Origin of the sequence: Elstera sp. (assembly GCF_044372965.1) — a bacterium.
GTDB lineage: Bacteria > Pseudomonadota > Alphaproteobacteria > Elsterales > Elsteraceae > Elstera.
The window spans coordinates 1-52,379 of record NZ_JBILQX010000006.1 but is presented as its reverse complement, the minus strand read 5'-3'; the positions used below and the strand labels follow the sequence as shown (position 1 = coordinate 52,379).

Annotated in this window: 53 protein-coding genes and 1 tRNA gene; 40 read left to right on the top strand and 14 right to left on the bottom strand. The window is 61.1% G+C overall.

Annotation, left to right across the window (positions count from 1 at the left end):
- Window positions 1-269: 269 nt before the first annotated feature.
- The 5 genes from ACIQ36_RS02025 to ACIQ36_RS02005 are packed head-to-tail and all read left to right on the top strand — an operon-like array spanning window position 270 to window position 3,087.
- Window positions 270-833, top strand: coding sequence for a phage tail protein (locus ACIQ36_RS02025; RefSeq protein ID WP_395825071.1), 564 nt, complete (start codon window positions 270-272; stop codon window positions 831-833).
- A 30-nt stretch (window positions 834-863) separates the two neighbouring features.
- Complete coding sequence (locus ACIQ36_RS02020; RefSeq protein ID WP_395825068.1) at window positions 864-1,403, top strand: phage tail protein; 540 nt, start codon at window positions 864-866, stop codon at window positions 1,401-1,403.
- 21 nt (window positions 1,404-1,424) lie between these two features.
- On the top strand, window positions 1,425-2,027 hold the full coding sequence (locus ACIQ36_RS02015) for a phage tail protein (protein WP_395825065.1): 603 nt from the start codon (window positions 1,425-1,427) through the stop codon (window positions 2,025-2,027).
- The gene (locus ACIQ36_RS02010) at window positions 2,028-2,591 is read left to right on the top strand and encodes a GNAT family N-acetyltransferase (protein ID WP_395825062.1); all 564 of its coding nucleotides are present in this window, start codon (window positions 2,028-2,030) and stop codon (window positions 2,589-2,591) included.
- A gap of 34 nt (window positions 2,592-2,625) precedes the next feature.
- A complete protein-coding gene (locus ACIQ36_RS02005) occupies window positions 2,626-3,087 on the top strand; it encodes a lasso peptide biosynthesis B2 protein (RefSeq protein WP_395825059.1) in 462 nt (153 codons plus the stop codon).
- Here the strand turns inward: ACIQ36_RS02005 and ACIQ36_RS02000 are convergent.
- Window positions 3,068-3,784 (bottom strand): cyclic nucleotide-binding domain-containing protein, encoded by a 717-nt coding sequence (locus ACIQ36_RS02000; RefSeq protein WP_395825057.1) that lies wholly within the window; start codon window positions 3,782-3,784, stop codon window positions 3,068-3,070. The two genes, ACIQ36_RS02005 and ACIQ36_RS02000, sit on opposite strands and share 20 nt — an antisense overlap.
- Before the next feature lie 190 nt (window positions 3,785-3,974).
- Between ACIQ36_RS02000 and ACIQ36_RS01995 the strand changes: the two genes are divergently transcribed.
- Together ACIQ36_RS01995 and hemN are read left to right on the top strand one after the other, a co-directional pair.
- Window positions 3,975-4,436 carry a hypothetical protein gene (locus tag ACIQ36_RS01995; protein WP_395825054.1) on the top strand — a complete coding sequence of 154 codons (462 nt, stop codon included), beginning with the start codon at window positions 3,975-3,977 and terminating at the stop codon, window positions 4,434-4,436.
- Window positions 4,412-5,797 (top strand): oxygen-independent coproporphyrinogen III oxidase, encoded by a 1,386-nt coding sequence (hemN, locus tag ACIQ36_RS01990; RefSeq protein ID WP_395825051.1) that lies wholly within the window; start codon window positions 4,412-4,414, stop codon window positions 5,795-5,797. Before ACIQ36_RS01995 ends, hemN begins: the two co-directional genes overlap by 25 nt.
- Here the strand turns inward: hemN and ACIQ36_RS01985 are convergent.
- Window positions 5,794-6,573, bottom strand: coding sequence for a sulfite exporter TauE/SafE family protein (locus ACIQ36_RS01985; protein WP_395825048.1), 780 nt, complete (start codon window positions 6,571-6,573; stop codon window positions 5,794-5,796). The genes hemN and ACIQ36_RS01985 overlap by 4 nt on opposite strands.
- A 145-nt stretch (window positions 6,574-6,718) precedes the next feature.
- Here ACIQ36_RS01985 and ACIQ36_RS01980 point away from each other — a divergent pair, with 145 nt between their 5' ends.
- From ACIQ36_RS01980 to ccoS, 10 genes are all read left to right on the top strand, one after another.
- A complete protein-coding gene (locus ACIQ36_RS01980) occupies window positions 6,719-7,501 on the top strand; it encodes a DUF2189 domain-containing protein (protein ID WP_395825046.1) in 783 nt (260 codons plus the stop codon).
- Between the two features lie 38 nt (window positions 7,502-7,539).
- The gene (locus tag ACIQ36_RS01975; RefSeq protein WP_395825043.1) at window positions 7,540-7,737 is read left to right on the top strand and encodes a hypothetical protein; all 198 of its coding nucleotides are present in this window, start codon (window positions 7,540-7,542) and stop codon (window positions 7,735-7,737) included.
- A gap of 132 nt (window positions 7,738-7,869) precedes the next feature.
- The gene (gene ccoN / locus ACIQ36_RS01970) at window positions 7,870-9,348 is read left to right on the top strand and encodes a cytochrome-c oxidase, cbb3-type subunit I (RefSeq protein ID WP_395825040.1); all 1,479 of its coding nucleotides are present in this window, start codon (window positions 7,870-7,872) and stop codon (window positions 9,346-9,348) included.
- A gap of 2 nt (window positions 9,349-9,350) precedes the next feature.
- Window positions 9,351-10,076 carry a cytochrome-c oxidase, cbb3-type subunit II gene (gene ccoO, locus ACIQ36_RS01965; RefSeq protein WP_395825037.1) on the top strand — a complete coding sequence of 242 codons (726 nt, stop codon included), beginning with the start codon at window positions 9,351-9,353 and terminating at the stop codon, window positions 10,074-10,076.
- A gap of 9 nt (window positions 10,077-10,085) precedes the next feature.
- On the top strand, window positions 10,086-10,238 hold the full coding sequence (locus tag ACIQ36_RS01960; protein WP_156995078.1) for a cbb3-type cytochrome c oxidase subunit 3: 153 nt from the start codon (window positions 10,086-10,088) through the stop codon (window positions 10,236-10,238).
- A gap of 11 nt (window positions 10,239-10,249) precedes the next feature.
- Entirely contained in the window at window positions 10,250-11,128 is an 879-nt protein-coding gene (ccoP, locus tag ACIQ36_RS01955; protein WP_395825034.1) for a cytochrome-c oxidase, cbb3-type subunit III, read from the top strand.
- Between the two features lie 92 nt (window positions 11,129-11,220).
- The gene (gene ccoG, locus ACIQ36_RS01950) at window positions 11,221-12,759 is read left to right on the top strand and encodes a cytochrome c oxidase accessory protein CcoG (RefSeq protein WP_395825031.1); all 1,539 of its coding nucleotides are present in this window, start codon (window positions 11,221-11,223) and stop codon (window positions 12,757-12,759) included.
- On the top strand, window positions 12,743-13,234 hold the full coding sequence (locus ACIQ36_RS01945; RefSeq protein ID WP_395825028.1) for a FixH family protein: 492 nt from the start codon (window positions 12,743-12,745) through the stop codon (window positions 13,232-13,234). Before ccoG ends, ACIQ36_RS01945 begins: the two co-directional genes overlap by 17 nt.
- Window positions 13,231-15,627 (top strand): heavy metal translocating P-type ATPase metal-binding domain-containing protein, encoded by a 2,397-nt coding sequence (locus tag ACIQ36_RS01940; protein ID WP_395825026.1) that lies wholly within the window; start codon window positions 13,231-13,233, stop codon window positions 15,625-15,627. Before ACIQ36_RS01945 ends, ACIQ36_RS01940 begins: the two co-directional genes overlap by 4 nt.
- Window positions 15,615-15,797: a cbb3-type cytochrome oxidase assembly protein CcoS gene (ccoS, locus tag ACIQ36_RS01935; RefSeq protein WP_395825024.1), complete on the top strand. Its 183-nt coding sequence runs from the start codon at window positions 15,615-15,617 to the stop codon at window positions 15,795-15,797. Before ACIQ36_RS01940 ends, ccoS begins: the two co-directional genes overlap by 13 nt.
- 472 nt (window positions 15,798-16,269) lie before the next feature.
- On the opposite strand, the gene ACIQ36_RS01930 is transcribed toward ccoS, so the two are convergent.
- From ACIQ36_RS01930 to carA, 6 genes are read right to left on the bottom strand one after another with little or no spacing between them, the layout of a single operon-like run.
- The gene (locus tag ACIQ36_RS01930; RefSeq protein ID WP_395825021.1) at window positions 16,270-17,148 is read right to left on the bottom strand and encodes a metal ABC transporter permease; all 879 of its coding nucleotides are present in this window, start codon (window positions 17,146-17,148) and stop codon (window positions 16,270-16,272) included.
- A 21-nt stretch (window positions 17,149-17,169) separates the two neighbouring features.
- Window positions 17,170-17,904, bottom strand: coding sequence for a zinc ABC transporter ATP-binding protein AztA (gene aztA / locus ACIQ36_RS01925; protein WP_395825018.1), 735 nt, complete (start codon window positions 17,902-17,904; stop codon window positions 17,170-17,172).
- Window positions 17,901-18,029: a hypothetical protein gene (locus ACIQ36_RS01920; protein ID WP_395825015.1), complete on the bottom strand. Its 129-nt coding sequence runs from the start codon at window positions 18,027-18,029 to the stop codon at window positions 17,901-17,903. The genes aztA and ACIQ36_RS01920 overlap by 4 nt, the downstream gene beginning before the upstream one ends.
- Window positions 18,030-18,072: 43 nt before the next feature.
- Window positions 18,073-18,471, bottom strand: a complete 399-nt coding sequence (locus ACIQ36_RS01915) for a VOC family protein (RefSeq protein ID WP_395825012.1) — start codon at window positions 18,469-18,471, stop codon at window positions 18,073-18,075.
- Window positions 18,468-21,689 (bottom strand): carbamoyl-phosphate synthase large subunit, encoded by a 3,222-nt coding sequence (carB, locus tag ACIQ36_RS01910; RefSeq protein WP_395825009.1) that lies wholly within the window; start codon window positions 21,687-21,689, stop codon window positions 18,468-18,470. Before carB ends, ACIQ36_RS01915 begins: the two co-directional genes overlap by 4 nt.
- A gap of 55 nt (window positions 21,690-21,744) precedes the next feature.
- Entirely contained in the window at window positions 21,745-22,905 is a 1,161-nt protein-coding gene (gene carA / locus ACIQ36_RS01905; RefSeq protein ID WP_395825006.1) for a glutamine-hydrolyzing carbamoyl-phosphate synthase small subunit, read from the bottom strand.
- A 241-nt stretch (window positions 22,906-23,146) separates the two neighbouring features.
- Between carA and ACIQ36_RS01900 the strand changes: the two genes are divergently transcribed.
- The 5 genes from ACIQ36_RS01900 (at window position 23,147) to ACIQ36_RS01880 (ending at window position 28,664) form a co-directional block, all read left to right on the top strand.
- Window positions 23,147-23,938 (top strand): class I SAM-dependent methyltransferase, encoded by a 792-nt coding sequence (locus tag ACIQ36_RS01900; RefSeq protein ID WP_395825003.1) that lies wholly within the window; start codon window positions 23,147-23,149, stop codon window positions 23,936-23,938.
- A gap of 78 nt (window positions 23,939-24,016) precedes the next feature.
- The gene (locus ACIQ36_RS01895; RefSeq protein ID WP_395825000.1) at window positions 24,017-24,478 is read left to right on the top strand and encodes a GatB/YqeY domain-containing protein; all 462 of its coding nucleotides are present in this window, start codon (window positions 24,017-24,019) and stop codon (window positions 24,476-24,478) included.
- 14 nt (window positions 24,479-24,492) lie between these two features.
- Window positions 24,493-26,424, top strand: coding sequence for a DNA primase (gene dnaG, locus ACIQ36_RS01890; protein ID WP_395824997.1), 1,932 nt, complete (start codon window positions 24,493-24,495; stop codon window positions 26,422-26,424).
- A gap of 94 nt (window positions 26,425-26,518) precedes the next feature.
- Window positions 26,519-28,480, top strand: coding sequence for an RNA polymerase sigma factor RpoD (rpoD, locus tag ACIQ36_RS01885; RefSeq protein WP_395824994.1), 1,962 nt, complete (start codon window positions 26,519-26,521; stop codon window positions 28,478-28,480).
- Between the two features lie 108 nt (window positions 28,481-28,588).
- A tRNA-Ile gene (locus tag ACIQ36_RS01880) sits at window positions 28,589-28,664 on the top strand.
- 197 nt (window positions 28,665-28,861) lie between these two features.
- On the opposite strand, the gene ACIQ36_RS01875 is transcribed toward ACIQ36_RS01880, so the two are convergent.
- Window positions 28,862-30,052 (bottom strand): DUF1501 domain-containing protein, encoded by a 1,191-nt coding sequence (locus tag ACIQ36_RS01875; protein ID WP_395824991.1) that lies wholly within the window; start codon window positions 30,050-30,052, stop codon window positions 28,862-28,864.
- On the bottom strand, window positions 30,052-31,527 hold the full coding sequence (locus tag ACIQ36_RS01870) for a DUF1800 family protein (RefSeq protein WP_395824988.1): 1,476 nt from the start codon (window positions 31,525-31,527) through the stop codon (window positions 30,052-30,054). Before ACIQ36_RS01870 ends, ACIQ36_RS01875 begins: the two co-directional genes overlap by 1 nt.
- Window positions 31,528-31,762: 235 nt before the next feature.
- On the opposite strand from ACIQ36_RS01870, the gene ACIQ36_RS01865 reads away from it, so the two are divergent.
- The 3 genes from ACIQ36_RS01865 (at window position 31,763) to ACIQ36_RS01855 (ending at window position 34,282) form a co-directional block, all read left to right on the top strand.
- A complete protein-coding gene (locus ACIQ36_RS01865; RefSeq protein WP_395824985.1) occupies window positions 31,763-32,284 on the top strand; it encodes a DUF6456 domain-containing protein in 522 nt (173 codons plus the stop codon).
- A 177-nt stretch (window positions 32,285-32,461) separates the two neighbouring features.
- Entirely contained in the window at window positions 32,462-33,133 is a 672-nt protein-coding gene (locus ACIQ36_RS01860) for a substrate-binding periplasmic protein (protein WP_395824982.1), read from the top strand.
- Between the two features lie 195 nt (window positions 33,134-33,328).
- Window positions 33,329-34,282: a LysR family transcriptional regulator gene (locus ACIQ36_RS01855; protein ID WP_395824979.1), complete on the top strand. Its 954-nt coding sequence runs from the start codon at window positions 33,329-33,331 to the stop codon at window positions 34,280-34,282.
- Between the two features lie 115 nt (window positions 34,283-34,397).
- On the opposite strand, the gene ACIQ36_RS01850 is transcribed toward ACIQ36_RS01855, so the two are convergent.
- On the bottom strand, window positions 34,398-35,774 hold the full coding sequence (locus ACIQ36_RS01850) for a malonyl-CoA decarboxylase (RefSeq protein WP_395824976.1): 1,377 nt from the start codon (window positions 35,772-35,774) through the stop codon (window positions 34,398-34,400).
- Between the two features lie 272 nt (window positions 35,775-36,046).
- Here ACIQ36_RS01850 and ACIQ36_RS01845 point away from each other — a divergent pair, with 272 nt between their 5' ends.
- Entirely contained in the window at window positions 36,047-37,426 is a 1,380-nt protein-coding gene (locus ACIQ36_RS01845) for a hypothetical protein (RefSeq protein WP_395824973.1), read from the top strand.
- A gap of 19 nt (window positions 37,427-37,445) precedes the next feature.
- Here the strand turns inward: ACIQ36_RS01845 and ACIQ36_RS01840 are convergent, their stop codons facing one another.
- Window positions 37,446-38,186 carry a substrate-binding periplasmic protein gene (locus ACIQ36_RS01840; protein ID WP_395824970.1) on the bottom strand — a complete coding sequence of 247 codons (741 nt, stop codon included), beginning with the start codon at window positions 38,184-38,186 and terminating at the stop codon, window positions 37,446-37,448.
- A 374-nt stretch (window positions 38,187-38,560) separates the two neighbouring features.
- Between ACIQ36_RS01840 and ACIQ36_RS01835 the strand changes: the two genes are divergently transcribed.
- The 3 genes from ACIQ36_RS01835 (at window position 38,561) to ACIQ36_RS01825 (ending at window position 41,059) form a co-directional block, all read left to right on the top strand.
- Window positions 38,561-39,298: a substrate-binding periplasmic protein gene (locus tag ACIQ36_RS01835; RefSeq protein WP_395824967.1), complete on the top strand. Its 738-nt coding sequence runs from the start codon at window positions 38,561-38,563 to the stop codon at window positions 39,296-39,298.
- A gap of 57 nt (window positions 39,299-39,355) precedes the next feature.
- Window positions 39,356-40,102, top strand: a complete 747-nt coding sequence (locus ACIQ36_RS01830) for a substrate-binding periplasmic protein (protein WP_395824964.1) — start codon at window positions 39,356-39,358, stop codon at window positions 40,100-40,102.
- Between the two features lie 228 nt (window positions 40,103-40,330).
- Window positions 40,331-41,059 carry a substrate-binding periplasmic protein gene (locus tag ACIQ36_RS01825; protein WP_395824961.1) on the top strand — a complete coding sequence of 243 codons (729 nt, stop codon included), beginning with the start codon at window positions 40,331-40,333 and terminating at the stop codon, window positions 41,057-41,059.
- Here the strand turns inward: ACIQ36_RS01825 and ACIQ36_RS01820 are convergent.
- Both ACIQ36_RS01820 and ACIQ36_RS01815 read right to left on the bottom strand, forming a co-directional pair.
- A complete protein-coding gene (locus ACIQ36_RS01820) occupies window positions 41,056-41,604 on the bottom strand; it encodes an isochorismatase family protein (RefSeq protein WP_395824958.1) in 549 nt (182 codons plus the stop codon). The genes ACIQ36_RS01825 and ACIQ36_RS01820 overlap by 4 nt on opposite strands.
- Window positions 41,605-41,658: 54 nt before the next feature.
- Window positions 41,659-42,867, bottom strand: a complete 1,209-nt coding sequence (locus ACIQ36_RS01815; RefSeq protein ID WP_395824955.1) for an argininosuccinate synthase — start codon at window positions 42,865-42,867, stop codon at window positions 41,659-41,661.
- A 217-nt stretch (window positions 42,868-43,084) separates the two neighbouring features.
- Here ACIQ36_RS01815 and ACIQ36_RS01810 point away from each other — a divergent pair, with 217 nt between their 5' ends.
- The 11 genes from ACIQ36_RS01810 to ACIQ36_RS01760 all read left to right on the top strand — a co-directional run bounded on the left by ACIQ36_RS01810 (window position 43,085) and on the right by ACIQ36_RS01760 (window position 52,229).
- The gene (locus ACIQ36_RS01810; protein ID WP_395824952.1) at window positions 43,085-43,303 is read left to right on the top strand and encodes an antitoxin MazE-like protein; all 219 of its coding nucleotides are present in this window, start codon (window positions 43,085-43,087) and stop codon (window positions 43,301-43,303) included.
- Window positions 43,300-43,623: a type II toxin-antitoxin system PemK/MazF family toxin gene (locus ACIQ36_RS01805; RefSeq protein ID WP_395824949.1), complete on the top strand. Its 324-nt coding sequence runs from the start codon at window positions 43,300-43,302 to the stop codon at window positions 43,621-43,623. Before ACIQ36_RS01810 ends, ACIQ36_RS01805 begins: the two co-directional genes overlap by 4 nt.
- Window positions 43,624-43,969: 346 nt before the next feature.
- Window positions 43,970-45,169 (top strand): phage portal protein, encoded by a 1,200-nt coding sequence (locus ACIQ36_RS01800; RefSeq protein ID WP_395824947.1) that lies wholly within the window; start codon window positions 43,970-43,972, stop codon window positions 45,167-45,169.
- A 165-nt stretch (window positions 45,170-45,334) separates the two neighbouring features.
- The gene (locus tag ACIQ36_RS01795; protein WP_395824944.1) at window positions 45,335-46,957 is read left to right on the top strand and encodes a phage major capsid protein; all 1,623 of its coding nucleotides are present in this window, start codon (window positions 45,335-45,337) and stop codon (window positions 46,955-46,957) included.
- Window positions 46,958-47,068: 111 nt separating this feature from the next.
- Window positions 47,069-47,638: a head-tail connector protein gene (locus tag ACIQ36_RS01790; protein ID WP_395824941.1), complete on the top strand. Its 570-nt coding sequence runs from the start codon at window positions 47,069-47,071 to the stop codon at window positions 47,636-47,638.
- Window positions 47,635-48,069, top strand: a complete 435-nt coding sequence (locus ACIQ36_RS01785) for a head-tail adaptor protein (protein ID WP_395824938.1) — start codon at window positions 47,635-47,637, stop codon at window positions 48,067-48,069. The genes ACIQ36_RS01790 and ACIQ36_RS01785 overlap by 4 nt, the downstream gene beginning before the upstream one ends.
- 180 nt (window positions 48,070-48,249) lie before the next feature.
- On the top strand, window positions 48,250-48,825 hold the full coding sequence (locus tag ACIQ36_RS01780; protein WP_395824935.1) for a hypothetical protein: 576 nt from the start codon (window positions 48,250-48,252) through the stop codon (window positions 48,823-48,825).
- Between the two features lie 9 nt (window positions 48,826-48,834).
- Window positions 48,835-49,029 (top strand): DUF2635 domain-containing protein, encoded by a 195-nt coding sequence (locus ACIQ36_RS01775; RefSeq protein ID WP_045776302.1) that lies wholly within the window; start codon window positions 48,835-48,837, stop codon window positions 49,027-49,029.
- 6 nt (window positions 49,030-49,035) lie between these two features.
- Window positions 49,036-50,502 carry a phage tail sheath subtilisin-like domain-containing protein gene (locus tag ACIQ36_RS01770; RefSeq protein WP_395824932.1) on the top strand — a complete coding sequence of 489 codons (1,467 nt, stop codon included), beginning with the start codon at window positions 49,036-49,038 and terminating at the stop codon, window positions 50,500-50,502.
- A gap of 12 nt (window positions 50,503-50,514) precedes the next feature.
- Entirely contained in the window at window positions 50,515-50,892 is a 378-nt protein-coding gene (locus ACIQ36_RS01765) for a phage tail tube protein (protein WP_045776304.1), read from the top strand.
- Between the two features lie 74 nt (window positions 50,893-50,966).
- The gene (locus ACIQ36_RS01760) at window positions 50,967-52,229 is read left to right on the top strand and encodes a hypothetical protein (protein WP_395824928.1); all 1,263 of its coding nucleotides are present in this window, start codon (window positions 50,967-50,969) and stop codon (window positions 52,227-52,229) included.
- The last annotated feature ends 150 nt before the right edge of the window (window positions 52,230-52,379 follow it).

The window sequence follows — 52,379 nt, the reverse complement described above, 5'->3', positions numbered from 1 at the left end:
CGTCCATCCTCTCACTTTACTGCAATCTCCCGCGCTGAGCAAGAGCACGCTCTGATTGCGCCGGGGGCCTTGCCGGGATCGGAAAACCGCCGAATTAGTTTAGAATAAGTATGATTCGCAAGAATGCAGCATATTGTTATATTTTTTTCAATGCATTTTATTTTTAAATTGAAACACTTCCCGTGTGACTCCCGGCCAGCGCTATGGTGTTTTAAGGGCACGGCACGATCCAGATCACCTTGAAAGCGTGCTAAGCGGAGGAGGGTGCAATGACAGATAATTTTTTGGGTGAACTTAGAGTTTTTGCGTTCGGGCGCGTCCCGAAGGGCTGGTTACCGTGCAATGGCCAGATTCTGACGATTCGGGAGTATCAGGCCCTGTTTGCCTTGCTCAACAATACCTATGGCGGCGACGGCAAGGTTAATTTCGCTCTGCCCGATTTGCGCGGGCGGGTTGCCGTTGGTACCGGCCAATCGAGCGCCGGGCCAACCAATTATCAACTAGGGAAAACCGGCGGCACGGAAACGGTAACGCTGACGGCGGCGCAAACCCCGCCGCATAATCACGCCATCGTCGCCTCGCAATCGACGGTAACAACGTCACCCAATCCCAAAGATAATTACATCGGGGTTGCGACTGGAAACGCAGCGGCTCCGCAACCGTTCAATCTTTATGCCCCCAGTCCATCAACCCCGACCGACCCAAATTGGGTGCCGCTGCATACCTCGACCATTTCCCAGGTTGGCGGCAATGGGGCGCACGAAAATCGGCAACCGATTCTGGCGCTGCAAATCTGTATCGCCACCCAAGGAATCTGGCCGCCGCGCAATTAAATTTGGCACCCTTACCGACAGGAGGACCCTATGGCAGAATATTATGTGGGCGAAATTCGCTTGTTCGCCTTTAATCAATACGCACCGGCAAATTTTTTGCCCTGCGACGGTCGCGCCTTGAGTATCTCCGAATACCAGGCACTTTTCGCCCTGATTGGAACGACTTATGGGGGCGATGGTGTGAGAGACTTTAAACTTCCCGACTTGCGCGGCCGCAGCCCGGTGAATTTCGGGCCACTGACGGGTGGCACCAATTATGCGCTCGCCCAGACCGCAGGGGCTGAGCAGGTGACACTGACCTCGGCAACCGTCCCGGCCCATAATCACACGATCTCGGTGACCAAAGCCGATGCGACGGCCATGATCCCGGCCGCGAGCAACGCGCCTGCAAACGTGGGTACGAATCTCTATTACTGCAACGAATCCCAAGCGGGCACCGTGTTTCAAACGGCACCGCAAACCGTTGCATCCGCTGGTGGCGGAAATCAGCCGCATACGAACATTCAGCCCAGTCTGGTGCTATCGTATGCGATTGCCGTCAATGGTCTTTTTCCAGAACTCACCAACTAATCGCATTGTCGGGAGGCCGTTATGGCAGACGCTTTTATTGGCGAAATTCGCATGTTTCCGTTCGGTTATGCGCCGTATGGTTGGCTTGCTTGCAATGGGCAGCGGGTGGCTTTGCGAGATTATCAGGCCTTATATACCTTAGTGGCGAGCCGGTTCGGGGGCGACAACCAGACCTACTTCAACCTTCCCAATCTGAATGGGCGTATTCCCGTCGATGCGGGAACCTCGCCGACAACGGGGACGCAGTATGTTTTTGCCCAAACTATTGGGCAGGAGACGGTAGCACTGAACGCCGCTCAGGCCCCCAGCCACACGCATACTTTTTCGGCGAAGATTTCGAGCGCACAGACAACAGGCATGACGGCTGCCGCAACGGCGACGGGGACGGCCCCGAATCTGGTCGGCACGTCGCTGCTAAGCCGGGGTCTTACGACTGCGGTAAAACCGATCAACGCTTACGACGTGCCCCCCTCGACGAACGAAACCCAGCTTGGGGTTAAGGTTTCGGTGGCTTATGGCAACGCACAGGGGGGCGCGGACCCTCACCCGAACGTTCAGCCCTATCTCGTCATGGCCTATTACATCTGTAGCGATGGCGAATACCCGGTCAACCCCAATAATTAGGTGACTCACCCGCAGGGGCTGACGGGGCTTTGGCTTGCCCTGTCAGCCGACTGGCAGGCACGCGGGATTGGGCTTCGGCTGCGGCAGCCCGAGGATTTACCCTTTCTGCGCGACCTCTACCGTAGCACGCGGGCGGAAGAAGTAGCGGCGGCGGGGTTCGATGCCTTTGCGGCTGCCGTTTTTCTGAACAGCCAGTTCGATCTTCAATGCCGCCATTTCGATGCCCACTATGTTTTGGGCGGGCAGCGGCTCGTCATAACGGCCCAGGATCAACTCATCGGTCGGGTAGAGCTTTGGGCGTCGGAGCCGGAGGGGCTCGCGGATCTGCGGATTGTCGATATCAGTCTGCTGCCCGACTGGCGGGGGAAGGGGCTGGGAGCGGCCCTTATGGCGGCGGTCCAGCAGTCTGCTGCCGCGCAAGGGCGAAGCGTTAGCCTGCACGTGGATAAATTCAACCGCGCCTATCGGCTCTACACCCGTTTGGGGTTTCGTAAAGCTGGCGATACCGGCGCATCCTGGCGGATGGAATGGCGGGCGGGGAAACTCCGGAAATCACGCCGATAATGCCGGGGCGCGGCGGTTCGGTTAAACTCGGCCTATGAAGGAACGATCCGCAAAGATAACCCTCTGGAAACATCGCGGGCGGGTGGCCGAGGCCATGGTGTTGCTCGCCTTTGCCTGGATTGCGCTGCATGCGCTGCCCTTCAGGGTCGTCGCGCCGCTTCTCGGCCAAGTGCGCCCGCCCGAGGATGGGCTTGGGCCGATCGAGACTCCCCGCGAGAAGAGTGCCGCCCTCGCGGTGCGCCGCGCGCTTAGTGCCGCGAGGCGTCGCTTGCCCTGGCGCAATTCCTGCCTCGTCCAAACACTCGCGGGGCGCTTGATGCTGGGACGCCGGGGGGTGCCGAGCCTTGCGCGCATCGGGGTTGCGAGCCGCCCCGACTTGGACCCTGCGCACGCTTGGTTAATCGCAGCGGGGGTCGACGTCACCGGGGGCTCGCAAGCGCCGAATTATGCGCCCATTTCCGATTTTGTAGCGAAAGCTAAGCCCCGCCCTCGGTGATCGCCCGCAAGCCTTCGGGGTCGAGCAAGAGGGCTTGGCTGGTGGTTTCCAGCCGGATCATTTTCAAATTGCGCAGTTGCGTGAAGGCGCGGCTGACGGTTTCGGTTGTCAGCCCAAGGTAATCGGCTATATCCGTCCGGCTCATCGGTAGGGCCACCGGATTGCTGGTGTGCCCGAGCCGCTTTGCCCGGTCCGACAGCATCAGGAGAAACGAGGCCAACCGTTCCTTCGCCGTTTTGCGCCCGAGCAGCAGCATCAGGTCTTGCGCTACCGCAAGTTCGGTGGCCGCAAGCCCAAGCAAGCGCTTTTCCATCATCGGGTAGCGCTCGAACAGTTCTTCGAGCTTTTTGCGCGGGAAACGGCACAGGCGCACCGGGGTTACGGCTTCGGCGCTATAGGCGTAGGATTGGCGCACGGCAAGGCCAAGAAAATCACCCGCCATCAGAAACCCAATAATCTGCCGCCGCCCATCGGGCAGCAGCTTATAGATTTTCACCGTACCGGCGGTGACATTGAACATATGCAGCGCAGGCTCGCCCTCATCGACAATCGCACCGTGCGGCTCAACGTGTAGATCGGTGATCGAGCGCTCTAAAACCATCAAATCAGCATCGGGTACGCCCGCGCACATGCTGAGCGGGCGTGCGCTACACTCAGAACACAGACGGCTTTCATCCTCCGGGCAATTTTGGGCCACCGGAACGGATGCTCCCTGAGAAGGCGAAAAGGATGTCGTCAAAAAAACTGTCCCGATTGGCCGCTGTCGAACTATGGCTGAATTATGCGCTTCGTCGCGGGCAATGTCATCTTCTTCGATTGATTCAGATCAATGACGCCTCGTGGCGCGCGGGGGTAGGACGAAAGCCTGCCCAATTGCGGAATGACGGATGCGCTTCCACATCATATCGCGCTTGACCCCGAGAGAGGTCGATCAAGCCTTCGCGCTGATCCAGCTTGAAGCGCCGGAGCTATCGCTTGCGGCGTGGCGGCAGTTCGCGCGGGCGGCGGAGCCCCGCAAAACCCAGTCAACCAAACCTGCCGGGGCGGGCCTCGTCGCGGTGAAAGATACGCGCGGCTATGTGGCGGGCCTCTGCGCCTATCGCCGCACGCGCTCGTTTCGGCATGGCACGGCGCTGACGGTAGATTGCTTCGTTGCGCTCGACTTTCTGCATACGCAAGGCGCGGCCGATCATCTGCTGCGCCATTTGGAAGAAACGGCGGCGGTTCTCGACTGTACCGCCATCGAAATTGCGCTGGCCCGCCAAGATACGCGGCTGATCGATCAGTTCCGCTCGGCAGGCCATGCCTTGGAAGGAGTTCTTCTATGCAAAACCCTGCCCGCGTGCTGACGCCTACCGTGCCGCTCACCCCCGATCAAATCGCCCGGTTCGAAGGCCGGGTGCCGCGCTACACCAGCTACCCAACTGCGCCGCATTTCACGCCAAATGTGACGGCTACCACCTACGGCGGGTGGTTGGAGGCGTTGCCGGAGGGGCAGCCGGTGTCGCTCTATTTGCATATTCCGTTTTGTCAGCAGCTCTGCTGGTACTGTGGCTGTCATACGCAAATCGTGAGCCACGATGCGCCGATCCGCGCCTATGTGGACCTGCTGCTGCGCGAGATCGATTTGGTGGCGGAGCGCCTAGGGCGATTGGTGCCGGTCCACGAAATCCATTTCGGCGGCGGCTCTCCCTCAATGCTGCCGATAGACCTTCTGGAAACGGTGATGGCGCGGTTGCATGCCCGCTTCACTCTAACCAGTGTTAGCGAAATCGCGATGGAGATTGATCCGCGTGGCGTGCGGCAGGAGCAAATTAAAGGCTATGCCGGGCTGGGCCTTACGCGCGCCAGTATCGGCGTGCAGGATTTCGATGCCGAGGTGCAAACCCTCATCAATCGCCGTCAGAGCTTTACCGAAACGGCGGATGTGGTCGATGGGTTGCGGGCGGCGGGGATCGCCTCGATCAATCTGGATCTCATCTACGGCCTACCTGCGCAAACCCAAGCGACAATCCGGCAAACCGTCGATCTCAGCCTGTCGCTGGTGCCCGATCGAATCGCTCTGTTCGGCTACGCCCATGTGCCGTGGATGAAGCGCCATCAAGCGATCATTCCTACCGCAACATTGCCGCCGCCCGATGAACGCTACGCCCTCTATCAGAATGCCTCCGATCAAATTGCCGCAGCGGGGTACGAGCGCATTGGGCTTGATCATTTCGCGCGCCCCTCGGACGGGATGGCCCGGATGCTGCGCCAGGGAACCTTGCGGCGGAATTTTCAAGGCTATACGACCGATGGGGCCGAAACCCTGATTGGCTTGGGCACCTCGTCGATCAGCGCGCTGCCGCAGGGCTATCTTCAGAATGTTTTGTCCGTGCCGGACTATCGCGCCGCCGTGATGGAAAATCGCCTGCCGGTCGCCCGGGGGATCGCGCTGACCGCCGACGATAAGCTGCGCCGGGCCGTCATCGAGCGCTTAATGTGCGATTTAACGGTCGATTTGGCGGCGGTCGCCTCCGAGTTTGGTTCCGACGAGACTTTTTTCACGGAACGGCTCGCGCTGGCCGATCTCACGCACGATGGGCTTGTCGCGGTGAACGGGTCGGTCGTCACGGTGCGCGAGGCGGCGCGGCCTTTGGTGCGCTCTGTCGCGGCAGTGTTCGATACCTATCTGTCCGAAGGCGCGGGGCGATATTCGCAGGCGGTTTAAAGCACGGCCTTCCAGGCCAGCGCCGATAACAGAACCGCGTTGAGGCCCAACAGCACCGGCGCGGCTTTCTGTCCAAACGCTTGCCAGCGCCGCCCGGCGAGATGACCGAGCAGGCCGAGGGCGACCAGTGTCGGCACGGTCCCGAGGCCGAAGCAGGCGAGGGCAAGGGCTCCGGCCAGCGGTTTTCCCGTCGCGGCGGCGACCGTAAGGGCGGCATAGACCAGCCCGCAGGGTAAGAACCCGAGGATCATGCCCAGCCCATACCCGCGCCAACCTAAGGGGCGATCAAAGAAACGGCGGAGCGGGCCGATCAAACGTTGGGTGAACGGGACGGCACCCGAGGCTGCTCGACCGTTGCTCGCAAACAACGGCCCCCCAACGGTCCGTAAAGCAAGCATCCCGAGCATCATTGCGGCGGCCAGCAGAAGCGCCGCCACCGCCCAGCGGAACAGCGGCGTTTCAGCAAAGGCGGCTCCGATCCCCCCCGCAATAAGCCCGAGCAGCGCATAGGTGGTGATGCGGCCCAAGTGATAAAGCGGCAGGGCGGATTGGGCGAGGCGGGCGCGCTCGCAGAGAGGGCCGGGGGGCGCGAGCGCCATCCGCCGCCCGACCTGGGCCATCACAAAGCCGCCGCACATCGGCCCACAGTGCAATAAACTTCCGGTTGCACCCGCGAGCAGGAGCCCGGTGTAGAGCCCCGTCGCCCCAAGACCGCTCGTCCATTCCGGTGTGCAGAGGCTGGCTAACGTTATCAGGTCGGTATGGACGAACGACATTTTTAAGGAATCCTACATCTTACTCTACTTTGAGGATAGGGTGTTCAAAATCACGCGGCCTTGATCTGAATCAAAGCCCAAACACAAGGCCCGGCGTATGTGAAAGCACGGGCTATCCAAAAATAGCCTTGGGGGGCGAGTGCAGATGACCGACAGAGTACCCGATTTTTTCCCGATTGCCCGGCAAATCAAGGCAGTTCCCATCGATCAGCCGTGGGTATGGCTGGCCGCCGGGTGGCAGGATATGCGCCGGGCGGGGGCGATGAGCCTCGCCTATGGTGGGGCGATTTTTGCGCTCAGCGTACTGCTGACCCTGGTGTTGTTCGAAATCGATCTGCCGTTTCTGCTGCTGCCGATGCTGGCCGGGTTCGCGCTGGTTGCCCCGCTGATGGCGGCCGGGCTTTATGAGATCAGCCGCCGGTTAGAAAACGGCCTGCCCATTGGGCTTTCCGTTGGCTTTCAAGGCATCGCGCGCAACCCGTCGCAGTTCGGATTGATGGGCCTGCTGCTTTTGGTGATCCACCTCGCTTGGATTCGCTTAGCCACGCTGCTGTTTGCGCTCTTTTACGGCATTCGCGAGGTTTCGATCACGAGCTTGCTCGATTTTCTGTTAACGCCCTCGCACAGCCTCACCTTTCTCGTCGTCGGTACGCTCTTGGGGGCAACCCTCGCGGCAATTTCCTTTGCGGTTTCGTGCATCGCCATTCCCATGCTGATGGATCGCGATGTCGATGTGGTTAAGGCGGTCTCCACGAGCGTTTTGGCCGTGCGCCTGAATTGGCCCGCAATGGCGCTGTGGGCCGGGCTGATCGCCTTCGCGACAGCGGTAAGCATCGCAACCTTTTACCTCGGTTTTATTCTTCTGATGCCGCTGGTCGGGCACGCAACCTGGCACGCCTACCGTGACCTCGTGCGCCCCTTACCGTAATGGCGGCTTGTTTTGCCTCTTGCTCACGGAGACCCATCATGAAGTCCAGCTTAGTTGATACCCTCGTTGGTTTTTTCGTCGGCATTCTCGGCCTCGTCGGGCTGTTTCTGGCGGCGGGTGCGGTCGATTTTCAGGCGCATCTGTTCGGCCTTAGCCTGTTCGTTATGTCCATTCTGTTCAATTTCTTCCTGATCAAGGGGCATTTCGACCGGGTGGATGCCTTCCGTCATGCCTGATAGGGGGCAGACCTTGACCTGGATCAATGCCGGGGATCGGCGCTAGCGCCATAGTCCCCAGGATATCACCCGTCTGAAGCGTGCCGGGCACGCGGAAATCAGACAGGGCCTCTGACGTAAATGGGAAACACCATGGACGCAACCATGAGCCTGGGATCGACGGCCGCGCCCGCGCGCGCTGTCGAGGCCTATAACGAAGATGTCGTTCGCAAATTTGTCGTCATGGCCATTTTTTGGTCCGTGGTGGCGTTTGCGGCAGGCACTTATATCGCCTTTCAACTGGCGTTTCCGGCGCTGAATTTAGGGCTGGAATATACTACTTTCGGGCGGTTGCGCCCGGTCCATACCTCGGCGGCGATTTTCGCTTTTGGCGGCTCGATGCTGATCGGCACCTCGTTTCAGGTGGTGCAGCGAACCTGCCGAACCACGCTGTTCGGTGGGCGGGCGCTGGCCGAATTCGTCTTCTGGGGCTATCAATTCTTCATCGTCATGGCGGCGCTCAGCTATGTGCTGGGCTATTCCCAGGGCAAAGAATATGCCGAGCCGGAATGGTTTATCGACCTGTGGCTGACCCTCGTGTGGGTCGTCTATCTGGTGATCTTCCTCGGCACGCTGATGAAGCGCAAAGAGCCGCATATCTATGTGGCGAACTGGTTCTACCTGGCCTTCATCGTGACGATTGCGATGCTCCACATCGGCAATAACCTGTCGATGCCGGTCAGCTTCTTCGGCGCGAAAAGCTATTCGCTTTTTGCCGGGGTGCAAGATGCGCTGGTGCAATGGTGGTACGGCCATAATGCGGTGGGCTTCTTCCTGACCGCAGGCTTCCTCGCCATGATGTACTACTACATCCCCAAGCGGGCGGAACGGCCGGTTTACTCCTATCGCCTGTCGATCATCCATTTCTGGGCGCTGATCTTCCTCTATATTTGGGCAGGTCCTCACCATCTGCACTATACGGCCCTGCCGGATTGGGCGCAGACGCTGGGCATGGCGTTTTCGATCATGCTGTGGATGCCCTCGTGGGGCGGGATGATTAACGGGCTTATGACGCTGTCGGGGGCGTGGGACAAGCTGCGGACCGATCCGGGCCTGCGCTTCTCGGTTACGGCGGTTGGCTTCTACGGCATGAGCACCTTTGAAGGTCCGCTGATGTCGATCCGGCAGGTCAATGCGCTCAGCCATTATACCGACTGGACCATCGGTCACGTCCACTCCGGGGCTTTGGGTTGGGTCGCCTTCATCTGCTTCGGCACGCTCTATTACATGGTGCCGAACCTTTGGAATAAGGTCGATATTTACTCCAAACGCCTTGCTTCGTGGCACTTCTGGACCGCGACCCTGGGGATCGTGCTCTACATCACCTCCATGTGGGTGTCGGGGATCATGCAGGGCCTGATGTGGCGCGCTTACGACCAGCTTGGCTTCTTGCAATATTCCTTCATCGAATCCGTCCAGGCGATGCATCCGTTCTACGTGATCCGCGCGTTGGGTGGGGTTCTGTTCCTCGTGGGGGCCTTGATTATGGTCTACAACTTGTGGATGACCATCTATCACGGCGAAGCGGTTCAGCCGGCTGGCAAGACGGCCACCGTTAAGGCGGAGGCATAATCATGGGCTTCAAACACGAATATATCGAAAAGAACGCCCTGCTGATGCTGGTGCTGATTCTGCCAACGATTGCGGTGGGGGGGCTGGTCGAAATCGTCCCGCTCTTCACCATCGAAACGACGATTGAAAAGGTCGAAGGCGTGCGTCCCTATACGCCGCTGGAGCTTGCGGGCCGGAATATCTACGTCCGGGAAGGCTGCTACCTGTGCCACAGCCAGCAGATCCGCCCGTTCCGGGATGAAGCTGAGCGCTACGGGCATTATTCGATCGCCGCCGAAAGCAAATACGATCATCCGTTCCAATGGGGCTCCAAGCGCACCGGGCCGGATCTAGCGCGCGTCGGCGGGAAATACTCGAACGATTGGCACGTCGCCCATTTGGTGAACCCGCAAGCGATTGTGCCGGGCTCGGTCATGCCAACCTATGCCTTCCTAGCGGAAAACAAGGTCAATATGGCCGATCCGGCAGGGCATCTTGTCGCCAATCGGCGGGTGGGCGTGCCGTATAGCGACGATCAAATCGCCCAAGCGGCCAAGGATTTGGTCGATCAAGCCAATCCCGACGCCGATACGGTGGCGCTGCTGAAGCGGTATCCGAAAGCCGTCGTGGGCGATTTTGACGGCAATCCGGCGAAGCTGACCGAGATGGATGCGCTGGTCGCCTATCTCCAGATGCTCGGCACTTTGGTCGATTTCAACGGGCTCACGCTCAAGGATCTCCAACAATAGGAGGGCGTCATGGATTTGGTCACGCTGTACATGACGGTCCGCTCCTATTGGATCGTCTGGGTGATGCTCTTGTTCGTCGGGATGATTGTCTGGGTGTATTGGCCGAAACGCCGCGCCGCCATGGACGCGCATGCGCGCATTCCCCTCGACGATGATGCTTAAGGATTACGGTCATGCCGACGAAAATCGAAAAGGATGCCGTTACCGGCACCAATACGACCGGCCACGAGTGGGACGGGATTAAGGAACTCAATACACCGCTGCCCAAATGGTGGCTCTATACGATGTATGCAACCATCGTTTGGGGCATCATTTGGATGGCGCTTTACCCCTCGGTGCCGCTGGGAACGACCTATTTCAAGGGCTTCCTTGGGTATTCCGAGCGTCAGGAAATCGAGACGAAGCTAAAGTCAGTCGCTGACGCGCGCGCGCCGATGTTAGCAAAACTCGCGGAAACGCCGATTGAGGAGGTTCAAAAGAACCCCGATCTTGCCACCTTCGCCCTCACCGGCGGGCGCGCGGTGTTTGCCGATAACTGTGCCCCCTGCCACGGCGCGGGCGGTTCCGGTCGTCCCGGTGGCTTCCCCGTTCTTGCCGACGATGATTGGCTATGGGGCGGCACGCGGGAGGCCATTCAGCTTACCATTCAGCACGGTATTCGGAACGGTGGGGCTGAAGCGCGTGATTCGGCAATGCCGCGCTATGGGGCCGACGGGCTGCTGACCCCGGCACAAATCGGCGATGTGGCCGATTATGTGATCGCGCTCGGCACGCCAGCGGGAACGGCCCTGTCGCCTGCGGCAAAACGCGGGGCGGAAATTTTCGGCGAACAATGCGTGGCCTGCCATGGCGCGAAAGCCGAGGGGCTGAAAGAATTTGGGTCTCCGCGTCTGAGCGACGCCATTTGGCTGTATGGTGGGGATCGCGCGGCGTTGATCCAACAGATCTCCGCCCCGCGTCAGGGCGTCATGCCGGCTTGGTCGACCCGCCTTAGCGAAGCCCAGATCAAAATGCTGACCCTGTATGTGCACGCGCTCGGCGGCGGTCAATAAGCCCTTCTGATTGTTCAGGATAGGTTAAGCTCACCGACAGCCCCCACCGTCTCGCCTGCCCATTAGGCGCGGTGGGGGTGGAGTTTTGAAAAATGGCCGATCTACCGGCAGGACAAACCCCACTTCCCGATCCACTTCTCTCCGCCAAGCAGCAGCGCGAAAGCCTGAAGTCGGCAGGGGATTCGCTCTACGCCAATCGGGTGAAAGTTTACCCAAAGGCGGTAAAGGGGCGGGCGCGGCAGGTGAAATGGGCGATTTTGGCCTTCTGCTTGTTCGTCTATTACACGGTTCCCTGGATACGCTGGGACCGGGGGCCGGGCCAGCCCGATCAGGCCATCTTGCTCGATCTCGATGGGCAGCGCGGGTACATCTTCGGTATCGAAATCTGGCCGCAGGAAATCTACTACCTCACCGGGGTCTTGATCCTCGCGGCGGTGGCCTTGTTTCTGGTCACGAGCCTGTTTGGTCGGCTGTGGTGCGGCTATACCTGCCCGCAAACGGTTTGGACCGATCTTTTCATGGCCATTGAACGGGCGATTGAAGGCGACCGCAACGCGCGGATGCGCCTCGATCAAGCGCCGATGAGCGGGGCGAAGATTGGTAAAAAGCTCCTCAAGCATGCGGTTTGGCTGGGGATCTCCATGGCCACGGGCGGCGCTTGGATCATGTATTACCAGGACGCGCCGACGGTAACGCGGGAGATTTTCACCGGACAAGCTGGGTCGGGCACCTATTTCTTTTTCGGCCTTTTCACTGCGACAACGTATCTGTTGGCGGGTTGGGCGCGGGAGCAGGTTTGCACCTACATGTGCCCGTGGCCGCGCTTTCAGGCGGCGATGCTCGACGAGCAAACCTTGACCGTCACCTATCAAAAATGGCGCGGCGAGACGCGCGGCAAGCATAAGGCGGGCGATTCGTGGGACGGGCGCGGCGATTGCATCGACTGCAAGCAATGCGTTGCGGTCTGCCCGACCGGGATTGATATTCGCGACGGGATACAGCTTGAGTGCATCAACTGCGGCCTCTGTGTCGACGCCTGCAATGAGATAATGGATAAGGTTGGTCGCCCGCGCCATCTGATCACCTGGGATACGCTGGCTAATCAAGAGGCGAAAGCCAAGGGTGGAGCGGGGCATTATAAGCTGTTCCGGGCGCGCACCTTTATCTACATCGCCGCGTTTTTACTTTTATCCGCCGTGATGGTCGTCGGGTTATTCTCGCGCGCAACCACCGAGTTGACCGTCTTGCGCGACCGTGCGCCGCTTTATGTCGGCCTGTCGGATGGCTCCATCCGCAATGCCTATACGCTGAAGATCATCAATAAGCAGCGCGCGTCCCAGAACGTTCAGGTTACGCTCAGCGGGCTGAAACGGGCGGAGCTTTCGGCGCGCGGGCAGGATGATAGCGCGCTTTCGGTCGAAAACCTCGCCTTGCCGCCCGATAGCGTCAGCACGATCCGTCTTTTCGTGAAAGTCCCCAAGGCGCGGCTCAAAGACGAGCGAACCCCGATCACCCTGACAGTCCACAACCGGGCGACCGACGAGCACGTCCATATCGACAGTCTCTTTATCGGCCCCCATGATATCAAAGGACAGCATCATGACGAGTCTTCGGATGATGACGCAAACTGAGGCTTCCCATCGCTACCGCTGGATTCCCTGGTGTTTCCTTGCGGGCTTTGGGGTGGTGTTGATTGCCAATGGCACTTTGCTGTACTTCGCGACGCGCCAGCCGGTTGGTTTGGTGATCGAGAAGCCTTACGAAAATGGCATCGCCTATAATAAGATCCTCGCGGCGGGGCGCGTGCAGGCCAAGCTTGGCTGGGGCGCGCAGATTCTGGCATCGGATTTTAACGCGGTCGAAGGGCGCGCGCGGTTTCAGCTTCTTGTAACCGACGCCAACGGGCCGCTTGATGCGGTCGTGGTGCAACTGACGCTCACCCGCCCGTTAGAAGGCAATTCTCTGCCGACGGTGAGCCTGCCGGTCGAGGCGGGGCGGGCTCAGGTAACGCTGAACGGCCTGCGGCCAGGGCAATGGGCCGCGCGCATGGTCATTCGTCAGGGCGAGGCGCAAGCCGTGATTGAACAGCGGATGATTCTGAAATGACCGCGCTGCGGGCAGTGGCGGCGTTTGATACCTCCGAGTCGACCTGCGCCCATTGCGGCGCGGCGCTGCAAGCCGCAACCGCGCCGGGCGAGCGCTTTTGCTGCCACGGCTGCGCCGGGGCTTACGGGCTGATTCACGATCTTGGGCTCGATCAATATTACGCCCGCCGCTGCTTGGACCCCGACGCGCGCGCGCCGCGCCCAGAGGAGGAAGGCGCGGATATGGCCGCTTTCGTTCGCGCGGGCGATAAGGGGACCGCCAGCCTGACGGTGATGGTCGACGGGCTGCAGTGCGCCGCCTGTGTTTGGCTAATCGAATCGGTTTTGGCGAAGCTGCCGGGCATGCGCGAGGGCCGCGTGAATATGACGACGCGCCGCCTGCGCCTCACCTGGGACGGCAGCGCCGACGATTGGCGCCGCCCGGTCGAAGCGATTGAGCGCCTGGGTTATCGGCTGATTCCCTTCGATCCGCAGAGCTTGAAGAATGCGCGCGACCGTACGGGCAAAGCCCTGCTGCGGGCGCTGGCCGTGGCCGGGTTTGCGGCGGGGAATATTATGCTGCTCTCCATCGGCATTTGGGCCGGGGAAACCCAGGGTATGGGGCATGCGACGCGCGATTTGCTGCATTGGGTTTCGGCGCTCATTGCGCTGCCCGCCGTCGCTTACGCGGGGCAGCCGTTTTTCCAGTCGGCTTGGGCGGCCTTGCGCAACGGTCACACCAATATGGACGTGCCGATTTCCATCGGAGTTACCTTGGCGACGGGCATGAGCCTGTATCAGACCGCGAACGGCTGGGAGCATGCGTTTTTCGACGGCGCAACCATGCTGCTGTTCTTCCTGCTGATCGGGCGGGCGTTTGATCATCACGCGCGCGGTGCGGCCCGGGCGGTGGCTGAACAATTGCTCAGTTTGCGCACGGTAGCGGTGCGCGTGCTCGGCGTTGGCGGGACGGTCACGACGCTCCCGGCGGATCGGGTGGCGGTCGGCGACCGGATTCTGGTCGCGGCGGGCGAGCGCATCGGCGTCGATGGCCGCATTATCGAGGGAACGTCGGCGCTGGATACCAGCCTCGTCACCGGCGAAAGCCTACCGCGCACAGTGCATCCCGGCGAAACAGTTCATGCGGGCATGCTGAATCTCGGGGCACCGCTCACCTGCGAAGCCACCGCCACGGGCGATGGCACCTTGCTCGCCGAAATCGTGCGGTTGATGGAAGCGGCGGAATCGCGGCGCTCGCGCTTTGTCGCTCTGGCGGACCGGGTGGCGAAACGCTATGCGCCGGTCGTACATTTGACGGCGCTGACCACCTTTCTCGGCTGGTTGTGGGGTATGGGGGCGCCGTGGCAAGACGCGCTGTCGGCGGCAGTCGCCGTGCTGATTATCACCTGCCCCTGCGCGCTGGCGCTGGCGGTGCCCGTGGTGCAGGTGCTTGCTTCGTCCCGCTTGATGAAGCGCGGCGTTTTGCTGAAATCGGCCACGGCGCTGGAGCGGCTCGCCAGCGTGACCGATATCGTTTTCGATAAAACCGGCACGCTGACCCTCGGTCGCCCGGTTCTGTTGACACCCGAAGCCTATGCGCCCGAAGTTTTGCAGCACGCGGCGGCCCTGGCGCGTGTGAGCCGTCATCCGCTTTCCCGCGCCTTGGTCGAGGCTGCCGGGCCGGGCCAAGCTCAGAGCGGGGTTGAGGAAGTGGCGGGGGCGGGGCTGCGCTGGGGTTCACCCGAGGGCGACTATCGCCTGGGCAGCCGGGCTTTCTGTGGGATTGATGCGCTTACAGACGTGGGAGATAGCGCGCCGGAACTTTGGTTTTGCGCGCCGAACGCCACCGCGCAGCGCTTTGTCTTCAACGATCCGATCCGCAGCGATGCCGCTGCCGTGGTCGCGGGCCTGCGGGCACAGGGGTATCGGCTAACACTGCTCTCCGGGGATCGTTCGGTTGCGGTCGCTCCGGTCGCAACGGCCTTGGGCCTTAACGGCTGGCGCGGCGGGGCGACGCCTGCCGAGAAAGCCGCGCATCTGGAAGCGTTGCGCGCCGAAGGCCGCCGGGTGCTGATGGTGGGCGATGGGCTGAACGATGCCCCCGCGCTTGCGGCCGCCCATGTCTCAATCTCCCCAACCAGCGCGGCGGATATCGCGCAAACGGCGGCGGATCTCGTGTTTCAGGGTGAAAAGCTCGGCCCCGTGCTGCTGGCGCTCGATACCGGGCGCGCAGCCCAGCGGCTCGCGAAAGAAAACCTCATTATCGCGCTCATCTATAATCTCTTGGCGGTGCCTTTGGCGATTGCCGGGCTGGTGACGCCGTTGATTGCAGCGGCGGCCATGTCCTCGTCCTCGCTGTTGGTCATTGCCAATAGCTTCCGGCTCGCCCGGCGGAGACTGCCATGGATGTTCTAGTCTATCTGATCCCCGTCAGCCTGCTGCTCGGCGGCGGCGCGCTCGCGGCCTTTCTCTGGTCCTTACGCTCGGGGCAATATGAGGATATGGACGGGGCGGCTAACCGCATTCTGTTTGACGATGATTCGCCCCTGCCGGACCGGGTTCCCGCCAAGCGTGACGAGCCATAAGCCCTTATTTTAGAAGGCAAAAAAAAGGGGCTGCGACAAGCGCAGCCCGAGTTTAGGGAGGAAACGTCCGCAGAGCGGACAAATCATCGATAACGATGATGCAATGCAACATAGCCAAACTTCCCGTACCCGGCAAGTGCAAATGCTGCGAACTTCGGGCATAGGACCCATGCGAAAGCGGGTGGGGTTCGTTTGTGGGGGGTGGGGAAGCGGATTGTGGGCTCATAATGCATTGAAAAATAACAATAATTATAGAATGGAGCGGGTTAATAAACCCATCTTTGGGGTGTTTGCTGTAATTCAGCTAACGGTCTGAAATCGGTATTCTGTCAGAATTAATAAGCCAGTCCTTATGACCTTTCTATCGCAGCGCATCATGATTAATGCGTCAGGTCATAAACCCTCTTGGGTGATTATGACCTGGGGTGCCGTGCCGCGCGTGTCGAGAGGGGGGTATCGAAAAAAGGGGAGTTTAGCCCGCTAAATGCCGCTCCGGCAGCCAGCGGCGCAGCAAGCCCTGCCGCGTGCCGAGAATGAGCGAGAGCAGATACAGCCCCCCCGCCGAAAGAATAATCGCCGGGCCGGAGGGCAGATCGAGGTGATAGGACAGGATCAAGCCGCCGAAGCCTGCGAGCATGCCGATCCCCGCAGCGATGGCTGAGAGGCTCCAGAGTTGTTCCGCCCAAAAGCGCGCCGTTGCGGCGGGCAGCATCATCATCCCCACCGCCATCAGCGTGCCGAGCGCCTGGAAACCCGCGACGAGGTTCAGAACCACCAGCACGAGGAAGCTGAGGTGATAGAAGGCCCCCGGCGCGCCCAAGGCCCGGAAAAAGCCGGGGTCGAGGCATTCGATCACCAGGGGTCGGTAAATCACCGCCAACGTGACCAGGGTAACGCTGGTGATCCCGGCGACAAGCAGCAGCGACGGGCTATCGACGGCCAAAATCGTGCCGAACAGCACATGGATGAGATCGACATTGCTGCCCCTCGTCGAGACGATCATCACGCCTGCGGCAAGCGAAATCAGGTAGAAGGCGGCGAAGCTCGCATCCTCCCGCAAGGAGGTGACGCGCGCCACCAGCCCCGCCAGCAGCGCCACCGCGAGCCCAGCGATAAACCCACCGAGCCCCATCGCCCACAGCGAGAGGCCCGAAATCAGAAAGCCGATGGCGGCCCCCGGTAGCACGGCGTGGCTCATGGCGTCGCCGACCAGGGCCATCCGGCGCAGAATCAGCAGGGTGCCCATCGGCCCGCACCCAAGGCTGAGGGCGATACAGGCCACCAGCGCGCGGCGCATAAAGGAAAATTCGGCAAAAGGGGCAATGAAAATTGCCCAAAGACTATCCAGCATTGAGAATCGCCCCGGTTTGGGTCAGGCGACGGCCTGATGGCAATGGGGCGCGTCTTCGTCCCAGGCTTCAGAGCGGGCGCGGGCTTTGAGCAAATTATGGGGGGTGAGTACGGTTTCCGTCGCGCCCCAGCCCAGGCATTCCCGCGCCATCAGCAAGGTTTCCGGGAAGCGCGCGCGCACCTGCTCGTAATCATGCAGCACGGCAATCACGGTGCGCTTCTCCGCGTGCCAGCGCGTAACCAGGGCCAGCAGATCCGCCGTGGTGCGCGCATCAATCGCGTTGAACGGCTCATCAAGCAGAATAACCGCAGACTCCTGCACCATCAACCGGGCGAAGAGCACCCGCTGCATTTGCCCGGCGGAAAGCTGGTGCAGCATCCTGCGTTCGAACCCGGCAAGGCCCACGGCCTCCAAAGCATGACTGGCGGCATAGAGATCGGCTTTGCCCGCGCCGCCGAAACTGCCGATATGCTTCCACCGGCCCATCAAGACCATATCGAAAACCGAGAGCGGAAAACTGCGATCAATCTCGGCCTGCTGCGGCAGATAGGCGATATCGCCCTTCTTCAGGCTGCTGCGCTCCACCTTGCCGGAGGAGGGGGGCAGCAGCCCGGCAATCGCCTTCAACAGCGTCGATTTCCCCGCGCCATTCGGCCCGACAATCGCGGTCAGGCTGCCCGCGCAAAATTCGCCCGACAGGTGATGCACCGCCGGGTGCCGGTCGTAGGTCAGGGTGAGATTATCGAGCCGGATCATTCCGCCACCTCGACCAAGGCCCAAGCAACCGTACCCCACATCAGCAACAGCACCCCGGCCACGCAGGCGAGGCGGGGGAGGAGTCCCCAGGCAAAGGGGCTGAGCGGTGGGGCGGAATGGGACATGAGGATGTTATAGTGTAACGCTTGGCGGCAAACAAGGTCCGCTTTAGCGGGTCCAGGTTGCGTTTTGCAGGACGATTCGGTAGCCGTCCGGGTCTTCAAAGGTCACGCCAACCTCGTCCCAGAAGGGATTCCAGGACGGTACCGGCGCTACCCCGAAGGCGATCAGCCGGTCACGCGCGGCCTGCCACGCGGCGGCATCCGGCAGATAGAAGACCAGCAGATTATCCTGGGTCGGCGCGCGCCCGGCGGGATGGCCCGCCTGCTGGGTGAATTCCAAATGCCAGGGCGCGTGGGGGTGGCCGAGCATCACCCCATCGAAGCCATTATGGGCGGTAAAGCGGGTAAGTTCGGTAAAGCCGAGACCGTCGCGGTAAAAGGCGGCGACGGCCTCTAACTGGTCGGTCGGGCGCGCAACCCGAAGGATGGCGCCCGCCAAACTCATTTCGTGAAATAAGCCTGCAAGGGCCGCACGCCCAAGGTTTCGCCGCGTAAAGCCTCAATCGCTCTCACGGCGGCGCGGGCACCGGCGACCGTCGTCATATAGGCGATCCCGGCGGTCAGCGCGGTGCGGCGTAGGGAGAAGCTGTCGGCAATCGCAACCTTGCCTTCGGCGGTATTGATGACCAGTTGGATCTCGCCCGAGCGCATCAGGTCGGTAATATCCGGGCGGCCTTCCGTCACCTTATTGACGATCTGCACCTCAAGCCCATTGTCCTTCAGGTAGGCCCCCGTGCCCCGCGTGGCGACGATGCGGAAGCCGAGGCCGGTGAGGGAGCGGGCGAGCGGCACCATCGCCCCCTTATCGCTTTCCTTCACCGAAATGAAGCAGGCCCCGGCAATCGGCAGATGCACGCCAGCGGCGGCTTGGGCTTTGGCGAAGGCGCGGCCAAAGTCCATATCGAGACCCATCACTTCGCCGGTCGATTTCATTTCCGGCCCCAGGATCGTATCGACGCCGGGGAAGCGGTTGAAGGGGAACACGGCTTCCTTCACCGCCACATGCTGCCCGTGGGCGGGCGGCGGCGGGAAGCTGGACAGCGCCTCGCCTGCCATGATCCGGGCGGCCATTTTCGCAATTGGGCGGCCCGTGGCTTTGGCGACGAAGGGCACCGTGCGGCTGGCGCGCGGGTTCACTTCGAGGATGTAGACCGTGTTTTCCTTCACCGCGAACTGCACGTTCATCAGGCCGATAACGTTCAGGGCGCGGGCGAGTTGCACGGTTTGGGCATGGATTTCGTCGATAATCGCCGGGGTTAGCGAATAGGGCGGCAGGGCACAGGCGCTATCGCCCGAGTGAATACCCGCCTCTTCGATATGCTCCATAATGCCCGCAACCAGCACATCCTTGCCGTCCGAGACCGCATCGACGTCGACTTCAATAGCGTCGCGCAGGTAGCTGTCGATCAGCACCGGCGTCGTGCCCGACACCTGCACGGCAGTGGTGACGTAACGGCGCAACCCTTCGACATCGTGAACGATTTCCATCGCCCGCCCGCCGAGCACGTAGGAGGGGCGGAGGACGACCGGATAGCCGACCTGTTCCGCCACTTTTTCCGCTTCCTCTGCCGACCGGGCGGTGCCGTTCTTCGGCTGGCGCAGGCCGAGCTTTTGCAGCAGCACCTGGAAGCGCTCGCGGTCTTCGGCGAGATCAATGGCGTCGGGCGAGGTGCCGAGAATGGGGATACCCGCGGCTTCCAGGGCTGCGGCGAGCTTCAGCGGGGTTTGCCCGCCGAACTGCACGATAGCCCCCAGCAGTGTGCCCTTGCTCTGCTCGCGCCGGGCAATCGCAATCACGTCTTCGCCGGTCAAGGGTTCGAAATAGAGCCGGTCCGAGGTGTCATAATCGGTCGAAACCGTTTCCGGGTTGCAGTTGACCATGATGGTCTCGAACCCGGCATCCTTCAGCGCGTAGGCCGCGTGGACGCAGCAGTAGTCAAACTCGATGCCCTGGCCGATACGGTTGGGGCCGCCGCCGAGGATCATCACCTTTTTCCGCTCGGTGGGGTCCGATTCGCACTCGGCGGGTTCCACCCCATTGCCCTCGTAGGTCGAATACATATAGGGCGTGTCCGAAGCAAACTCGCCCGCGCAGGTATCGATGCGCTTGAACACGGGCTGCACGCCCACGGCGGCGCGGTGGGCCGACACGTCAGCTTCATTTTGGCCCGTTAGCTTGGCAAGGCGCGCATCGGAGAAGCCGAGGGCTTTCAGGCGATGCAGGCCCCGGCGGTCGCGCGGCAGGCCGTTGGCCTTAATTGCGGCTTCTTCGGCGAGGATATCGGCGATTTGGCGCAGGAACCAGGGGTCCACCTTGGTTGCGGTATGGACTTCCTCAACGCTCATACCGGAGCGCAAGGCTTGGCCGATGATGCGCAGGCGGTCCGGCGTCGGCGTCGACAGGGCGGCGCGCATCGAGCCTTCCACGGCGATTTCATCGAGACCCGACAGGCCGGTTTCGAGACCGCGCAGGGCTTTTTGGAAGCTTTCGGCGAAGGTGCGGCCAATCGCCATGACTTCCCCGACCGACTTCATCGAGGTCGTCAGGGTGGTGCTCGCACCGGGGAATTTTTCAAACGTGAAGCGCGGAATTTTGGTGACGACATAGTCAATCGTCGGCTCGAAGCTGGCCGGGGTGACTTTGGTGATGTCGTTCTTAAGCTCGTCCAGCGTATAGCCCACGGCGAGCTTGGCGGCGATCTTGGCAATCGGGAAGCCGGTCGCTTTGGAGGCCAGCGCCGAGGAGCGGCTGACGCGCGGGTTCATTTCAATGACGACCATGCGCCCGTCTGCCGGGTTCACGGCGAACTGCACGTTCGACCCGCCCGTATCGACGCCGATTTCGCGCAAGACCGCAATCGAGGCGTCGCGCATGATCTGATATTCTTTATCGGTCAGCGTCAGCGCCGGGGCGACCGTGATGCTGTCGCCGGTATGCACGCCCATCGGATCAATGTTTTCGATGGAGCAGATGATGATGCAATTGTCGGCGCGGTCGCGCACGACTTCCATCTCATATTCCTTCCACCCTAGCACCGATTCTTCGACCAGCACCGAGCCGACCGGGGACAGTTTGATGCCACCCGCGACGATGCTCTCGAACTCTTCCATATTATAGGCAATACCGCCGCCCTGGCCGCCCAGGGTGAAGGACGGGCGGATAATGGCGGGCAGGCCGACGTGGGCCACAGCAGCGCGGCCTTCATCCAGCGATTGCACCAAATGGCTTTTCGGGCTCTCAAGGCCGATCTTTTCCATCGCCTCGCGGAAAAGCTGCCGGTCTTCGGCCTTTTCGATGGCGTCGCGCTTCGCGCCGATCAGCTCAACGCCGTATTTTTCCAGCGTGCCATTGGCGTCGAGCGCCAGGGCGCAGTTCAGGGCCGTTTGCCCGCCCATGGTCGGCAGCAGGGCATCGGGCCGTTCGGCTTCGATGACGCGCGCGACGAAATCCGGCGTGATAGGCTCGATATAGGTCGCATCGGCCAAATCCGGATCGGTCATGATCGTCGCCGGATTGGAATTGACCAGAATGACCCGATAGCCTTCCGCCCGTAAGGCTTTTACGGCCTGCGCGCCGGAGTAATCGAACTCGCAGGCTTGGCCGATCACAATCGGCCCCGCGCCGATGATGAGGATGGAGGAAATATCGGTACGTTTCGGCATGGGAATTCTCAGTCTTTCAGCAGCGGGCGGGCGGCAGGGGAGGAAGGCGGCGCGCTTAGCGCTTGCTCGCCTCGATCAAGGTGGCGAAACGCTCGAACAGATAATGGCTGTCCGAGGGGCCGGGGCTGGCTTCCGGGTGGTATTGCACGGAGAAGACCGGGCGGTCTTTCAGGCGGAAGCCTTCATTGCTGCCGTCGAACAGCGACACATGGGTAACAACCGAGCCTTCCGGCAGGCTTTCCGGCAGCACCATGAACCCGTGGTTCTGGCTGGTGATTTCCACCTTGCCGGTTTCGAGATCCTTCACCGGATGGTTCGCGCCGCGATGGCCGAGGGGCATTTTCTCGGTCTTGCCGCCGAGCGCCAGCGCCAGCAACTGATGCCCCAGGCAAATGCCGAAAATCGGCAGGTCTTTGGCCAGCAGCCCTTGAATGGTCGGCACGGCATAGACGCCCGTGGCAGCCGGATCGCCGGGGCCGTTGGAGAGGAACACGCCATCCGGGTTCAGGGCGAGGATTTCCTCAGCCGTGGCCGAGGCGGGAACGACCGTTACCCGCGCGCCGGTCGCGGCAAGGCAGCGCAGAATATTCTGCTTTGCGCCGTAATCGATGGCGACGACGTGATGGTCCGGGCTGTCCTGTTCGGCATAGCCCGCGCCGAGGGTCCAGGTCGATTGCGTCCAGCGGTAGCTCTGTCGGGTGGTGACGTCTTTGGCGAGGTCCATGCCTTCGAGACCGGGCCAGGCTTTCGCTTCCTCGGTGGCGGCGGCGATATCGGCGTCGGTGATGCCCGCCGGATTATGGACGATCACGCCCGTCGGCGCGCCCGTATCGCGGATCAACCGGGTTAGGCGGCGGGTGTCGATCCCGGCGAGGCCGATCAGGTTCCAATTCTTCAACCAAGCATCGAAATTTTGCACCGAGCGCCAGTTGGACGGCTCGGTGACATCGGTTTTGACGATCAAACCGCGCGCGGCGGGCGTCTTGGTTTCAATGTCTTCGGGATTGGTGCCGGTATTGCCGATATGCGGGAAGGTGAAGGTAATGATCTGGCCCGCGTAGGACGGGTCGGTCATGATTTCCTGATAGCCCGTCAGCGACGTATTGAAGCAGACTTCGCCAACCGATCGTCCCGCTGCCCCAAAGCCACGCCCCCATAGAACAGTGCCATCTTGCAGCACGAGTGCGCCGGTCGGGGTGGGGGCGGCGTCGGTCATTCTGTACCTCTTCAAAGTATGCGGGCGGGCAAATTGCGGAGCCTATACGGGAGCCGCACCCAGGGGTCAACCCCGCGCGGCCATTCTTCGGAGCATGGCCGCCCTCCGATAGCGCAAATCCGATGATAGCGGATCGGACAGATTGCTCCCCGAGCAGTGATATGGTATTTCGAAGACCTGAGGACAGAAAAAACACTCTCTCTTCCTCAGCCTCCGTCTAGATAATTTTGGATAAATCTCGATGATTACCGAAGATACTCAAAAAAACTGGGAAGAATTTGGTAAAAATAATCCTTACTACGGTGTTAATACTGCGGAAATCTACCGGGGGTCCGAACTTGATGCCGAGAAGAAGCGGCGCTTCTTCGCCCAAGGCATCGCCCATATCACCGCCTTGATGCAGGGACCGATTGCGGCGCGCCATGCGGGGCGTTTCGGCACGGCGGTTGATTTTGGTGTGGGGGTGGGCCGTCTTGCCATTCCGCTGAGCGCCTATGCCGATCAGGTTTGGGGCGTCGATATCGCCCAATCGATGCTGGATCGCGCCGCGCGCCACGCCGAAGAGGCGGGCGTTACGCCGCTCAAACTCTGCCGCTCGGTGCAGGAATTGCCCCAGGGTGTCGATTTCGTCCACTCCTACATCGTCATCCAGCATATCCCGGTGGAAGTGGGCGAGCAGATCATTCTCGGGCTTTACGATAAGCTGAAGCTGGGTGGCATCGGCGCGCTGCATGTGCCGATTGCCGACGCGCGCGCGCCAATGAAGCGCTATGCCGCCCTCGCCCAGAAATACATCACGCCGCTGCGCTACCTCTTCAATCTGCTGCGCGGGGCCCCGCTGAGCGACCCCGTGATGCAGATGAATATCTATGATCTCAATCGCTTGAGCGGAATGCTGCTGAAGCGCGGCGCGGTCAATCTGCAGTTGGTGCAAACGCCGTCGGCCTGGGAGGGGGTCTATCTGATTTTCACCAAGGGCGCGGGCGCGGACGCCGGGAAATGGTGGACGCCGGAGGCGGAGGGCAAGGCCTAGCCTCCTGGGCTGACATCGCCTATTGTCTTTTCCCTTCGTTTTGGACTGGCCCGTTACAGGGCCTTGAGGAGTAAGACAATGAGCAGCCTGCGCACCGCTATTACCGATGCTTATAAAACCGCGATGCGCGAGCGCGATCAGGCCAGCGTCGGGGCCATCCGCATGATCCAGGCCGCGTTGAAAGATAAGGACATTGCCTCGCGTCCCAGCGGGGTCGATACCATCCCGGACGAGGCGATTCTGTCGATGCTGCAATCCATGATTAAGCAGCGCCGCGAATCGATCACGATGTACGAGCAGGGCGGTCGGCCCGAGCTGGCCGCGCAAGAAGCCGCGGAAATTGCCATTATCGAACGGTTCCTGCCGCAAGCCATGAGCGCCGAAGAAGCCGACGCCGCGATTGCCACCGTCATCGCCGATCTGGGCGCGAGCGGGATCAAGGATATGGGCCGGGTGATGAACGAACTTAAAACCCGTTTCGCCGGGGCTATGGATTTCCAGGCCGCGAGTGCCCAGGTTAAGGCTAAGCTCACCGCTTAACCGAAGGGGCACCGATGGCCTTCCCGCCCCAATTTCTGGATGATCTTCGTGCCCGCGTTCCGACCTCTTCGGTGGTCGGGCGGAAGGTGAAGCTTACCCGGAAAGGGCGGGAGTTTTCCGGCCTCTGCCCGTTCCATAGTGAAAAATCGCCGAGCTTTTTCGTCAATGACGATAAGGGCTTCTACCATTGCTTCGGCTGCGGCGCGCACGGCGATATCGTCTCGTTCGTGATGCAGACCGACGGCTTGGGGTTTGCCGAAACCGTCGAACGGCTGGCGGGCGAAGCCGGAATCGAGGTTCCCCGCGATACGCCGACCGACCGGCGCACGGTGGAGCGGCGGCAAACGCTGGAAGCGGCAATGGAAGCCGCCTGCCTTTATTTCGAGCAAAGCCTGCGAGGGCCCTCCGGCACCGGCGCGCGCGACTATCTCACCCGGCGCGGCGTGCGCGAGGAAGATATCGGCAAGTTCCGCCTCGGCTGGTCCCCCGATCAGCGCGACGGTTTGAAGGTGGCGTTGAAAATCCAGGGGTTTGACGAGGGGCCGCTGGTGGAAGCCGGGCTGCTCATTCGGGTCGAAGAAAAGCCCGAGCCCTATGATCGGTTCCGGGGGCGCGTGATGTTTCCGATCTGCGACAAGCGCGGGCGGGTGATCGCCTTCGGCGGGCGCATTTTGGGCGATGGGCAGCCGAAATACCTCAATAGCCCGGAAACGCCGCTGTTCCATAAGGGTCGCAGTCTCTACGCCCTGCATCTGGCCCGCCCGGCAGCGGCCAAGAAGCAGGAAGTGATCCTGGCCGAAGGCTATATGGACGTCATCGCCCTGCACCGCGCTGGGTTCGATACGGCGGTGGCGCCCCTGGGCACGGCTTTTACCGAAGAGCAGATGGAAGAACTGTGGCGGCTCGCGCCTGAGCCTGTGCTGTGTCTTGATGGCGATGCAGCGGGGCAAAAGGCGATGATGCGCGCAGCGCTGCGGGCGCTGCCCCAACTGAAAGCGGGGCGCTCGCTGCGGTTCGCCACCCTGCCCGAGGGGCTCGATCCCGATGATCTGCTCGGCCGCCCTGGTGGTCCCGCCCGGCTGCGCGAAGCGCTGACGGTCGCGCGCCCCCTGGTCGAGGCCCTGTGGGACGGGGTGAAGCTTGGGCGCGTGCTGGATACGCCCGAACGCAAAGCCGATTTCTCCCGCGAACTCCACGCCCAGATCGCCACGATTGCCGATGCCGACGTGCGGCGGCTGTATCAGGCCGATATCGACCAACGGATTACGGTGCTGTTTGGCGTGGCCCCGGCACCCGAGCCGGTGGCGCAAGTCACCCCCGTCCCGTATCAAACCCGGCCCAAGTTTCAGCCCGGTAAACGGGGGCGGTGGCAAGAGCCGGACCTGTTCCTGAAGCAAGGCCCCCAGGCAAATCCAGCAACGGTGGGGGGGATTGCCGAGCGAATGCACGCGCGCGCGCTGCTCGCAGCTTTCCTTAACCACCCGTTTTTATTCGATGAATGGCACGAAGCCTTGGCCGAGATCAGCTTTGCCGATGCGGGTCTTGACTTGCTGAGGCAGGAAATCGTAAATCTTACGGCTACCCGTCCCGGCCTTGACGCCGATGCCCTGCAATCCCATGTCGCGGAAAGCGAGCACGCCTTTATGCTGTCGCAAGTGATGCAGCAAGACGTTGCCGGAACGTTTCCCTTCACGCGGCGTGAAGCGTTTCCCCAAGATGTGCGCGCGAAAGTCGCCGAAATTTTCGGCAGGCTTGCCGATCGGCGTATGGCGGAAGACCGGAAGACTTTGATGGCGGTTACGCTGTCGGAAGAAACGCCGGAAGCCTGGCTGCGCTACAAGGCGCTGTTTGCCGATAAGGCAAAAAGCCACGCGGAGCGGGATGAGGACGGGTTAGAGCAGGCAAGCGAGGCGGGAGCAGGGATCAACCCTGTCGCGCCGTCGTAACGCTGATGGGTTAGAAGGGGCGCCCGGCATGTTTCTGGCATGCTTGGGGGCAGACTAGTTTTTACGCGACGGTTTGGTTTGGCGAGGGTCAAGAATGGCGCAGAAGGCAGCGAATACCGCAGAAGAGCAAACCCCGCAGGAAGAAGCACTCGAAAGTCCATTGGTCGATACCGTCGCCGCCGCCGTCAAAAAACTGACGGCTAAAGGCAAAGAGCGCGGTTATGTAACCTATGACGAATTGAATGCTGCCCTGCCGCAGGATCAGGTGTCTTCGGAACAGATCGAAGACACGCTGGCGATGCTCTCGGAGTTGGGTATCAACATCGTCGAAGGCGATGAGGCCGAGGAGACGGAAGCCGAAGCGGACGCCGATGGCGACGCGCGCGGCAATGTCGACGAGGATGAGGTCGGCCGCACGGACGATCCGGTTCGCATGTATTTGCGCGAAATGGGCTCGGTCGAGCTTCTGTCGCGCGAAGGCGAAATCGCTATCGCCAAGCGGATCGAAGCTGGCCGCGAGGCGATGATCTCCGGCCTGTGCGAAAGCCCGCTGACCCAGCGCGCGATCGTGGCGTGGCGTCAGGCGCTCATCGACGGGCGCATGCTGCTGCGCGACATCATCGATCTCGAAGCCTCCTACGGCAATGGTGCCCCGGCAGAAGATGAAGATCTGCCGCCGGAACTGCTCGTCGCTGCCGAAGTCGCTGAAGCCCCGGAAGAGGCTGAAGAAGCGGAAGAGGGCGATCCCGCAGCATCAGGGGCCGAAGGCGAGGGCGAAAGCGACGAGCCGGGCGTGTCGCTATCGGCGATGGAAGCCGAACTGCTGCCGCAATATGTCGAGAAATTCGACCAAATTGCCGAAGCGCAGGTGAAGCTTGCCAAGCTGCAAGATAAGCGCGTCGCGTCCTTGCTCAAAGGCGAGCCGCTGACGCCCGCGAACGAGAAGAAATACGAAAAAGCCCGCAGCGATCTGGTCGATATCACCAAGACCGTGCGCCTGCACCCGCTGCGCATTGAGCAATTGGTGGAGCAGCATAATCTTCTGGCCCGCAAGCTATTGCAGCTCGACGGCAAAATGTTGCGCATGGCCGAATCGACCAAAGTGCCGCGCGCCGACTTCCTCACCGCCTATATGGGTAATGAGTTGGTGCCGAACTGGCTGGAAACGGTCCGTATTCGCAGCCTGAAGTGGACGCGCTTCTACGAAAAGCACGCCGACGACGCGCGCAAGGTTCGGGAAGATACCGCCGCTTTCGCTGAAGAAGTGACGCTGCCCATCGGCGAATTCCGCGCGATGGTTCAGAAGATCCAAAAGGGCGAGCGCGAGGCGAGTCGCGCTAAGAAAGAAATGGTCGAAGCGAACCTGCGCCTCGTCATTTCGATTGCCAAAAAATACACCAATCGCGGCCTGCAGTTCCTCGATCTTATTCAAGAAGGCAATATCGGCCTGATGAAGGCCGTGGATAAGTTCGAATATCGGCGCGGTTATAAGTTCTCGACTTATGCGACTTGGTGGATTCGCCAAGCAATCACCCGCTCGATTGCCGACCAAGCCCGCACGATCCGCATTCCCGTGCATATGATCGAAACGATCAACAAGCTGGTGCGCACCTCGCGCCAGATGCTGCACGAAATCGGCCGCGAGCCGACGCCGGAAGAATTGGCCGAAAAGCTGATGATGCCGCTGGAAAAGGTTCGCAAAGTCCTGAAAATCGCCAAAGAGCCGATCTCCCTCGAAACCCCCATCGGGGACGAGGAAGACAGCCATTTGGGCGATTTCATCGAAGACAAGAACGCCGTTCTGCCGCTCGATGCCGCCATTCAGGCCAACCTGCGCGAAACCACCACGCGAATTCTGGCAACCCTCACCCCCCGCGAAGAACGTGTACTGCGCATGCGTTTTGGCATCGGCATGAACACCGATCATACGCTCGAAGAGGTTGGCCAGCAGTTCTCGGTCACGCGCGAACGTATCCGTCAGATCGAAGCCAAAGCCCTGCGCAAGCTCAAACACCCGAGCCGCAGCCGCAAATTGCGCAGCTTCCTGGATACCTAATCAGTTCAGTGTAAAAAATCTGCATATCGAAGCAGGGGGCGTTCTTGACGGAACGCCCCTTTTGCTTTCATAACCCTAACCCCGGCTTTGTTCCGGGGATCGCTGCGGGGGCCTGTAGTTCAGTGGTTAGAACGCGCCGCTCATAACGGTGTTGTCGTCGGTTCGAATCCGGCCGGGCCCACCAGCGGACTTCCGCAGAGGCGCTGCCTCTGCACTCCGCTTAAGGGCCAGTCGGCCCTTAAGAATCCCATTTTCATAATAAAATCAGGAAATTAGTGGTTGCTGACTGAATAATTGGCTGGCTTGCAAACGGGATTTTCAAGGGCACCGCCCTTGAAGCCGGGTTTGGGGGCCGCGCCCCCAAGATCGCGCAAGCGAAACCTAAACGACTAACCCCGCCACCGGCACCACCGGTTTCCCCAACACCGTCCCCGCCTCCAGCCCCCACAGCCCCTGTAAGAGGCTGGCATAGACCTGCCGGAAATCCATCGTATGCACGAGATCGTCGTTCTCCAGCTTATCAAGCGCCGGTTGCGTGCCGATGAGCCCGCCGCGCACGCTGCCGCCCGCGAGGAAGAGGGGGGCGGCGGTGCCGTGGTCGGTGCCTTTGCTGCCGTTTTCAGCGGGCCTACGGCCGAACTCGGAGTAGGTGAGGACGATGACGCGGTCCCACAGGCCAGCGGTCTGGGCGGCCTTGCGGAAGGCCGCGAGCGCGGCGGCGAAATCGCCGAGCAGGCGGGCGTGTTGGGGGGCTTGGTCGATGTGCGTGTCGAAGCTCCCCAGCGAGAGTTTGATAACGGGGGCATCGACCCCTGCCGCCAGCAAGCGCAGCGCATCGGCGAACTGCGCGCCTAGGTTGGTTTTCGGGAAATCGGCGGTCAGGCTGGCGGGAACGGTTTTCAGCTTCGCTTTAATATCGTCGCCTGCCACCCGCAGCGTACCTTGCACGGCGCTGATTTGGTCGAGCACCGGGTTACGGCGCAGTTGCTCCGGGATCGAAACGGCGGTGGCGGCCTGGGCAAAATTCCCCGGATTGCTGATTGAGACGGCTTTAATGCCCTGCCCCGTCACCGGCCCCAGGTGGGGTCGGCCCAGAACGAAGGCGTCGGAGACGCGCGCGCGGGGCTGGGCGAGCAGGGCGCGGGTGATCCAACCGCTTGTCAGCACCCGGTCGGCGTCCGAGGCCGTGTCCCAAATATCGATCGAGCGGAAGTGGGAACGGTCGGGCTGCGGATAGCCGACGCCGAGCAGCACGGCGAGATCGCCCGCGCTCCACAGGTCCATTGCTGGTTTCAGGGCGGGATGAAGGGCAAGATCGCGCCCGACGGGGAGGGCGTCGGCCTCCGTCAGCGCTAGGGTGGGCCGCAGTTTGCGGTAGAGCGGGTCCGTAATCGGGGCAACGGTATTCAGCCCGTCGTTGCCGCCCTGGAACTCGACCAGCAACAGCGTATCGGCTTTACCGGCGGCGGTTTTCGTCGGAACCCCGCCGGGGACGATTGCGCAGCCGCTTGGCAGCAGAAGGGCACCGCCCGCAAGGGCCGAGAGGCGAAGAAATTGGCGACGGGGCAGCATTATTTCACCTCGTAAGCGGGGTCGAGCAGCAGTTCCAGCAGCCGGTCCGGCGGGGTGGAGCGCGTCGGCGGTTGCACGGGGGCTTCGGCCAGGATCGATTTTTGCAGCAAGGTTTCGTCGGCCAGGAATAGCGGGTTTTTTGCGAAGAAATCCCCCAAGCTCACGGCTCGGCCCTGCATACTGCCCGCCGAGGCTTTGGCGTTCGCCTGGGTCAGTCCTGAGAGGCGCGCATATTGCGCCGCAAGACCATCGGGCTGGCGGTTGGCGGGCTCGGGCGGCTCGCCATAGGCGAGGCGTGTGAGGACGGCGCGGCGCTTTAGCAGCGAATCGGTGCTGATCCAATCCATCCCGCCGGGCCAGCCGCGCACGTTCGGCGGATCGAGCAAATCTTGCCCAAGCAGCCGGGTTTCGATGGCGAGCCAGCGCGCGTCCTTCACCGGCATCCCGAAGCGCCGCACGGTGCCCGCGACCAGATCGACCGGGGATTTTACCAAGCGGCCATGGGCCTCGGGCGACCAGAACGCCTCGCTCAGCAGCATCGCGCGGACGAGCGGGCGAAGCTCATAGCCGCTGTCGAAGAAACCTTTGGCCAGCATCTCGATTTGGGCTGGGTCGGGCGTGGGGGAGATGAGGGCGAGCCAGAGTTTTTCCGTCACGAAGCGGGCGGTGGCGCGCTGCTTCAGCAGAACCGTAATGACATCCTTGAGGTCGGTCACGCTTTCGCCGAGCACCTGCTTGGGGCCGGCGATGGCGCTTGCCGGGACGAACAGGGGGCGCAGATCACCCGCGTTCAGCCGCCAGCCGACCATGGTTTTCGCGGCCTCTTTAATATCCTGCTCGCTATAGTTGCCGGTGCCGAGGGTATAAAGTTCCAGCAATTCGCGGGCGAAATTTTCGTTCGGCTTGTTCTTCCGGCTGCTGGGCACATCGAGATAGCGGAACATCGCGCCATCCTCGCCGATCCCCCGCAGCAGATCGGCGAAATTGTGGGTGCCCTGGTCGCGGAACAGGGCCACCTGTCGCCACATTAAATCCGGCACCCGGACTTTCTCGAAGGCCGAGGTGAAATGTCCGTGCCAGATGAGGGCGAGGCGTTCGCGCAAGGGGGAGGAGCCGCCAATCATTTCGGTCAGCCACCAGCCGCGAATGGCGAGCGCCTCCCCCTGGCGGGCGAGGGCAAAGGCGCGACGCTCTTCCGGCGGTTTATCGCTGGTAGACCTATAGGTTACCGCATCGGGACGTTCCCCCGCGAGGAAATCCGGGTTCGGCGTGAGCGTTGGTGCGTCCAAGTCGCCAAGCAGCTTATCGACGGCCTTGGTGCGCGAGAGTGGCTTGTAGGTAGCGATATCCCCCGGCGTGGCGCCGAACCCGGCGCGGTCCAGCAGGTGGCGGGTTTCTTCGGGGGACAAGGCCTGCGCGGTGGGGGCGCAGAGGCTCGCCGCGATGAGCCAAAAAGCTAGAATGGACACGCGCATGCTTCGGCTCCGGTCAAGCGAGGATAGCTATTATTGGACCGCACGCGCCGATCCATCCCCCGGAAGATCTGACAGGGAGCGGAAGGGGCTTGACAAAATAAGAACAAAAAATGAACATTCTCATTAGCACGGTTGGCCGGGGAGATTCTCCCGGCCTTTTTTTTGGGCTCAAGAATCCTGGCGGTGGTTTTGGGGCCATAGGGTGAAGCCCCTTGCGCTGAACCGGAGCCCGCGAATGCCGAAAACTACCCCTAAACCCGCTCTCCTTCTCCCCACCCGCGAACGCCGCCGCCGGTCCGAGCCTATGCCGCTGCCAAAAGAGTTGGACGCCGAGAAAAATCCGCCCATGCGCCTGACCCAAGACGTACTCGATCGTTACCTCGTGCGCGGGGACTTAGAGGGGCGCTGTGCCGATGCGGCGATTCGCCTGCGCGCCCTGCTGGAGCGACTCTATCGGCAACCCGATGTGATCGCTGCCTATGGGGAGCGCTTGCAGACCGCGCTATGCCGGGGGAATGGGGCCCCCCAGGGGCCGGGGGAGGGGCAGCATCGCGCCGCGCAAGCCTGGCAAAGCCTTACCCAGCGACTTGGGCCGATCCTGAGTGCCATCGTGACGGCGGTTCTGTGCGAGGGGATCAGCGCGCGCGATTGGGCGGTGCGCAGTCATCGGCACCCGGCCAGCGGTATCGAGATATTGAGAATAGCGCTGAATGCTGTTGCGGATCATTGGGGAATGCCGATGGATGCGACGCTATAAAGACTCGTCACGCGGATAAAATTGAGTTCAATAACAGAAACACCAGTAGAAGGAGGGGTTGAAATGTCACTTTTTGGGAAAAATAGAAAAAACATTCTAAAAAATAACCTGTTTTCGATGGTTGCTGGATTGGCGCTAGGGTTAGCCACCGCCGCAAGCGCGGCAGACCCCATAAAAATGTATGCGAACGATGCGGTTCCGCCGAAAGCATGGCGTGAGGGCGCACAAACGCAAGGCTATGTGATCGACGCAACGCGCGAAGCCTTTCGCCGCGCGGGCGTGGAGTTGCTCCTAGAAGCGGCCCCTTTCAAGCGCGCTTACACGCAGGCCGAGGCGGGCGAGGGTTGGCTAACGGGAATTTTCAAAACGCCGGATCGGGAGAAGATTTTTCTGTTCAGCGAACCGGTGGGCGTGGATGAGGTGATCCTCGTGGTTGCCAAGGGGCGGGAATTTGCCTTCGAAAAGGCGGAGGATTTGACGGGTAAGCGCATCGGTTATCAGGACGGCGCGAGTTACGGCGCAAGCTTTGTCGAAGCTCAGAAGCATTTCCAGGGCGATGCGGACTCGAACCCCCGCCAGCGCCTGCAAAAGCTGCTGGCCGGGCGGCTCGATGCCGCCATTATCAACCCCGGCGAGGCGGCTCTGGCGTATCAAATGAAGGCCCTGGGTGAGCCGCTGGATAAGGTTACGGTGCTGCCGAAGCGCATTGCGAGCGAGTCCAACCATATCATCGTCGCGCGCAGTCAAGAGGCGGTGGCGGCGCCGATTCTGGCAAAGATTAACGTCGCGCTTAAAGCGATGGCGGCAGAAGGCATGATGGACAAGATCATGGAGAACTACCGGCGTTAAGCGCCCCCTGAGCGTTACCGCTGAAATTTAGACGTGCTGATCCGCGTCAGCACGTCCAGCCCTTCGTCGGGCGGAAGGTTAAGATCGCGCCGGAGGATTGCGGGAAGGTTCCCGAGATCCGGCAGTGGGCGGGCGTCTGGCGTCGCTCCAACCGGGCGAAGCCAAAGACGTTTCAAGCTCTGAAGAATGTTCGTCATGCCCCAAGCATGCGCTATTCTGCGGCATTGCTTCGATGGCAAAGAGTTTGGATCAGATCGTAAAACTATGTCGTCTGCCTCGCCCTCCGCCCGCGCCGTGAACTGGGATGATCTGCGGCTGTTTCTCGCTGTTGCGCGCGCCGGCAGCGTTGCACAGGCCGCCCCAACCTTGGCGCTCAGCCAGCCGACGGTGAGCCGGGCGCTGGCGGGGCTTGAGCGGCGGGTGGGGCGCAATCTGCTAGTGCGCAGCCGTAGCGGCTTTACCCTCACGCCCGAGGGCCAAGCGCTCTTCGCCCACGCCGAGCGGATCGAAGCGGAGGTTCGCCATGCGCTTGAAGCCGATCGCGGCCCTATCCGCATTACGGCGGGCGGGTGGATCTCGCGTTTTCTCGCCACCCATGCGGCGCGGCTTGCGGGCGAGGACCTGTCGATTGAGATTTTCAATTCCTATGCCACGGTCGATCTGACGACTGCGCAGGCGGATATCGCCCTTCGTCTCCGTCGCCCGGAGCGGGGGTATGTGCTGATCCGGTCGCTGCCGGTTCCGTCTTTCGCGGTCTATGTGCGCGCCGATGCCGAGGAAGGCTTATATCACGGCGATTGGGGCACGGCGGCGTGGGTGACGTTCGATACGGGGCAGATAGGGTTGCCGAGCGCGCGTTGGTTAGCGCGAGAGGTGCCCCACCTGAAGCCCAGGCTGCGCTGTTCCCAAGGGATCAATATTCTCGATGCTGTGTGCGGCGGCGTGGGGATCGGCGTTCTGCCCCGGTTTATCGGCGATGCCGACCCGCATCTAAAGCGCCTGAGCCCGACGCTACCCTTAGAAAATAACGAGCTTTGGCTGGTCGTGCATGAGGATCGCCGCGCCAGCCCGCCGATTGCGACGGCAATTGACCGGCTGGTGACTTTATTCGCCGACGAGCGCGCCCAGTTGCAGCCTTCCGATACTTAGAGCATCGCGCGTCAAATATGACGCACGATGCTCTCGCTTTACTTTTGGCCCTCGCCGGGCGGGCGCGTCCGCAATGGCGGCTTTTGGAGCCGCGCTAGCTTTAAGGCGCGCGGCTCTAAGACGGCGTCGGCACGGTCAGATCGCGCAGCCGGTCGCTGAGACTGCGGCGGGGCGGGGTGCGCCATTTCTGTACGGCGGCGGCAGCCACCACTTCGCCGTGCGTGGCGAAAGCTTCGTGGTTCCGCTCGATATCGTCCGGGCGGTAGAGGTAGTTAACCATCAGCCCATGGGCCTGCTTCAAGCCTTTGGCGGAGAGATCGCCGAAGGGGTTCAAGCGCTCCAGCCGCGCGCCATTGCCCAGATGGAAGCGCGCCACGGCATCGACCGGGCGATTGCGCTTATCCTTCGCGTCGAGAAAGTAAGCCGCCGCCGCGTGAAGAAGTGCGGGTTCCAGCCCCTTCCGGCTCTCGGCGCTGGCGCTCCAGTCGGGTGTGTCGAGGGTGGCTAGGCTGGCGTGATCGTCGGGTGAGAGCAGATCGCTCGTGTCGTTGCGCGCGCGCTTCAACCAGGCAGCGAAGCCCGGCACGGGCGAGAGGGTGACGAACTGGGTGAGGCGCGGCATCTCCCGGCTCAAGGTTTCCACCACATGTTTGATGAGAAAATTCCCAAAAGAGATACCGCGCAGCCCGGTTTGGCAGTTGGAAATCGAGTAGAACACCGCCGTCGTTGCTTCTGTTGCGCGGATCGGCACCCGGTCTTCGGCCAACAGTGGGGCAATGGCATCGGGAATGCCGCGTGTGAGAGCCACTTCCACGAAAATCAGCGGCTCGTCGACCAATTGCGGATGAAAGAAACCAAAGCAGCGCCGATCTTCCGGCTCCAGGCGGCGGCGTAAATCGTTCCAATCGTGGATTTCGTGCACAGCTTCATAGCGGATGATTTTTTCGAGAATATTGGCGGGCGTCGTCCAGTCGATAGCACGGAGCACGAGAAACCCCCGATTGAACCAGGATGTGAAAAGATGGGTTAGATCTTCGTCCAGCGCGGCCAAATCGCCCTTGGCGTCGGTCTGCGCCAACAGCGTTTCGCGCAAGCGGACCAGCGCCGATGTGCCGCCGGGGGCAAGATTAAGGCGGCGCATCAACTCCTGCCGCCGCGGTTCGGTAGCGGCGTGGAGCTTGGCCGCCAATAGGGGCGAGGGGCTCTCCTGGTAATGTCTGATCGCCCGTTCCAGGCGTTTCAGGTCTGGCCCGAACTGCGTCGCCAGCCCACGCAGGAACGGCGCACGATCTGCCTCCGGCAGGGCGTGCCAGCCGGTCACGATGTCTTGCGCGAGGCGAACGCCCGAGGCCTCCCCCCGGCTGGAGAGCAAAGCCTCGCAGAGGTCGAGCAACTGGGGAGGGGAGGGGGACACAGCGCGCCCGGGGCCGATCAACGCCCGGCCGCGCTCGGCAATGGTCTGCATCAGATCGCCCAGAAAGCTGCCCGTCATGATCCGCCTGCACTCCCGTCAAACCCTCAGTCCTTCCGTTATTTTGGCAGTGGATATGGGCAAGACAAGGGCAAATTCCGCCCGTTGGTGCGTAGCGCACCGGGGGGACGGCGGCAAAAGTTCACTATTTGTTCTTGACATTAGATGTCTGCTAAGACAAACTGATTCTCGATAGTGAGCCTTTCCGCTCGCCCATCGATGATCGAATTTCCTCCCCCCCGCCGGTGCCTCCCGGCGGGGGTTTTTCTGTGCCTCTAGCTTAGGAGACCGGCATGACCCGTGCGCGTCGCCCGCTCGACGTTCCGCTCGATCCCCTGGCGTTTCGCGCCGATCCGGTCGGTTTTGTCCAACAGGCGCTGGGGGAGACGCTGTGGTCCCGTCAGCGCGCGATTGCCGAAGCCGTGCGCGATTATCGCCGGGTGGCGGTGCCCTCCTGTCACGACGCGGGTAAAAGCTTCCTCGCCAGCCGTCTTGCCGCCTGGTGGATTGCGACGGGCGCGCCGGGCGAGAGCTTCGTCGTGACCTCGGCTCCCACCAATGCCCAGGTGAAGGCGATCTTGTGGCGGGAGATCAAGCGCGCCCATCGAATCGGCAAACTGCCCGGCACGATCAACCGCACCGAATGGCTAATTGACGGCGAGCTGGTCGGCTATGGCCGCAAGCCCAATGATTGGGATATGACCGGCTTTCAAGGCATTCATGCCGCGCGCGTTCTGGTGATTTTCGATGAAGCCTCGGGGGTGCCGCAAGCCCTGTGGGACGCCGCTGAAACGCTGATTACCAATGAGGCTTCGCGCCTGCTCGCCATCGGGAACCCCGATGATCCTGCGGGTCCCTTCGCCCGCGCCTGTGCCCCTGGCGGCGGGTTTCACACCCTCGCGATTGATGCCTTCGCGACGCCAAACTTATCCGGCGAAGAAATCCCCGAGGTTTTGCGCCCGCTACTGGTGAGCGCCCTATGGGTGGAGGAAATGCGCCTGCGCTGGGGGGAGGAATCGCCCCTGTGGCAGGCCAAGGTGCGGGGCCGCTTTCCCGATATCGCCGACGACCGGCTGCTGTCGCCCGCTCTCCTGCAAGCGAGTGTCGAGGCACGGATTGATGCGGGCACGCCCGTCGTTCTGGGGGTAGATATTGCCCGCTTCGGGCGGGACGAAACCGTTCTCGTTCTGCGCCGGGGGGATTGCGCCGAAATTCATGGAACGTTTCGCAAGCAAGATACGATGACCACCGTCGGCCAAATTATCGAGGCCTGGCGCAAAACAGGGGCGGTTGCGGTGCAGGTCGATGATGCCGGGGTTGGTGGCGGGGTGACGGACCGGCTGCGCGAACAGGGCGTCCCCGTCGTGCCGATTCTCGTCGGACGCCCCGCCCAGGAAAGCGAGCGCTTTCTGAACTTGCGCGCCGAACTCTACTGGATCCTTCGCGAACGCGCCGCCGAGGGGCGTCTATCCTTGCCCAACGACGCGCTGCTGCTGCGCCAACTGGGGGAAATCCGCTATCGCTACGATAGCCGGGGGCGGTTGAAGCTGGAGAGCAAGGACGATCTCAAAAAGCGTGGCCAACCAAGCCCGGATCGGGCGGACGCGCTGGCTTTGGCGTTTGCGCCATTGCCCGCGAGTGCCGCCACGCCCCGAGTGCGGATACTACGGTAGAGGAGGGGCTGCGACCAGATCAGTCAATCTGCGCGCGAAAAGCGGCATATTTACCGTTCGTCTTGCTATCAGCGAAGGCCGCGCGAATCTTTTCTACGGTCTCTTTCGGTAACGTCTTAGAGCCGACCACCCAATAGGGGGCGGGAACGACCTGGGGGCCGATTGCGACGGCGTTTCCGGCGATCTGTTCCTGCTTCAGCGCATGGCGGGCAATACCTCCCCCTGTATACCAGGCGTCGATCCGTCCGCTCATCAGCTTCTTCGCATTGATCCCTTCAGTCGCGCCAAGGTCTATATTGGTGATTCCGGCGGCCTCCAGCAAGGCGGCGGGAGCACCGCTTTGAACGGCCCCGATCGACTTTAGAGCTTTGGCTTCCGCGTAGCTCGCCACTGGCTTGCGGTCAGCCCGAGTGATGAAGAAGAAGCCTTCCTCTTCTACCAGTCCTGCGATCCAGGTGAATTTATCCTCCCGGGACGGGTTGCGCGCAAGAAACACGCCGACAGAGTTGCCCTGCTCCAGCGCTTCCAGCATCCGCCCAAGAGGCAGGCCTTCCGCCTGATAAGGGATCTTGGCGGCATCAAACAGGCCGGAAACGAAGTCATACGCCACGCCCGATAGTTTCCGCCCCTCGCCGACCTCGGTAAAGGGTAACGCTCCGAACGCTACCAGTTTGACAGGTTCCTGCGCGCCCGCAGGACCAGTAACAAGGCCAAACAGGATTGAAAAAATAGAGGCAGACTGCGTGATTTTTTTCAGCATTTCTTCTCCTTTATTTGGGTAAATTCTCCTTTCGAAGGAAAGGCTTCATGAGGAAGGTTGTCTAGATAAAATTATATTAAAAGAATAACATCTTCAGGAAAGATCCGGCCGCGTGAGCGGGGGATGCGGGGGGCCGACTTGCGTCGGGCACATCGCCTAGGAGCGCCGAATCGGGCTGACGCGCTGGCTTTGGCGTTTGCACCATTCCCAGTTGCTCGCGCATCTCAGCGGGGTTCGACTTCTGCAATGAACGGGCGTCTCTTGAAACTAACTTCCCATTATAAGCGATTTTTGATAACGAACAATTCACACTTGAAGATTAGCATATTTTTATGGTTTCAGGATCGCGGTGGATAGCTGGAAGGGGAGCGCTTATGGTTTTATATGTTCGAAGAATTTCAATTTCACTCGCTGGGCTTTCTGTCGTCTATGCCGTGTCGGCGCAGGCCGATCCGATCCGCTTGTTAGGGTTCGACGCGCCGCCGATGGCGAGCGTTTCGGAGGGCAAGAAACTTTCCGGTCCCGGCTATGATTTTGTCGCCGATCTCTTTAAGGCCGCCAACCTTCCCTTCGTTGCCGAAGGCCTTCCAATCAGCCGGGTTTTTCCGGCGCTCGACGAAGGTAATTCGGTTGTTGTGTTTTTGGTTCGCAATCCCGCCCGTGAAGATAAATATGCGTGGCTTGGCGATATAGTTCCCGACGATGGCTTTGCGTTTATGACCCGCGTGGGCGATGCGCCTATTCTGTCCTTCGAGCAAGCCAAAACCTTAAAAGCCGTTTCAGCGTTAGGCAGTGCTGCGCCCGCGCAAGTTCTGCGCAACAATGGGCTGACGAGTATCGACGAGACGGTGAATGAGGCCCTTAACCTCAAAAAACTCGTGGCCGGGCGGGTCGATGCATGGTTCAGCGGCGCGATTATCGCGCGGCATATGATTAAAGCCGATGCCGAGGCGGCAACATCGGTGGTGATCGGGCCGAAGCTGGTGCCCACGCCCTATTGGATTGCGGGCTCCAAGACCCTGCCCGCCGATGTGGTTAACAAGCTTCAGCAGGCGTTTGCCGCGACCAAAACAAATGGCCGTTACGCCGCCTTCCGCGCGCAAATCGATTGAGGGGGAACGCAACCCCTGCGCATCATTTTTCCATATTCGTAGGCAAGGACTGATACGATGCCCCATAAACTTTCCGCTAAAATCATCAGTTCGGTGTTTTTGGGACTAACCATCGTTGGGGCGTTATCCGCACACGCGGCAGACCCCGTTCGGCTCGTCGGGTTCGATTCGCTGCCGATGTCGAGCATCACCGACGGGAATAAGTTGGGGGGCGCGGGGTATGAGTTCGTCGCCGATTTATTCAAGACGGCGGGCATTCCGTTCGTTGCCGAAGGGCAGTCGCCCTTGCGGATTGCAGAATCCTTGGACGCGGGCAATACGGTGGCGATCTACTTCATTCGAAACCCAGAGCGCGAGACGCGATTCGCCTGGGTCGGCGGCTTGATCGAGGATGATGGGTTTGCCTTTATCACGCTGGCCAACAGCCCCAAAATCGATAGTTTTGAGCAGGCAAAATCGCTCAAATCGATTGGCGTCATCAGCAGCGAGGCCATTCGGAACATTTTGACCGCGCAGGGGATTACCACCTTTGATGCAGCCCCGTCGTCGGTTCAAAACGCCAAGAAACTTCTGGCTGGGCGGTTCGATGCTTGGTTTTCGACAATCACCGTGGCGCGCTATTGGATCAAGCAGGAAGGCGTCGCCAATAACGCTATTACTGTCGGTAAAACCCTGGTTCCCGCGGCGGGATGGATTACCGCGTCCAAATCGCTGCCTGCTGAAACCTTGACAAAACTCCAGGCCGCTTTTACTGCGTCGAAATCGGACGGTCGGTACGAGGCGTTTCGGGCAAAAATTAATTGAAAGGTGTGTTTTAAGCTGCGACCAGAATAGGCCTCAATCCTGAGGCCTGGCAGGCTCTCAAGTCAAAGAAATGGTATTGGTATGGTGGTACATTTAGAAATAATATTATCATAGCATAAATTTATCGTCTATTTAGTGTGCATTTAAATTTTTGATAATATTTTTATGCTAAAATTCAAGGGTAATAACATTTACGAGAGGTTGAGGAAAATGAAAATAAGAAAAAAGATGGCGTATCTGTTTGGGCTTTTTTTGATGCCAAATCTCTATGCATCAGCGTCTCTTGCCGCTGATCCCTTGAAATTATTTGGGTTCGAGTCACTTCCATATTCGGGCGTTACGGAAAATGGCGCTCTTTATGGCCCTGGCTTCGAGTATGTGGCACAGGTTTTAAAGTCGGTGAATGTCGATTTCGCGCCGCAAGGATTGCCGCTACCGCGTATGGTTCAGTTGTTGGAGGAAACGCCTGCGGTTGCGGTATTTTTGGCGCGCACCCCCCCGCGCGAGGATAAATACCAGTGGCTTTCCGAAATTTCGGGCGGCGATGAGGGTTTTATTTTCATATCAAAAGCAGGTGCTCCGGTCGTTGCGAGTTTTGAACAAGCGAAGGGCCTGAAACGCTTTGTTGCCGTCGACAATGGCGCACCCGCCGCGCTTTTGCGGGCGAATGGGATTACCGACATTGATACGTCGCCCTCGGAAGGTCTCAATCTTAAAAAATTGATTGCGGGCCGGGGCGATGCTTGGTTCACCACAACATCGCTGGGGCGTTACGTTATCAAGTCTGAGAGCGTGGATGAAAAATCACTGGTTGTTGGCCCAATTATCTTAAAAACCCAATTCTGGGCGCTGGCCTCGAAGTCGGTTCCTAGCGATGTGGTCGAGAAAATACGGGCTGGTTTCGACGCTGCTCAAAAAGACGGGCGTTTCGCCGCGTTTCGGGCGCGCTTGAATTAAAGCGCGCCTTTTTTAACAGCAGCCAGAACGGGTTTGAACGCCGGGGCGTCGCGGTGCTGCACCCATTCAAAGGCAGCCATTTCGGCTGAAATCAGCGGAATGCCTGCCTGGGTTAAACGGTGCAGCGCCGCCGCCTTATCGCTGGCGCGGCGGGAGCCGATGGCATCGCCGACCACGGTCACGGGCCAGCCGAGGCTGTGCAGCCCGAGGGCGGTTTGCAGCAGACAGACATGGGCCTCACAGCCGCCGAGAATGATGCGCCGCCCCTGCCATGCCGCGAGCGCCTCCGGTAGGTCGAGTTCGGCGGCGGCGTTGAAGTGGGTTTTCGTGAAAATCCGTTCGATCCAGGGGACCAACGCCGGGGCAGTTCCGCCCAGGCCTTGCGGATATTGTTCGGTCGCCCAAATGGGGACGCCGCACAGATGGGCAGCTTCCGCCAATAAGAGCGCACGACTCAGCACCGTTTCAGCCCCATCGATCATCGGCATCAGCTTACCCTGATAATCGATGAGCAGCAGGGCGCTGGTTTCGGCGGTCAGCAGCATCGGGGCGCTCCTTAAGAAAAAGGGGCGGAACCTTTCGATCCCGCCCCCGAAGGCTTACTTGCGGCCCAGCGCCGCGAGACGCAACCGCAGGGCGTTGAGCTTAATAAAGCCTTCGGCATCCTGCTGATTATAGACCTGATCGGCCTCAAACGTCACATAATCCTGGCGGTACAGGCTGCGCGGCGATTTGCGCCCGACGACCGAAACCGAGCCCTTAAACAGCTTCACCCGCACCGTGCCCGATACGAATTCCTGGCTCTTGTCGATCAAGGCTTGCAGCATTTCGCGTTCCGGCGAGTACCAGAAGCCGAAATAAATTAGCTCCGCATAGCGGGGCATAATATCGTCTTTCAGGTGGGCCGCGCCGCGATCCAGCGTAATGCTCTCGATCCCGCGCCGGGCGGTCAGCAGAACCGTGCCGCCGGGGGTTTCGTAAACACCGCGCGACTTCATGCCGACAAAGCGGTTTTCGACCAGATCGAGACGGCCTACGCCGTGCTTGCCGCCCAACTCGTTCAGCTTGGTCAGCAGATTGGCGGGGGAGAGCGCAACGCCGTTGACGGCAATGGGATCGCCCTTTTCGAACTCGATTTCCACATATTCGGGCTCGTCCGGCGCTTTACGCGGATCGACCGAGCGGGTGTACATATCCTCATCAGCTTCGACCCACGGATCTTCCAGGGCTTTGCCTTCGTAGGAAATGTGCAGCAGGTTGGCGTCGGTCGAATAGGGCGCTTCGCCGCGCTTGTCGCGGGCGATGGGAATCTGATGCCGCTCTGCATAGTCAAGCAGCGTGGTACGGCTGGTCAGGTCCCAGGTGCGCCACGGCGCGACAACCTTAATTTCCGGCTTCAGCGCGTAGTACGACAGCTCGAACCGGACCTGATCGTTACCCTTGCCGGTCGCGCCGTGGGCGACCGCATCGGCCCCGACTTCATTAGCAATTTCGATCTGGCGCTTGGCGATCAACGGGCGGGCGATGGAGGTGCCGAGCAGATAGACGCCCTCATACAGCGCATTGGCGCGGAACATCGGGAACACGAAGTCGCGGACAAATTCTTCGCGCAGATCGTCCACATAAATCTGCTTAACACCCAGCATTTCCGCCTTAGCGCGGGCGGGGGCCAGCTCTTCGCCCTGGCCGATATCGGCGGTGAAGGTGACGACCTCACATTGGTAGGTTTCCTGCAACCACCGCAGGATCACCGAGGTATCCAGCCCGCCGGAATAGGCGAGAACGATCTTATTGATTTTCTGCGACATAAGCCTTGACCCTCTCAATCCGCAAAAGCGCGGCGAGCATAGAAGGGTGGGCTGCGGGCGGCAAGGGGACGCTGTTGAGGATGCGATGTTGCTTTTTTGTTCTTGACGTTGCGAATCGCTGAAGGTAGGGTAAGCCCTATGATCGGCGGGAGTTGGGGGGAAGGATTGAGCTTCTCTTCTGAACGGCTTAGACTGGTGTTAGCGACGGGAGCGGGAAATGCCTCAAAAATCTTCCGAACAGCGTCAGCAGCACGCCGCCTTGCGGGCTTCAGGATTGAGGCTGGTCAAAATCTGGGTTCCTGACGTTAATCGTCCAGGTTTTGCCGAGGAATGCGCCCGGCAGGCCCGGTTGGCCGCTGCTGCTGATCGAATGGATACTAGCCTTGTCGATGAGCTTGAGACGGCCTTGCATGATTTAGAGGGTTGGACCGCGTGAGACGGGGCGATCTGGTCACGGTCGCGCTGGCGGGCGATTTCGGTAAACCTCGTCCCGCTCTTATACTTCAATCTGATCTTTTGGCCGAGCATGATACGGTTATCGTTGCGTTGGTAACGAGCGCTCTCATTCCTGCTCCACTCGTAAGAATCTCTGTCGAACCGACGCCTGCCAATGGCTTATCCAAGACATCGCAGATTATGATCGACAAGGTGATGACGGTTCGGCGCGAAAAATTGGGGCCGGTCTTTGGATGCGTGGATGAAGCGACGCTTATAGCCGTTAATCATTCACTTGCCCTGGTATTGGGCTTTGGGTGAGGAACATCAGCTTTCTCCGGGTGACTCAAAATATCCCGGAAAAGTTGATGTTCTCGTTAGGTGTTTCCAATGTATTTTTATAGATTAAGATCGATTCGCAATCGAAGATGGGTGCGTTGGCAATGACAAAGATATTGCGCAATAAAATTATTATTATTACTGTAATTTTAATTATAGTTGCAGCTATTATCATTTGTACTGACGATTATGGTCGGATTTTCGGCGGAGCTTTGAAACTTATCGCTATGATTTTGAGCGGGCGTTAATCCACCTCGATTATTTCACCCGCTAAGCCGCCCCTTCCGGGCGGTTTTTTTATGCCCTTTTTTCTCTCAGGGAGTTTCCCATGCTGTTCCGTTTCTTTCGGCGGGCCGTGAAGGCAGCGCCGCGTCGGGATCTATTGGCTTATGCAACCGCATCGTCGCCGGGGCTTGAACCCTCCGTGGCGCTGGGGAGCGGGGCGGCTTATCCCCATTTGGCCGAATGCTGCTTGCGCCACAATCCGGTGGCGTTTCGCTGCGTGACGATGATCGCGCGGGCGGTGGCCTCGGTTCCCGTCTATCTGCAAACGTCCAAGGGTCAGGAGTTGACCGATCATCCGGCGCTGACGCTCCTGGCCCGCCCTGCGCCGCAGGTGAGCCAGCGCGCCTTTTTCGAAACCTTGGCGATCCATTTGGTGCTCGACGGCAACGGATTTATCGACCCACTCGGCCCGCCGGGGCTGCCGCCGCAGGAATTGCACCTATTGCGGCCCGACCGCGTGTCGATCCGGGCGGGAAGCCAGGGGCTGCCGATCTACCGGGTCACGCGCGGTGCGCGGACGGAGGAGCTTTCCCCCGATCCGCTCGACGCGCGCCTGCCGCTGATCCACCTGCGGCGCGGCGGTGTTGGGGCCGATGGCGCCGGTGGTATCGGGCGCGGGCAGGGGGATGGTGAGGCGGCGCTCTCGGCCATCGCCGCCCATGATCTTGCTGGGCAGTGGAACGCCGCCTTGCTGGAAAACGGCGCGCGCCCGAGCCTCGCGCTCATTTACGAGCCCAAGGACGGCAGCCCTGCGAGCCTTTCGGAAGAACAGTTCCAGCGCCTCAAAACCGAACTCCATACGCTCCATTCCGGCGCGGCGAAAGCGGGTTCGGTGATGCTGCTCGACGGCGGCCTGACCGCAAAAGAACTCTCCCTCTCGCCAAAAGATATGGATTGGCTCGCCGGGCGGCGGCAAGCCGCGCTTGATATCGCCACCGCCTTCGGTGTGCCCGCGCAACTCGTCGGCATTCCCGACGCGCAGACCTACGCCAATATGGAACAAGCCCGCCTGAGTTTTTGGGAGGATAGCGTTCTGCCGCTCGCGCGTCTCATCGCCGATGGGCTCACCGAACACCTCCTATCGCGCTTCGAGCCCGGTTTGCGCCTGAGCCTGGACGAGGACGCTATTCCTGCCCTCGCCAGCCAGCGCCTCGCCACGTTTGAAAAACTGAGCGCCGCGACCTTCCTCACCGATGCCGAAAAACGCGCGGCGGTAGGCTATGGGCCAGTGGTGCAAGGTTAGGGGCGCTGCCCCTAACAACCCCGTTTAAGGGCCAAGGCCCTTAAAAATCCATTTTATCTAAACCGAATAATCCTCGGCCTCTGGAAACACGAGGATTCTCAAGGGGCCGATGCCCCTTGAGCGGAGTGCAGAGGCAGCGCCTCTGCCAACCTCAAAGGAAAATCCATGCTTCAAAAACAAGCCCCCGCAGCCTTTGCGGGGACGGAGGCGACGGCTGGCCGGATTGAAGGTTATGGGACGATTTTCGATGTGCCGGATTTGGAAGGCGACATCATCGTTCCGGGAGCTTTTACCGCCAGTCTGGCGCGGCACCGGCAGGCGGGCACTTGGCCGCGCCTGCTGTGGCAGCACGATCCGGCCCAGCCGATTGGCCGCTGGATCGACGTGCGCGAGGACGCCCAGGGGTTGCGGCTCGTCGGGCAACTCGCGCTCGAAACCCAGGTTGGGCGCGAGGCCCACGCGCTGTTGAAACAGGGCGCGCTCGATGGACTGTCCTTGGGCTTTCTCATCCGCCGGGCCGAATCCGCGGGCGCGGGGCAGCGGCGGATTTTGGAAGCCGAGCTGCTCGAATGCAGCCCCGTTACCTTTCCGTGCCATCCGCAAGCGCGGGTGCTCACGGTGAAAACCTACCCCCCTCACAAGGAACAGAACATGACCGATTTGATTGAACCGGCGCTGGCGTCGCTTGCCGCCGATCTCGCCACCTTGAAGCAGCGCACCGACGCGCTCGATACTGCCGTGCGGCGTGCGGCGGTTCAGCCGCAAGGGAGTGACGCCCCGGCCCACGGCATTGGCCGTCTGCTGCGCGCGCTTGCGGGCGGGCGCGGGGACCCGGCGCGGGCGGCGGATTTTGCCGCGAAAACCTGGAACGACGGCTATACGGCGAAAGCCTTGGCGGCAGGCGTTGGGGCGGCGGGCGGGTATCTCGTCCCCGAAATCCAGGCGCAGGAAGTGATCGAACTTTTGCGCAAGGCGTCCGCCGTGCGCCGCCTCGGGCCGACTTTGGTGCCGATGCCGCACGGAACCTTGCTGATGGCGAAGCTCACCGGCGGGGCGCAGGCGGAATACCTGGGCGAGAATACCGCCATCACCCCCTCGGTGCCGAGCTTCGGGCAGGTGCGGCTGACGGCGCGGAAACTGGCGGCGCTGGTGCCGATTTCGAACGACCTCATCCGCTATTCCGCCCCGGCGGCCGACCAAGTGGTGCGCGACGATCTGGTGACGGCGCTGGCCGAGCGCGAAGACCTCGCCTTCCTCTACGGCAATCCGACCGGCACGGGCAATGATCCGAAGGGTATTCGCCATTGGGTGCTGCCCGCCCAGGAAATCGCCTCCAGTGGGGCGACGGTCGCGGCGATGGTCGCGGATTTGGCGAATATGGTTTTGGCGCTTCAGGAGGGCAAAGCCCGCATGCTGCGCCCGGCCTGGATCATGGCCCCGCGCACGCTGCAAGCGCTGATGGCGGTGCGCGATGGTTCCGGCCATTTTGTCTTCCGGCCCGAGCTTCAGAACGGCACGCTGAACGGGTTCCCGGTCGCAACCTCCCTGCATATCCCGACCGCGCCCGCTTCGGAAATCCTGCTGGTCGATATGGCCGACGTGCTGATCGGCGAGGCCACGGGCCTGCTGATCGATGCCTCCGGCGAGGCGGCCTACCCCTCGGGCGGCAGCGTTATCCCGGCCTTCGGGCTCGATCAAACCATCATCCGCTGCGTCACCGCCCATGATCTCGTGCTGCGGCACGAGGCGGCGGTGGCAGTGCTTACGGGCGTCACTTGGACGCCGTAGCGCGTTTTTCCGCCATGACCAACACCGTCAAAAACGCGCTTAAGCCCGCGCGGCGTTTGAGCGACCCCAAACAAACCGAAGGCCCGGGAGGGCCGTAGGAGGAAATCAATCATGCTCACAACCCTCATTCCCCCCGTCGCCGAGCCGCTGACCGTGGCCGAGGTGGCGGATTTTTTGCGGCTCCCCGTTTCGGAGCCGCCTGCAACCGACCCCGACGAAGCGCCGCTGTTGGCGGCGCTAATCGCCTCCGCCCGGCAAGTGTGCGAGCAGGCGTTGCGCCGTCGTTTGCTGCCGCAAACCCTCGGCCTCACCGTCGATTATCTGCCCGATGTCGTCCGCTTGCCCTGCGGGCCGATCCGGGCGGTGCTGGCGGTGGAACAGCGCGATGCGAGCGGCGGGGTCAGCCTGATTCCGTCCGACCGTTACATCGTTTCCGGCACCCGCATGGCTCCGATCACCGTTTGGCCGGAGCCGAGCATTCCGATTGGCGGCTTTCGCATCGTCTATGAAACCGGCCTCGCCGATACGCCCGAGGCGGTTCCCGCAGCGTTGCGTCAAGGCATGCTGATGCTCATTGCCCATTGGTACGAGCGGCGCGAGGCGGTGCCGACCGATAGCGTGCAACCACTACCCTTCGGCGTCGCGGCGCTCTGGCATCCGTTTCGGATGTTCCGGCTATGAGCGGCATGGCCCCGCCGGAGCTCAAGCGGGGGAACCTTCCGCCCGCCATAGTGACGGCTCCGGAAATCGGTGCGTTGCGCGAGCGGTTTTTCGTGCAGCGCGCCAAGGACGACCCCGCCCCGGACGGTGGTTTGACCCGCAGCTATTCGACGCTGGCCTTCATCTGGGCCTCGGTCGAAAACCTCGCCGGTCACGCGACACTGTTCGGGCGCGACGTTGCGGCTGAAACCGGGCGCGAAACCCCGCAAATCCGCCTGCTCACGCGCTACTCCCTGTTTCTCGCCGAAGCCGATGGGATCGACACGATCCTCTATTGGCGGCGACGGCGCGAACGCTGGCGCATTTGTAGCGTCGCCGATCTTGCCCACCGTAATCGCTTCCTCTCCCTCGACTGCACCCTGCTGGAACGGGTTCCACCGTCCACGCCGTGAGAGGGAGTATGGAGGCGCTGCCTCCAAACCTCCGATCAAGGGGCTTGCCCCTTGATAATCCCATTTCCTTTTGAGCAAAGCGCCAACGCTTCAAGTCTCTGACAATTAAAGGGATTCTTAAGGGGAAAGCCCCTTAAGCGGAGTGCAGAGGCGGAGCCTTTGCCTAGTAAAGGACCCCCCATGCTCACTGAAATCATCCAGCGCCTCCGTGCCCTTGCCGACCCTTTTGCCGAAAGAGTGGCGGGGGCGGCGACGGTGGAGGCGGCGCTGACGCAAACGCTCACCGAGTTTCCGGCGGCGTTTGTGGTTCCGCTCGACGATAAGGCCGAGCCCAACCGTGCCGATGAAAACCTATTGCAGGTTTTGCATCAACGGATTGGCATTGTCGCGGTGCTCGATGCCTCGGCGGACCCGCGCGGGCAGGCGGCGGCGGAAGCCGCGATGACGAGCATCCGCCGGGCGCTGTGGTACGCGCTGCTCGCCTGGGCACCGGATACTTGCTCGGAACCGATGGCGTACCACGGCGTGCGCATCGTTCGGCTCGATCAGGCCCGATTGTGGGTGCTGTTCGAGTTCGACGCGCCCCTGCTGTTGTCCGAATCCCGGGCGGCGGACGAGGATCTGCCGCCCTTCACCCTATTCGCGCCGGAGTATGTGCTGCCGACCAGCAGCCTGCCGCCGCCCGCGGATGAACTCCCCCTTCCGCCAACCCGTCCGCCGGTGCCGCCCTTCGGCCCCGGCCATTTCCAATTTTAGGAGACACCCATGTTTGTGATTCCCGCCCCGGCAGGTGCCGACCTGCCCGGAACCCATTTGCGCGTCCTCGATCCCGATACCGGCCGTGCGTTGCCGGAAACCGGGGCCGAGGTGCCCGCCACCCCCTATTGGCTGCGCCGTTTGGCCGAGGGCGATGTGATCGTTCCGGCCCCCGCGCGCCCGCGTAAATCTGCCCAGGAGTAGGCTTGTATGATCGTCTTCAACGATATTCCGAATTCCATTCGGACGCCCTTCACCTATCTTGAGTTTGACGCCAGCAAGGCGGGCGGCGGCTTGCCTCAGTTCCCGACCAAGCTACTGGTGATCGGCCAGCGCCTTGCGACCGGCACCTATCCGGCGCTGGTGCCGCAGCTCATCACCAGTTCCGACCAGGCCCGCATTGGCTTCGGCGCGGGCTCGCAACTGCATCACATGATCCAGCGCGTCCGCGATAATAATGCCTATACCGAAACCTACGCGATTGGCGTCGATGATCTCGCCGCCGGGGTAAAAGCCGCCTGGACAATCGATCTGACCGGCACGGTGCCGACCGAAAGCGGGTTGCTCGCCCTTTATATCGGCGGGCGGCGCGTGCAGTCCCGCGTGAAGCCGGGCGAGACGGCGGATGTCGTCGCGACCAACCTGCTGGCGGCGATCAACCTCGACGCTGATCTGCCGGTCACGGCCACTCGTACCGGCGCGGTCGTTAGCCTGACGGCGGTGAATGCCGGGGAGGGCGGGAACGAGATCGACCTGCGTACCGCCTATTTCCCCGGCGAGCGCCTGCCGGGAGGCATTGCCATCCTCATCACGCAAACGGTGGTGGGCGCGGGCAATCCCGATCTGACCACCATCCTCGCCGCCATCGGCGGGGAGCATTACGAGTTCCTCATCAGCCCCTGGACCGATCCCGCCAATATGGCCGTGCTGGACGATTGGCTGCTGACCGTCTCCGGCCCGACCGTGATGCGCGAAGCGATTGCCTTCACCGCCCGGCGCGGCACCTTGGCGCAGCTTTCCACCTGGGGGAGCACGCGCAACAATCAGTTCGTAAGCTGCCTTGGCTTCAATAAATCCCCGAGCCCGGCCTATGAATGGGCGGCGGCTTACGGCGCGGTTGCGGCGTTCCATCTGCCGATCGACCCGGCCCGCCCGATCCATACCCTCGCCCTGAAAGGCCTGTTGCCGCCTATCTCCGGCGACCGCTTCCGCCAGGACGAGCAGAATATTCTGCTCTACGACGGCATTGCGACGTTCATGGTCAGCGGCGACGGGCGCGTGCAGATCCAGCGCGAAATCACCACCTACCAAAAGAACGCCTGGGGCCAGCAGGACGCGGCGTGGCTGGACGTGCAAACGCCCGCCACCCTCTCGTTCCTGCGCAAAGACATTCGCTTCCTCATCGAAAGCAAATTCCCGCGCCATAAGCTGGCCGATAACGGCACGCGCATTCTGGCGGGCCAACCCATCGTAACGCCGGACCTGCTGAAGGACGAGTTGATCGCCCGCGCCTTGCTGTGGGAAGCGCTCGGCCTCGTCGAGAATATCGATCTCTTCAAGCGGGAAATCGTGGTCGAGCGCGACGCCGCCGACCGCAACCGCGTGAACGCCCTCATCCCCACCAACCTCGTCAACCAGTTCCGCGTGTTTGCGGGGCAGTTGCAGTTCATTATCTAAGGGAGAGTCACTATGGCTAATGTTTGCGGCGACCGCGTTCTCGGTAAAGCCCGGGTAACGGTCGATGGCGAGGTTCTGCGTACCGAAAAAAGCGTGTCGCTCACCTTGGCGGGCGACGAAATCAAGGAAGTCGAAGGCGATTACGAAACCGGCTTTACCGCCGAATTCAAAGCCGCCGAACTCACCTGCAAGCTGATGGTGAAACCGGGCGATAGTGTTGCCCGGTTCGTTGGCATGTGCGGCGTCACCGTTGTGGCCGAATTCGATACCGGCCAGCGCTTCATTCTGTCCGAAGCCCGCCAAAACTCCCGCCCGAAAATTACGGGTAAGGACGGCGGCCAGGTCGAACTGAAGTTCACCGCCACCAAGTGCGAAGAAATTATCGCCTAATTTTTGGTTCCCCGGTTCGGTTCCGCCGAACCGGGGGCTCTTTTTTCAATTTTTCCCGCGTTCCGGAGGCGTTTATGGCGACCACTATTCCCGAAATCGATCTGTTCAGCCAGGCCCTGCGCCGCGCCACCCGCGACGTGGAAGCCTTCCAACAAACCCTCGCCCAAACCCCGGCGGCAAGCGCAAGGGCGGCGCTGACGGCCGACCCGGAGGGAGCTAGCCTTCAGCCCGCCGTCTATCGTCCCCCGGTTGGGGCCGGGCAGGCGGTGCCCCAGGGGGAGGGGGCGGAGGTGATTCCGGCGTTGACACCTGGATTGGTAACAGCGGCGGGGTTCGTTGCACGGTTGGCGAAAATGACCGGAGCCCTCAATCTGCTTTACGCGGCCCTCGATCCGCTCGCGCAGATGACCGCGAAATTCAATAGTGAACTCGAAAAGCTCCAGCACCAAACCGGGGCCTCTGCCACCCAGACCGATGAATTCGGCCAAGCGACGCTCAAACGCTCGCAAGAATTGCTGCAATCGCCATCGGCTCTGGTCGATCTGTTTAGCAAGGTCAACACGCTTAATCTCGATAAGACAGAACTTGAGAAAACTGACGATAAAGGCAATCTCGCCCTTCGCCTGAATACTCAGGAAGTTTCGGATGCGTTTGCCAAAACGGCCTATGTCCACAATATGGCTCCGGGTGATCTCGCCGATATGGTTATGCCGCTGCTGCGCCCGGTGCAGGAGAATATGGCCGAGGTCCGCGTCCGCCTCGCGCAGATGAATACTATTTTCAACGACGCGCCGCTGCCCGACGCGCTGATGAAAAGCAGTTTTGCTCCGGTGGTGAACCGGGTCGAGCAGTTCGGCGTCTCGTCCGAACAATCCATCGGCAGCGCTACCAGTCTACTGGAAATCGCCCAACTCCGGGCGAGCGACCCCGCCCAAGCGGTGAAAGCCACCGAAGAGCTTTTCGCGCAGTTAAATGATGCGGATGTACGAGAACTATTCAAGGGAAGGGGAGTTGATATTGCGGTGCTGCGTCAGCAGGCGATAAATCTGAAACAAGACCCGTTGGAACTGATTGCTGAAGCGATTAGGAATGGAAAATTCGATAAGGATGATTTGGATTTTGAGCTAAAGTCCGTCATGAAAGAAAAACAGTCGGCAATTTTGCTGTCTGATCTTGTCAAGAATAAGGATGATTATGTTGCGGGTAGGAAGGCCGTGACCACCGAAAGTAAGCCTGAAAACCTCGCGCAAGCCTTCGAGGCGCGCAGCAAAACCGCCTTAGGGGGCTATAAGGCGGGCTCGGTTGGGTTGGAGACGCTGGGTATTCAGGCGGGGTGACCTGCCTTGGAACTTTCATCCGGCTGAAAGTAGAGCCTGCGTTAAAGTTACGTTGTTTGGTGCGGTATAGGCAATGGGGCCAGGCTCGGAGCCCGGAACGGGCGGAGAGACTGGCCCCATTGCTTTGAGGTTTGCAGCGTGCGCTGCTGG

Bases quoted from the DNA above. Each gene is read 5' to 3' on its own strand.
- ccoP (WP_395825034.1), top strand. From the start codon at position 10,250: ATGCCGACGAAAATCGAAAAGGATGCCGTTACCGGCACCAATACGACC.
- ACIQ36_RS01840 (WP_395824970.1), bottom strand. From the start codon at position 38,186: ATGCTGAAAAAAATCACGCAGTCTGCCTCTATTTTTTCAATCCTGTTT.
- ACIQ36_RS01795 (WP_395824944.1), top strand. From the start codon at position 45,335: ATGCTTCAAAAACAAGCCCCCGCAGCCTTTGCGGGGACGGAGGCGACG.
- ACIQ36_RS01980 (WP_395825046.1), top strand. From the start codon at position 6,719: ATGACCGACAGAGTACCCGATTTTTTCCCGATTGCCCGGCAAATCAAG.
- ACIQ36_RS01865 (WP_395824985.1), top strand. From the start codon at position 31,763: ATGCCGAAAACTACCCCTAAACCCGCTCTCCTTCTCCCCACCCGCGAA.
- ACIQ36_RS02005 (WP_395825059.1), top strand. From the start codon at position 2,626: ATGAAGGAACGATCCGCAAAGATAACCCTCTGGAAACATCGCGGGCGG.
- ACIQ36_RS01815 (WP_395824955.1), bottom strand. From the start codon at position 42,867: ATGTCGCAGAAAATCAATAAGATCGTTCTCGCCTATTCCGGCGGGCTG.
- ACIQ36_RS01850 (WP_395824976.1), bottom strand. From the start codon at position 35,774: ATGACGGGCAGCTTTCTGGGCGATCTGATGCAGACCATTGCCGAGCGC.
- ACIQ36_RS02015 (WP_395825065.1), top strand. From the start codon at position 1,425: ATGGCAGACGCTTTTATTGGCGAAATTCGCATGTTTCCGTTCGGTTAT.
- ACIQ36_RS02025 (WP_395825071.1), top strand. From the start codon at position 270: ATGACAGATAATTTTTTGGGTGAACTTAGAGTTTTTGCGTTCGGGCGC.
- ACIQ36_RS01930 (WP_395825021.1), bottom strand. From the start codon at position 17,148: ATGCTGGATAGTCTTTGGGCAATTTTCATTGCCCCTTTTGCCGAATTT.
- ACIQ36_RS01875 (WP_395824991.1), bottom strand. From the start codon at position 30,052: ATGCTGCCCCGTCGCCAATTTCTTCGCCTCTCGGCCCTTGCGGGCGGT.
- ACIQ36_RS01835 (WP_395824967.1), top strand. From the start codon at position 38,561: ATGGTTTTATATGTTCGAAGAATTTCAATTTCACTCGCTGGGCTTTCT.
- ACIQ36_RS01855 (WP_395824979.1), top strand. From the start codon at position 33,329: ATGCCCCAAGCATGCGCTATTCTGCGGCATTGCTTCGATGGCAAAGAG.
- ACIQ36_RS01825 (WP_395824961.1), top strand. From the start codon at position 40,331: ATGGCGTATCTGTTTGGGCTTTTTTTGATGCCAAATCTCTATGCATCA.
- ACIQ36_RS01820 (WP_395824958.1), bottom strand. From the start codon at position 41,604: ATGCTGCTGACCGCCGAAACCAGCGCCCTGCTGCTCATCGATTATCAG.
- ACIQ36_RS01780 (WP_395824935.1), top strand. From the start codon at position 48,250: ATGCTCACTGAAATCATCCAGCGCCTCCGTGCCCTTGCCGACCCTTTT.
- ccoN (WP_395825040.1), top strand. From the start codon at position 7,870: ATGGACGCAACCATGAGCCTGGGATCGACGGCCGCGCCCGCGCGCGCT.
- ACIQ36_RS02020 (WP_395825068.1), top strand. From the start codon at position 864: ATGGCAGAATATTATGTGGGCGAAATTCGCTTGTTCGCCTTTAATCAA.
- ACIQ36_RS01960 (WP_156995078.1), top strand. From the start codon at position 10,086: ATGGATTTGGTCACGCTGTACATGACGGTCCGCTCCTATTGGATCGTC.
- aztA (WP_395825018.1), bottom strand. From the start codon at position 17,904: ATGATCCGGCTCGATAATCTCACCCTGACCTACGACCGGCACCCGGCG.
- ACIQ36_RS01940 (WP_395825026.1), top strand. From the start codon at position 13,231: ATGACCGCGCTGCGGGCAGTGGCGGCGTTTGATACCTCCGAGTCGACC.
- ACIQ36_RS01800 (WP_395824947.1), top strand. From the start codon at position 43,970: ATGCTGTTCCGTTTCTTTCGGCGGGCCGTGAAGGCAGCGCCGCGTCGG.
- dnaG (WP_395824997.1), top strand. From the start codon at position 24,493: ATGGCCTTCCCGCCCCAATTTCTGGATGATCTTCGTGCCCGCGTTCCG.
- ACIQ36_RS01845 (WP_395824973.1), top strand. From the start codon at position 36,047: ATGACCCGTGCGCGTCGCCCGCTCGACGTTCCGCTCGATCCCCTGGCG.
- ACIQ36_RS01915 (WP_395825012.1), bottom strand. From the start codon at position 18,471: ATGAGTTTGGCGGGCGCCATCCTTCGGGTTGCGCGCCCGACCGACCAG.
- ACIQ36_RS01765 (WP_045776304.1), top strand. From the start codon at position 50,515: ATGGCTAATGTTTGCGGCGACCGCGTTCTCGGTAAAGCCCGGGTAACG.
- ccoG (WP_395825031.1), top strand. From the start codon at position 11,221: ATGGCCGATCTACCGGCAGGACAAACCCCACTTCCCGATCCACTTCTC.
- carB (WP_395825009.1), bottom strand. From the start codon at position 21,689: ATGCCGAAACGTACCGATATTTCCTCCATCCTCATCATCGGCGCGGGG.
- ACIQ36_RS01810 (WP_395824952.1), top strand. From the start codon at position 43,085: ATGCCTCAAAAATCTTCCGAACAGCGTCAGCAGCACGCCGCCTTGCGG.
- ACIQ36_RS01920 (WP_395825015.1), bottom strand. From the start codon at position 18,029: ATGTCCCATTCCGCCCCACCGCTCAGCCCCTTTGCCTGGGGACTCCTC.
- carA (WP_395825006.1), bottom strand. From the start codon at position 22,905: ATGACCGACGCCGCCCCCACCCCGACCGGCGCACTCGTGCTGCAAGAT.
- ccoO (WP_395825037.1), top strand. From the start codon at position 9,351: ATGGGCTTCAAACACGAATATATCGAAAAGAACGCCCTGCTGATGCTG.
- ACIQ36_RS01830 (WP_395824964.1), top strand. From the start codon at position 39,356: ATGCCCCATAAACTTTCCGCTAAAATCATCAGTTCGGTGTTTTTGGGA.
- ACIQ36_RS01760 (WP_395824928.1), top strand. From the start codon at position 50,967: ATGGCGACCACTATTCCCGAAATCGATCTGTTCAGCCAGGCCCTGCGC.
- ACIQ36_RS01945 (WP_395825028.1), top strand. From the start codon at position 12,743: ATGATGACGCAAACTGAGGCTTCCCATCGCTACCGCTGGATTCCCTGG.
- ACIQ36_RS01985 (WP_395825048.1), bottom strand. From the start codon at position 6,573: ATGTCGTTCGTCCATACCGACCTGATAACGTTAGCCAGCCTCTGCACA.
- ACIQ36_RS01870 (WP_395824988.1), bottom strand. From the start codon at position 31,527: ATGCGCGTGTCCATTCTAGCTTTTTGGCTCATCGCGGCGAGCCTCTGC.
- ACIQ36_RS01790 (WP_395824941.1), top strand. From the start codon at position 47,069: ATGCTCACAACCCTCATTCCCCCCGTCGCCGAGCCGCTGACCGTGGCC.
- hemN (WP_395825051.1), top strand. From the start codon at position 4,412: ATGCAAAACCCTGCCCGCGTGCTGACGCCTACCGTGCCGCTCACCCCC.
- ACIQ36_RS01785 (WP_395824938.1), top strand. From the start codon at position 47,635: ATGAGCGGCATGGCCCCGCCGGAGCTCAAGCGGGGGAACCTTCCGCCC.
- ACIQ36_RS01860 (WP_395824982.1), top strand. From the start codon at position 32,462: ATGTATGCGAACGATGCGGTTCCGCCGAAAGCATGGCGTGAGGGCGCA.
- ccoS (WP_395825024.1), top strand. From the start codon at position 15,615: ATGGATGTTCTAGTCTATCTGATCCCCGTCAGCCTGCTGCTCGGCGGC.
- ACIQ36_RS01900 (WP_395825003.1), top strand. From the start codon at position 23,147: ATGATTACCGAAGATACTCAAAAAAACTGGGAAGAATTTGGTAAAAAT.
- ACIQ36_RS01895 (WP_395825000.1), top strand. From the start codon at position 24,017: ATGAGCAGCCTGCGCACCGCTATTACCGATGCTTATAAAACCGCGATG.
- ACIQ36_RS01975 (WP_395825043.1), top strand. From the start codon at position 7,540: ATGAAGTCCAGCTTAGTTGATACCCTCGTTGGTTTTTTCGTCGGCATT.
- ACIQ36_RS01770 (WP_395824932.1), top strand. From the start codon at position 49,036: ATGATCGTCTTCAACGATATTCCGAATTCCATTCGGACGCCCTTCACC.
- ACIQ36_RS01995 (WP_395825054.1), top strand. From the start codon at position 3,975: ATGCGCTTCCACATCATATCGCGCTTGACCCCGAGAGAGGTCGATCAA.
- ACIQ36_RS01775 (WP_045776302.1), top strand. From the start codon at position 48,835: ATGTTTGTGATTCCCGCCCCGGCAGGTGCCGACCTGCCCGGAACCCAT.
- rpoD (WP_395824994.1), top strand. From the start codon at position 26,519: ATGGCGCAGAAGGCAGCGAATACCGCAGAAGAGCAAACCCCGCAGGAA.